The sequence below is a fragment of the Gordonia sp. ABKF26 genome, assembly GCF_041103195.1.
Lineage (GTDB): Bacteria > Actinomycetota > Actinomycetes > Mycobacteriales > Mycobacteriaceae > Gordonia > Gordonia terrae.
Genome location: NZ_JBGCVZ010000003.1, coordinates 4,823,866 through 4,881,536, shown reverse-complemented (window position 1 = coordinate 4,881,536; position 57,671 = coordinate 4,823,866). Strand labels below are relative to the sequence as shown.

43 protein-coding genes, 4 tRNA genes and 1 riboswitch (2 of these 48 only partly in view) are annotated in these 57,671 nt (G+C 69.1%); of the genes, 28 read left to right on the top strand and 19 right to left on the bottom strand.

Going from position 1 to position 57,671, the window contains the following annotated elements; all coding sequences use genetic code 11:
* The 3 genes in view from AB4Z55_RS22500 to AB4Z55_RS22490 are tightly spaced (each overlapping or abutting the next) and all read left to right on the top strand, a layout consistent with a single transcriptional unit that may run on beyond the window.
* A protein-coding gene (locus AB4Z55_RS22500) for an amino acid adenylation domain-containing protein (RefSeq protein WP_369520580.1) crosses the window boundary here: on the top strand, positions 1-13,226 show its 3' portion. The gene continues 1,765 nt to the left of window position 1, outside the view; the window shows 13,226 of its 14,991 coding nt (coding positions 1,766-14,991); its start codon lies off the left edge, out of view; its stop codon occupies positions 13,224-13,226.
* Positions 13,220-13,810 carry a low molecular weight protein-tyrosine-phosphatase gene (locus AB4Z55_RS22495; RefSeq protein WP_033205307.1) on the top strand — a complete coding sequence of 197 codons (591 nt, stop codon included), beginning with the start codon at positions 13,220-13,222 and terminating at the stop codon, positions 13,808-13,810. The genes AB4Z55_RS22500 and AB4Z55_RS22495 overlap by 7 nt, the downstream gene beginning before the upstream one ends.
* Entirely contained in the window at positions 13,807-15,567 is a 1,761-nt protein-coding gene (locus tag AB4Z55_RS22490) for a DUF4012 domain-containing protein (protein WP_369520579.1), read from the top strand. The genes AB4Z55_RS22495 and AB4Z55_RS22490 overlap by 4 nt, the downstream gene beginning before the upstream one ends.
* 179 nt (positions 15,568-15,746) lie before the next feature.
* On the opposite strand, the gene AB4Z55_RS22485 is transcribed toward AB4Z55_RS22490, so the two are convergent.
* Entirely contained in the window at positions 15,747-17,009 is a 1,263-nt protein-coding gene (locus AB4Z55_RS22485; RefSeq protein WP_369520578.1) for a DUF222 domain-containing protein, read from the bottom strand.
* 1,089 nt (positions 17,010-18,098) lie between these two features.
* Entirely contained in the window at positions 18,099-19,091 is a 993-nt protein-coding gene (locus AB4Z55_RS22480) for a 1,4-dihydroxy-2-naphthoyl-CoA synthase (RefSeq protein ID WP_248644767.1), read from the bottom strand.
* Positions 19,092-19,270: 179 nt separating this feature from the next.
* On the opposite strand from AB4Z55_RS22480, the gene AB4Z55_RS22475 reads away from it, so the two are divergent.
* Both AB4Z55_RS22475 and AB4Z55_RS22470 read left to right on the top strand, forming a co-directional pair.
* Entirely contained in the window at positions 19,271-19,498 is a 228-nt protein-coding gene (locus AB4Z55_RS22475; RefSeq protein WP_180819350.1) for a hypothetical protein, read from the top strand.
* 34 nt (positions 19,499-19,532) lie between these two features.
* Complete coding sequence (locus AB4Z55_RS22470; RefSeq protein WP_064569585.1) at positions 19,533-20,183, top strand: PaaI family thioesterase; 651 nt, start codon at positions 19,533-19,535, stop codon at positions 20,181-20,183.
* A gap of 1 nt (position 20,184) precedes the next feature.
* On the opposite strand, the gene AB4Z55_RS22465 is transcribed toward AB4Z55_RS22470, so the two are convergent.
* Positions 20,185-22,314: an Rv1355c family protein gene (locus AB4Z55_RS22465; RefSeq protein WP_354560539.1), complete on the bottom strand. Its 2,130-nt coding sequence runs from the start codon at positions 22,312-22,314 to the stop codon at positions 20,185-20,187.
* Positions 22,315-22,526: 212 nt separating this feature from the next.
* Between AB4Z55_RS22465 and AB4Z55_RS22460 the strand changes: the two genes are divergently transcribed.
* Positions 22,527-23,243 (top strand): hypothetical protein, encoded by a 717-nt coding sequence (locus AB4Z55_RS22460; RefSeq protein ID WP_248645536.1) that lies wholly within the window; start codon positions 22,527-22,529, stop codon positions 23,241-23,243.
* Here the strand turns inward: AB4Z55_RS22460 and AB4Z55_RS22455 are convergent.
* Positions 23,189-24,394 (bottom strand): diguanylate cyclase, encoded by a 1,206-nt coding sequence (locus AB4Z55_RS22455; protein WP_239450666.1) that lies wholly within the window; start codon positions 24,392-24,394, stop codon positions 23,189-23,191. The two genes, AB4Z55_RS22460 and AB4Z55_RS22455, sit on opposite strands and share 55 nt — an antisense overlap.
* Before the next feature lie 478 nt (positions 24,395-24,872).
* Here AB4Z55_RS22455 and AB4Z55_RS22450 point away from each other — a divergent pair, with 478 nt between their 5' ends.
* Positions 24,873-26,078, top strand: coding sequence for an EAL domain-containing protein (locus tag AB4Z55_RS22450; protein ID WP_354560538.1), 1,206 nt, complete (start codon positions 24,873-24,875; stop codon positions 26,076-26,078).
* Between the two features lie 342 nt (positions 26,079-26,420).
* Here the strand turns inward: AB4Z55_RS22450 and AB4Z55_RS22445 are convergent, their stop codons facing one another.
* The 4 genes from AB4Z55_RS22445 to AB4Z55_RS22430 form a co-directional block, all read right to left on the bottom strand.
* Positions 26,421-26,867, bottom strand: a complete 447-nt coding sequence (locus AB4Z55_RS22445) for an Hsp20/alpha crystallin family protein (protein WP_014925585.1) — start codon at positions 26,865-26,867, stop codon at positions 26,421-26,423.
* A gap of 264 nt (positions 26,868-27,131) precedes the next feature.
* Positions 27,132-28,466 (bottom strand): saccharopine dehydrogenase NADP-binding domain-containing protein, encoded by a 1,335-nt coding sequence (locus tag AB4Z55_RS22440; protein ID WP_354560537.1) that lies wholly within the window; start codon positions 28,464-28,466, stop codon positions 27,132-27,134.
* Between the two features lie 57 nt (positions 28,467-28,523).
* Entirely contained in the window at positions 28,524-29,627 is a 1,104-nt protein-coding gene (locus AB4Z55_RS22435) for an AbrB family transcriptional regulator (protein ID WP_369520577.1), read from the bottom strand.
* A gap of 83 nt (positions 29,628-29,710) precedes the next feature.
* On the bottom strand, positions 29,711-30,328 hold the full coding sequence (locus tag AB4Z55_RS22430; RefSeq protein WP_369520576.1) for a class I SAM-dependent methyltransferase: 618 nt from the start codon (positions 30,326-30,328) through the stop codon (positions 29,711-29,713).
* A gap of 88 nt (positions 30,329-30,416) precedes the next feature.
* On the opposite strand from AB4Z55_RS22430, the gene menD reads away from it, so the two are divergent.
* Together menD and AB4Z55_RS22420 are read left to right on the top strand one after the other, a co-directional pair.
* Complete coding sequence (gene menD, locus AB4Z55_RS22425) at positions 30,417-32,120, top strand: 2-succinyl-5-enolpyruvyl-6-hydroxy-3-cyclohexene-1-carboxylic-acid synthase (protein ID WP_248644775.1); 1,704 nt, start codon at positions 30,417-30,419, stop codon at positions 32,118-32,120.
* 54 nt (positions 32,121-32,174) lie between these two features.
* On the top strand, positions 32,175-32,687 hold the full coding sequence (locus tag AB4Z55_RS22420) for a hypothetical protein (RefSeq protein ID WP_004021749.1): 513 nt from the start codon (positions 32,175-32,177) through the stop codon (positions 32,685-32,687).
* Here AB4Z55_RS22420 and AB4Z55_RS22415 read toward each other — a convergent pair.
* Positions 32,668-33,288, bottom strand: a complete 621-nt coding sequence (locus AB4Z55_RS22415) for a Type 1 glutamine amidotransferase-like domain-containing protein (RefSeq protein ID WP_354560531.1) — start codon at positions 33,286-33,288, stop codon at positions 32,668-32,670. The two genes, AB4Z55_RS22420 and AB4Z55_RS22415, sit on opposite strands and share 20 nt — an antisense overlap.
* Positions 33,289-33,396: 108 nt before the next feature.
* On the opposite strand from AB4Z55_RS22415, the gene AB4Z55_RS22410 reads away from it, so the two are divergent.
* Together AB4Z55_RS22410 and AB4Z55_RS22405 are read left to right on the top strand one after the other, a co-directional pair.
* Positions 33,397-34,551 carry a glycosyltransferase family 4 protein gene (locus tag AB4Z55_RS22410; protein WP_369520575.1) on the top strand — a complete coding sequence of 385 codons (1,155 nt, stop codon included), beginning with the start codon at positions 33,397-33,399 and terminating at the stop codon, positions 34,549-34,551.
* A gap of 72 nt (positions 34,552-34,623) precedes the next feature.
* Positions 34,624-35,361 (top strand): demethylmenaquinone methyltransferase, encoded by a 738-nt coding sequence (locus AB4Z55_RS22405; protein WP_101820238.1) that lies wholly within the window; start codon positions 34,624-34,626, stop codon positions 35,359-35,361.
* Here the strand turns inward: AB4Z55_RS22405 and AB4Z55_RS22400 are convergent.
* Both AB4Z55_RS22400 and AB4Z55_RS22395 read right to left on the bottom strand, forming a co-directional pair.
* Positions 35,358-36,317, bottom strand: a complete 960-nt coding sequence (locus AB4Z55_RS22400) for an oxygenase MpaB family protein (RefSeq protein ID WP_004021745.1) — start codon at positions 36,315-36,317, stop codon at positions 35,358-35,360. The genes AB4Z55_RS22405 and AB4Z55_RS22400 overlap by 4 nt on opposite strands.
* 116 nt (positions 36,318-36,433) lie before the next feature.
* The gene (locus AB4Z55_RS22395; RefSeq protein WP_369520574.1) at positions 36,434-37,693 is read right to left on the bottom strand and encodes a geranylgeranyl reductase family protein; all 1,260 of its coding nucleotides are present in this window, start codon (positions 37,691-37,693) and stop codon (positions 36,434-36,436) included.
* Between the two features lie 117 nt (positions 37,694-37,810).
* Between AB4Z55_RS22395 and AB4Z55_RS22390 the strand changes: the two genes are divergently transcribed.
* Complete coding sequence (locus AB4Z55_RS22390) at positions 37,811-38,827, top strand: polyprenyl synthetase family protein (RefSeq protein ID WP_369520573.1); 1,017 nt, start codon at positions 37,811-37,813, stop codon at positions 38,825-38,827.
* Positions 38,828-38,854: 27 nt separating this feature from the next.
* Here the strand turns inward: AB4Z55_RS22390 and htpX are convergent, their stop codons facing one another.
* Complete coding sequence (htpX, locus tag AB4Z55_RS22385; protein ID WP_248644778.1) at positions 38,855-39,712, bottom strand: zinc metalloprotease HtpX; 858 nt, start codon at positions 39,710-39,712, stop codon at positions 38,855-38,857.
* Between the two features lie 159 nt (positions 39,713-39,871).
* Complete coding sequence (locus AB4Z55_RS22380) at positions 39,872-40,363, bottom strand: YajQ family cyclic di-GMP-binding protein (protein ID WP_004021740.1); 492 nt, start codon at positions 40,361-40,363, stop codon at positions 39,872-39,874.
* A 127-nt stretch (positions 40,364-40,490) separates the two neighbouring features.
* On the opposite strand from AB4Z55_RS22380, the gene AB4Z55_RS22375 reads away from it, so the two are divergent.
* The 11 genes from AB4Z55_RS22375 (at position 40,491) to rplA (ending at position 47,297) form a co-directional block, all read left to right on the top strand.
* Positions 40,491-40,571 (top strand) — tRNA-Tyr (locus AB4Z55_RS22375).
* A gap of 117 nt (positions 40,572-40,688) precedes the next feature.
* A tRNA-Thr gene (locus AB4Z55_RS22370) sits at positions 40,689-40,761 on the top strand.
* A 21-nt stretch (positions 40,762-40,782) separates the two neighbouring features.
* Positions 40,783-40,856 (top strand) — tRNA-Met (locus AB4Z55_RS22365).
* 93 nt (positions 40,857-40,949) lie between these two features.
* Positions 40,950-41,117: a 50S ribosomal protein L33 gene (gene rpmG / locus AB4Z55_RS22360; protein ID WP_003929651.1), complete on the top strand. Its 168-nt coding sequence runs from the start codon at positions 40,950-40,952 to the stop codon at positions 41,115-41,117.
* A 97-nt stretch (positions 41,118-41,214) separates the two neighbouring features.
* The gene (locus AB4Z55_RS22355) at positions 41,215-42,312 is read left to right on the top strand and encodes a fused (3R)-hydroxyacyl-ACP dehydratase subunits HadA/HadB (RefSeq protein ID WP_369520572.1); all 1,098 of its coding nucleotides are present in this window, start codon (positions 41,215-41,217) and stop codon (positions 42,310-42,312) included.
* A gap of 226 nt (positions 42,313-42,538) precedes the next feature.
* Positions 42,539-44,191 carry an ABC-F family ATP-binding cassette domain-containing protein gene (locus tag AB4Z55_RS22350; protein WP_369520571.1) on the top strand — a complete coding sequence of 551 codons (1,653 nt, stop codon included), beginning with the start codon at positions 42,539-42,541 and terminating at the stop codon, positions 44,189-44,191.
* 222 nt (positions 44,192-44,413) lie between these two features.
* A tRNA-Trp gene (locus tag AB4Z55_RS22345) sits at positions 44,414-44,486 on the top strand.
* 39 nt (positions 44,487-44,525) lie between these two features.
* Complete coding sequence (secE, locus tag AB4Z55_RS22340; RefSeq protein WP_004021738.1) at positions 44,526-44,999, top strand: preprotein translocase subunit SecE; 474 nt, start codon at positions 44,526-44,528, stop codon at positions 44,997-44,999.
* 70 nt (positions 45,000-45,069) lie between these two features.
* Positions 45,070-45,948 carry a transcription termination/antitermination protein NusG gene (gene nusG, locus AB4Z55_RS22335; RefSeq protein ID WP_239399910.1) on the top strand — a complete coding sequence of 293 codons (879 nt, stop codon included), beginning with the start codon at positions 45,070-45,072 and terminating at the stop codon, positions 45,946-45,948.
* A 112-nt stretch (positions 45,949-46,060) separates the two neighbouring features.
* Positions 46,061-46,495, top strand: coding sequence for a 50S ribosomal protein L11 (rplK, locus tag AB4Z55_RS22330; protein ID WP_004021736.1), 435 nt, complete (start codon positions 46,061-46,063; stop codon positions 46,493-46,495).
* An 85-nt stretch (positions 46,496-46,580) separates the two neighbouring features.
* The gene (gene rplA, locus AB4Z55_RS22325; RefSeq protein WP_004021735.1) at positions 46,581-47,297 is read left to right on the top strand and encodes a 50S ribosomal protein L1; all 717 of its coding nucleotides are present in this window, start codon (positions 46,581-46,583) and stop codon (positions 47,295-47,297) included.
* A 100-nt stretch (positions 47,298-47,397) separates the two neighbouring features.
* Here rplA and AB4Z55_RS22320 read toward each other — a convergent pair whose 3' ends face one another.
* The 4 genes from AB4Z55_RS22320 to AB4Z55_RS22305 form a co-directional block, all read right to left on the bottom strand.
* Positions 47,398-49,104, bottom strand: a complete 1,707-nt coding sequence (locus AB4Z55_RS22320) for a DUF222 domain-containing protein (RefSeq protein ID WP_369520570.1) — start codon at positions 49,102-49,104, stop codon at positions 47,398-47,400.
* Positions 49,105-49,345: 241 nt separating this feature from the next.
* Complete coding sequence (locus AB4Z55_RS22315; RefSeq protein ID WP_369520569.1) at positions 49,346-50,425, bottom strand: ABC transporter substrate-binding protein; 1,080 nt, start codon at positions 50,423-50,425, stop codon at positions 49,346-49,348.
* 11 nt (positions 50,426-50,436) lie between these two features.
* Entirely contained in the window at positions 50,437-51,267 is an 831-nt protein-coding gene (locus AB4Z55_RS22310) for an ABC transporter ATP-binding protein (RefSeq protein ID WP_369520568.1), read from the bottom strand.
* Positions 51,264-52,343 (bottom strand): iron ABC transporter permease, encoded by a 1,080-nt coding sequence (locus AB4Z55_RS22305; protein WP_354560520.1) that lies wholly within the window; start codon positions 52,341-52,343, stop codon positions 51,264-51,266. Before AB4Z55_RS22305 ends, AB4Z55_RS22310 begins: the two co-directional genes overlap by 4 nt.
* A 46-nt stretch (positions 52,344-52,389) precedes the next feature.
* A riboswitch (cobalamin riboswitch) is annotated at positions 52,390-52,572 on the bottom strand.
* Positions 52,573-52,688: 116 nt separating this feature from the next.
* Here AB4Z55_RS22305 and AB4Z55_RS22300 point away from each other — a divergent pair.
* On the top strand, positions 52,689-53,642 hold the full coding sequence (locus AB4Z55_RS22300; RefSeq protein WP_101820155.1) for an L-lactate dehydrogenase: 954 nt from the start codon (positions 52,689-52,691) through the stop codon (positions 53,640-53,642).
* A 6-nt stretch (positions 53,643-53,648) separates the two neighbouring features.
* Here AB4Z55_RS22300 and AB4Z55_RS22295 read toward each other — a convergent pair whose 3' ends face one another.
* Positions 53,649-54,533 carry an alpha/beta fold hydrolase gene (locus AB4Z55_RS22295; protein ID WP_354560518.1) on the bottom strand — a complete coding sequence of 295 codons (885 nt, stop codon included), beginning with the start codon at positions 54,531-54,533 and terminating at the stop codon, positions 53,649-53,651.
* Between the two features lie 219 nt (positions 54,534-54,752).
* Between AB4Z55_RS22295 and AB4Z55_RS22290 the strand changes: the two genes are divergently transcribed.
* The 3 genes from AB4Z55_RS22290 (at position 54,753) to AB4Z55_RS22280 (ending at position 56,642) form a co-directional block, all read left to right on the top strand.
* Complete coding sequence (locus AB4Z55_RS22290) at positions 54,753-55,025, top strand: excalibur calcium-binding domain-containing protein (RefSeq protein ID WP_369520567.1); 273 nt, start codon at positions 54,753-54,755, stop codon at positions 55,023-55,025.
* Between the two features lie 74 nt (positions 55,026-55,099).
* Positions 55,100-55,801 (top strand): DUF1275 family protein, encoded by a 702-nt coding sequence (locus tag AB4Z55_RS22285; protein WP_354560515.1) that lies wholly within the window; start codon positions 55,100-55,102, stop codon positions 55,799-55,801.
* A gap of 10 nt (positions 55,802-55,811) precedes the next feature.
* Positions 55,812-56,642 carry a DUF2786 domain-containing protein gene (locus tag AB4Z55_RS22280; protein WP_369520566.1) on the top strand — a complete coding sequence of 277 codons (831 nt, stop codon included), beginning with the start codon at positions 55,812-55,814 and terminating at the stop codon, positions 56,640-56,642.
* Here the strand turns inward: AB4Z55_RS22280 and AB4Z55_RS22275 are convergent.
* Entirely contained in the window at positions 56,639-57,580 is a 942-nt protein-coding gene (locus AB4Z55_RS22275) for a hypothetical protein (protein WP_354560513.1), read from the bottom strand. The genes AB4Z55_RS22280 and AB4Z55_RS22275 overlap by 4 nt on opposite strands.
* A 47-nt stretch (positions 57,581-57,627) precedes the next feature.
* On the opposite strand from AB4Z55_RS22275, the gene AB4Z55_RS22270 reads away from it, so the two are divergent.
* Positions 57,628-57,671, top strand: partial view of a TIGR04338 family metallohydrolase gene (locus AB4Z55_RS22270; protein ID WP_369520565.1) — the beginning only. It continues 475 nt past the right edge of the window; only the first 44 of its 519 coding nucleotides appear in the window; its start codon is at positions 57,628-57,630; its stop codon lies off the right edge, out of view.

The following is a 57,671-nucleotide window of genomic DNA, read 5'->3' as shown; positions in this document are numbered from 1 at the left end:
ACGCCACCGATCCGCCCGCCGGCGTCTCCGCCGGTGAGGTGTGGACACTTGCCGGACTGGCCGACGTCGCGCCGGCGCCGGGATCGGCGGCGTCCCGCCCGGACGACACCGCGTGTGTCGTCCACGGAGTCGTCGGAGCTCTCGGGGCCGCGGACGTCGTCGCGATCCCGCAGCATGCCGTCGCGACACTCATCGTCGACGGGGTGTTCGCCCCGGCGGCGTCCGGCCCGGGCTACGGGCGACTCGCATGTATGGCGCCGAAGGCCTCCTGGGCGTCGCATCTCGAGATGGCCGCGTGCGCCGCTCACGGGCTGCGCCTCGTCGACCCGGACACCGACCTCGCGACGCACGCCGTCGTCCCTGCCGGACCGCTCGACGAGACCTCGGCCGGCGCGGCGACGACCGTGCTGGTCGTCGACTCGGGCACCATGCCGGCGCCGACCGTGCGGTTCGCGTTCGGGCGGGACGTACGGACCGCCTACAGCCCGGGTGGCGTGCTGGGGCCCTACACCATCACGGACCGCATCCGCCCGGATCGGCCGATCGACCGACCGTTGCCGAGTGGACGGCCGCGACGCGGCGTCGATGTCGCGATCCTCGACCACCGGCTGCGTCCGCTGCCCCCGGGGATCACCGGTGACATCTACATCGCGGGAATCGGTGCGCCACAGTACGTTGTCGGAGACGGCGCCCGGACCGCGACGATGATGGTTGCGTGCCCGTGGCAGCCCGGCCGACGGATGGTGGCCACCGGGGACCGTGGCCATCGCGAGCCGGGAACGGGCGACGTGGTCATCGACCACCGTGCCGGGGACATCGTCGAGATCGACGGGGTCCGGGTCGATCTCGCACTCCTCGAGCGTGCCGCCACCGAGGTGTCCGGTGTCGCCGTGGCGCGCGCGGCAGTGCTCGGCGACGGTGTCGGGATCGCTCTGTGCCTGTCCCCGGCCGGACGCCGAACGGCCGGGGAATCCGAAGACAGTGATCCACACCATGTTCGGGCCTCGGTGCGACGCCGGGTCAATGCGGAACTGCCGACGGTGCTCTGGTTGCGCCGGGTGGCCATCCTGGAGTCGGTGCCGCTCGACGCGGTCGGTGTCGCCGACCGTGCCGACGTCGCCGAGCTGATCGCGGCGGCACCGGAATCCCGGGCCGCGCAACGACGCCCGTCGACGCCGCTCGAACACGCCGTCGCCGACGCGGTGACGCACGTTCTCGGTGTTCCCGATCCCTCGATGGACGACGAACTCGTCCAACTCGGTGCCACGTCACTGGGATTCATGCAGCTCGCGACGCACCTCGGTGACTCCCTCCGGGTCGTCGTGAGCATGCGTGATCTCGGCGAGGTCACCACTCTCGCCGAACTCGCGGCGGTACTGGAGGCGGCGGAGCAAGGTCGTTCCGGGCCGGGGGAGTCGCCGGGAAACCCGGGGGTCACCCGCTATCGCCCGACCCGTGCGCAGCAGGAGATCTGGCTGCTCAACCGCGCCGACAGGCATGCGACCGTCTACCACCTCCCGGTGCGACTGGTTCTCGCCGAGGGGGTCGCGGCCGACGTCGTCCGTGCCGCGCTCGTCGATGTCGCGGCCCGGCACGAGGCGCTGCGGACGGTCTATCCCGACACCGGCGGGGAACCGGTGGCGGTCGTCCGCGGAGTCGGCGACGCGCGGATACCGGTTCCCATCACCACCGGCACACTCGATGCCACCGGCGTCGAACTCGCGGTCTCGGCGCCCTTCGACCTGACCGTGGACATGCCCTGGCGTGCAGTTGTCGACGAGACCGGCGCACAGACCGAACTCGTGCTCGTCGCGCACCACATCGCGGTCGACGAGTGGTCCCTGCACATCGTGGTCGACGACTTCGCGCATGCACTGCGCGCCCGTCTCGACGGCGGGGAGCCGGTGTGGACCGAGGATGCGGTGGGCTTCGGGGCAGCGCTGAACGCGCGGTCGCACGCGATCGATCCGACCGCAGAGGTCCACTGGGCGAAGGTCATGCGCGAGGCTCCCATGCGCCTCGCGTTGCCCGAGCCGGCGCGAGCACTGCCGGCGGGACTCACCTCCGGTCCGGCGACGACCCTTCGTCGGACGATCGGTCGCGACGCCCGCGAACGGGCCTCCGTCCGAGCGCGGAACGCCGGGACGACTCTGAACACCCTTCTGTGCGTGTCACTCTCGGCCACCATGGCCGAGTACTCGGACACCGACGACATCGTGATGTCGGTGCCCGTGTCGGGGCGGTTCACCACCGAGGAACTCCGGCCGGTCGGCATGTTCGTCGAGACGGTGCCGGTGCGTACCATCGGCGTTCGGCACAGCGGCGTCGCCGAGGCCCTCGCCCGCGTCGGAGCAGATCTCACGGCTGCGATCACCCACGCCGATGCGGCGCCGACCGGACTCGCCGACGTCATCTTCGCCTACCACGCCTCCCGGCCGGATCTCCCCGGCGCCGCCGTCTTCGCCGATGTCGAGACGCTGCCGACCGGCCAGGCACGAACCGCGCTGGAACTCACCGTCTTCGACGACCCGGAGGGGCTGTCGGTCGCGCTGACCGTCGCCGGGCGACGCGTCGACACCGTCGCGGCCGAGCACCTGCTCGATCGTTTCGTGGAGACGGTCGTCGCGCTCGGTGTCGCGTCCCCGGAGTCGGTCATCGCCCGATGCCTCCCGGTACCGACCGCTCGGACGAGAAGCGGCGGGGTCCGCCGGACCACGCCCGTCGACCCCATCGCCGCGCTGCGGCGTCAGGCAGACACCCGGCCGGACGCGCCCGCGGTGGTCGCCGGCGACGCGACCCTGACCTACCGGGAACTACGCGACCGGGCCGAAGCCGTCGCGATCAGGCTGCGCGAGAACGGGGTCCGGCCGGGTGATCGGGTCGCACTGATCCTGCCGCGCAGCGCGGACACCGTGGTCGCCATCGTCGCGGTGCTGATGGCCGACGCGGTGTACGTGCCGATCGAACCCGGTGACCCGCCGTCCCGCACGGAGCTGATCCTGGCCGCGACCGCACCCGCCGCGTTCATCGAGGACGGAACCGAGGTCCGTCCGATTGTGGACGGGGTTCGGGCACAGCCGGTTCCGGGCGGGGCGTATGTGATCCACACGTCTGGTTCCACCGGCGTCCCGAAGGCCGTGATGGCGACCCGGGCGAACCTGGCGGCGATGCTCGGAGCGGCGCTGGACACCATCGAGGCGACCGAACGCGACGTGTGGAGTTGGGTCCATTCCTACGCCTTCGACTTCTCGGTCTGGGAGATCCTGGGCCCGTTGGCCTCCGGCGGCCAAGTCGTCGTGCTGCAGCGCGAGACGGTCCTCGACCCGGGGTTGCTGTCCGCGGCGTTGGACCGGTACGGGGTCACCGTCTGCTCGCAGACCCCGACGGCCTTCGGCAACCTCATCGACCCGGCGGTGTCCGCCACCGGTGTGCAACCGGGACCGCGGACGCTGCGGACCGTCGTCTTCGGCGGAGAACCGTTGTCGCCGAGTTCGTTACGGAACTGGGCGGTCGCACATCCCGAGGTCGGGCTGGTGAACATGTACGGCATCACCGAGACGACCGTGCACCTGACGGCCACCGAGGTCGACGTCGACGACGAGCGAAGCGACATCGGAATCCCGCTCGACGGGGTCGCGACGGCCATCCTGGGCCGGGATCTGCGTCCGGTCCCGGTCGGCGCCGTCGGCGAACTGTATGCGAGCGGCGATCAGGTCACCCTCGGTTACCACAACGCGCCGGGAGTCACCGCGACGCGATTCGTCGCGGACCCGAACGGTTCCGGACGCCGGATGTACCGCACCGGTGATCGCGTGCGCGAACTCGCCGGTGGTCGGATGGTCTATCTCGACCGCACCGACGACCAGGTCCAGATCCGCGGCCACCGTATCGAACTCGGCGAGATCGTGGCCGCGCTCCGCGACGTGCCCGGGGTCGGTGACGCGCGTGTGCTGGTCGATCCGGGGAGCCGTCCCGGCGACGAACGGCTTCTCGCCTTCGTCACCGAGGACGGTCTCGCCGACTTCGACGTCCTGGACGCCCTCGACGAGGACCACCTCCGCACCGCCTGCGCGAACCGGCTTCCGGGCCACATGGTTCCGGTTCGGGTCGCGATCGTCGACGGCTGGCCGATGACGTCGACCGGCAAGCTCGACCGCCGTCGGCTGACCGGTCTACTACCGCAGGTTCCGGGGACGTCGCCGCGGGCGCTCACGGCGACCGAGCAGTCCATCGTGGGCGCCATGCGGACGGTGATCGGAACCGAGGCCGTGCTCGACGCGGACACCAACTTCTTCGCAGCCGGGGGAACCTCACTGTCGGCGGCGCGGCTCGCGGCCGCGCTCGCCGGAACGGGCGATCACGTCGCCGTCGCCGATGTCTTCGAGTACCCGACGGTGGCCGCCCTCGCCGCGCACATCGAGGCCACGGCGCACACCGTACGTCCGGTCGACGGCGTCCACCCCGGTCTCGCGCCGCTCGCGGCCGGGGCAGACCTGACCCTCACACCCGAGCAGATGGACCTGTGGCTCCGGTGGCGGACCGAACCGGACTTCACCGGCTACCTCATGCCCCTCGCGCTTCCCGTCGACGCCCGCCCCGACGCGCTCCGCCGTGCCCTCGTCGAAGTCGTGACGCGGCACGACGCGCTGTGCACCGTGTTCCCGGTCGGAGCCGACGGGCCGGTGCAACGCCGCCTCCGCGACGAGTACGTCGTGGAAGTCCTGGAAGAAGCACTGGCGGCGACGATCCCGGTCGCCGACGCCGAGTCGGTGGCGGCGACGCTGGGAACACTGCACGCACCCATCGACCTGGCTGCCGAGCTGCCGTGGCGGGTCCGCATCGGCGAGATGGGCGGTCAGAGCTGGCTTCTCGTCGTCGCGCACCACATCGCCGTCGACGGCGAGTCGTTCCCCATCCTGTTCGCGGAACTGGGTTCGGCGTTGGCCGGCACACTCTCCGCACGCGGCGAGATCGACTACCGGGAGTACTCGGCGTGGCGATCGCGGACGCTGGCCGCGCGGCACGCCGAGCTGGTCGCCCACTGGGTCTCGGCGTTCGACCGCGCCGTGGAGCCACTGCGGCTCCCGGAACTCACTCCGGGGAACCAACACCCCTCCGTCCCCGAGGAGCACTCCCCAGACCCGCACTCCCCGGACCGGACAGTGGTGCACCGTACGCACCGAAGCCTCGACCGATCCGAGACCGCGAGCCTCGACGAACTCGCCGTGACGAGACGGAGCACGCCGTTCATCGTCGTGCACACCGCACTCGCGGCGGTGCTGGCGAGACAGGCCGGGACCGACGTCGTCACGGTCGGCACGGCACTGTCCGGACGGCTCGATCCGCGACTGCTCGCCGTACCGGGACTATTCGCCCGCGCCGTGCCGCTGCACACCCCGATCGACCTCGATCTCCGCTTCGTCGACCTCCTGGCGACGGTCACCGCGGTCGATCTCGGCGCGTTCGCGCACGCGGATCTCCCGCTCACCGAGATCACCGAGATCGCCGATCCCGAACGGGTGAAGGCCGGGACCCCGCTCTTCGAGGTCTCGTTCGGCGCCGTCCCGGACGAGCTCGTGGCGGCCGGCGGTGACGGCGGAGGCGCGGGCATGGCGCCCGGCGGCCCTGCGCTGTGGGGTGTTCCGCTCTTCGGTGTGGATGTGTCGATGTTCCGCCGGGACGGTGCACTTCACCTGACCATGGCGTGCACGGGTGCGGTGGCGAGCGCGGCGCGGCTGGATGCGTTGTGCGACCTCGTCATCGAGACGATCCGAGGCGGCGTGCGGGAACCGCTCCGCCCGGTCGCGGCCCTGCTCGCCCCCGCGGTCTCGCCCCCGGACCTCCACGCGCAGAGCCGAACCCGGGGCCCCGAGACGCTCGACGAGCTGCTGACCGGACGTCTCGCCGCCGAACCGGACGCGATCGCGGTCGTCGACCGCCGCCATCTCGGCCCGGGACCCGGTTCCGCACTGACCAACGCCGACCTCGACCGGTCGGCGACGCGTGTCGCCCGCGAGCTCATCGCCTCGGGGATCGGTCCGGGTGACGTCGTGGTCGCCCTGCTGCCGCGTTCGGTCTTCGGCGTCATCGCGACCGTCGCGGCGGCGCGCGCGGGAGCGGCCTTCGTCAACGTCGATCCCGCGGATCCGGCAGGTCGGAAGCAGATGATCGTCGAGCGGTGCCGGCCGCGTGCGGTCCTCACCCTCGCCGCGGAGTCCGTGCCCGCGGGGGTCCGGGCGATCGCGCTCGACGAGATTCTCGCCCGCGACCCCGATCCCAGCGCGCGCACGCCGGGCCCGGCGCCGTTCGACACCACCGAGCGGGTGCGGCCGTTGTCGGTGGACGACGTCGCCTACATCACCTTCACGTCGGGAACCACCGGACGGCCCAAGGGGGTCCAGGTGACCCATCGCGGCCTGTCCGGCTGGGCGCGAGACACCGTGACCCGCCTTCGGCTCGATCCGCCGGACAGGGTGTTGCACACGTACGCAACCGGATTCGACGCCCACCTGATGGGTGTCGTGCCGCCTATGGTCGCCGGCGCGACCATCGTCATGTGCCCGCCCGACGTCATCGCGGCCGACGAACTGACCGGGTTCGTCGACGCCGAGCGGGTGAGCGTCCTGCTGACCACACCGTCGGTGCTCGCGACCATGCGTTCGCCCGAACTCCCCGGTGTCCGACACGTGGCGGTCGGCGGTGAGCCGCTCGGCGCGGGGCTGGTCCGCGACTGGACCGTCGGGCACACGCTGAGCAACGAGTACGGTCCGACCGAGGCCACCGTCGCGGTGAGCAGTGCGCGGTTCACCACGGACCCCAGCGGGCCGATCTCCATCGGCTCTCCGCTGCGGGGAGTCGGCATGTACGTGTTGGATTCCGCGCTGCGGCCGGTCCCGGACCACACCGTCGGTGAGCTCTACCTCGCCGGAAACTGTCTGGCGCGGGGCTATCTCGGCGACCCGTCGGCCACGGCGCGCGGGTTCGTCGCCGATCCCCACGGCGACGGCGGCCGGATGTACCGGACCGGCGACCTCGTCCACCGCCGCCCGGACGGCACCTTCGTGATCCACGGTCGCACCGATGATCAGGTGAAGATCCGCGGCGTGCGTCTCGAACCGGGCGAGGTCGACGCGGCGCTGTCGGGGCTGCCCGGCGTCGCGACATCGGTGACCGCGACGCGGACCACCCCGGCGGGGGAGAAGATCCTGGTGTCGTGGGTGGTGGCCGAGGACGGCGCACAGGCCGCGGACCTCTCCCGACAACTGGCACACCTGTTGCCCCGCAGCATGATCCCGAGCGCGTTCGTGTCGGTGTCGGCGCTGCCGATCGGGCGGAACGGGAAGATCGACGTGGCCGCGTTGCCCGATCCCGACTTCGCCGGCGCCGCGACCGCTCCCGCTGCCCGCGCCGGCCGCCCGCCCGCCGGCGCCACCGAAGAACTGGTGTCGGCGGTATGGGCCGAGGTCCTCGGACGTCCGGTGGCGTCCATGGATGCCGGGTCCGACTTCTTCACCGAGGGTGGCACCTCGCTGTCGGCCACTCAGGTGACGTCGAGGCTCGCCGCGGCGACCGGCGCGGACATCGGGGTCCGCGTGATCTTCGAGGCGCGCACGGTGGCGGGTGTCGCCCGGCGCGTCGATGAGCTGCTCGCCGGCGCCGGCGGCGTTGCCGTGAGCGCAGCGCCCGCACGACTCCCGGTGCCGGAGGTGCTGCCACTGGCATATCCGCAGCGCCGCATGTGGATTCATCACCACGTCGAGCCGCTCTCGACGGCATACCATGTTCCGGTCGTGCTCCGGATCCGCGGACGCGTCGATCTCGCACGCCTGCGAAAGGCCGTCGACGAGGTCGTGGCGGCCCACGCCGTTCTCCGGACGGTCTATCCCGATTCGCCGTCCGGGCCGCGACAGCGGCGTATCGAGCATCGGAGTCCGGTGCTGCGGCATCGCCTCGTCGACGCGGCGGCCGGTCCCGAGGGCCTTCGTCGGGAGATCGAGGGCTTCCTTCGCCTGCCCTTCGACCTCGAGTCCGAGTCGGGGTTCCGGGCCACGGTTTTCGAGCTCGACGCGGCCGACGATCCGCACACCCATCTGGCGGCGGTGTTGCACCACATCGCGATCGACGGATGGTCGACCCGGGTGTTGCTCGCGGACCTGCTCCGCGCATACGACGGCCAGCGGCTCTCGGTGGCGGCCGACGAGGCGTTCACCTACGCCGACTTCACCCAGTGGCAGATCACGCGGCTCGGTGATCCAGCCGATCCACACAGCAGATACGCGCGAGAACTGCGGTACTGGGCCTCGACGCTCGCGGATGCGCCGGGTCCCCTCCGGTTGCCGGGCAGCGTCGATCCCGGCGGCCCGGACACCGGCCGGAATGCGGCGGCCGGCCGCGTCGTCGGGCGGTTGTCGACCTCCATCGTCGGCACCGAAACCCTGCACCAGACCGCGAAGACGCTGTCGGCGAGCGTCTTCCAGGTCGCGCATGCCGCGCTCGCCGCGCTGCTCGGACAGTGGACCGGCGAACGGGACCTGCTCATCGGTGTGCCGGTGCACGGCCGGCATGCGCCGGAATGGGAGTCGGTGGTCGGCATGTTCGTCAACACCGTCGCGCTGCGGACCGATCTGCACCCGGGGTCGACGATCCGCGAAACCGTCGAGCGGGCACGGGATGCCGCCCTGGCCGCACAACTGCACAGCGAGGTCCCGTACGAGGACGTCGCTCGCATGGTTCGCCCTGATGACCGGGCGGCGGGGGACCCGCTGATCTCGGTGTTGCTGGTCAACCAGGACGTCGTGCCCCAGTCGTCGGGCGAGGTTGTGCTCGCCGGGCCGTCGTCGAATGACCGAGGACCCGGCGCGGACTCGGTGGTGGCGACCCTGGTGCCGGAGTTCACGGCCACGGTGGACGCGAAGTACGACCTCGAAGTCGTTCTCGCCGAACAGGACGACGAGTTGCACATCACCGTCGTGCACTCCGCATCCGTGCCGACCGAGGTCGCGCGTGCTCTGCTCGACGACTTCCGTAGATTCCTGCTGGCCGCGGCCGGCGATCCGGGGCAACCGTTCCCCGTCGCCGGTGCGCCGGTCGCCGACGATGTGGCGGCCCACCAGGTGCCGGGAGCACGGTCGGTCGGTGAGCCGGTACCCGTGGCGTCCGTTCGCCCGGCGTCATCGGCTCCACTCGTCCGGGCGATCACCGAGGTGATGTCCGAGGTGCTCGAGGTGCCGCCGGGATCGGTGGGGGAGGCCGACGACTTCTTCACGCTGGGCGGTACCTCGCTGTCGGCCACCCGGGTGACCTCCGCGCTCGGCCGTCGTCTCGGTGTGCGGGTACCGACCCGCGTGCTCTTCGAGAACCCCACCCCGATCGCACTGGCGCAGGCGCTGACCGAACTCCCCGACGAGCCGGCCGACGCCGACCCCGCCCGGGATGCCGTCGCCGTGCCGACGGTGGGCCCGGCCGAAGGCGAGGCCGACCACGGCGATCTGCCGCTCGCCCCGACGCAGCGTCGGATGTGGGTGGGCGCGCAGATGCTCGGTGCCGTGCCGATCTACGCGGTGCCCGTGGTGGTACCCGTTCCCACCGGGGTCGGCGAGCCCGCGGTCGTCACCGCGGTGGAGACGCTGATCGACCGTCATCCGGCCCTGCGCACCCGGTACCTCGCCTCACCGGACGGACCTCGGCAGCGGGTTCTGGGTGCGTGGCGGCCGCCCATCCGGCGGGTGGGCACGGCCCGGCTCGCGACCGGCGACGGGATCGGGATGCTCGGGGAGGCCTTCGATCTCAGCGGCGAACCGCCGGTCCGGGTGTGGCTGATCACCGGCGACGACGAGGTGACGCCGGTGGCGACGGTGCTGATCGCGCACCACATCGCGATGGACGGCGAGTCGGCCGCGATCGTGGAGCGCGAACTCACCGCGCTTCTCGCCGGCACCGACCTCGGCCCGGCGCCGACCGGTTTCCCGGTGGTCGCCCGGCAGATGGTGGCCGACGAAGAGCGATCCCGGGGAGATCTGCTGGACTTCTGGCGTCGTGCCCTCGAGGGGTACAGCGGTGAACTCGACCTCGCGCAGCGACGCCCCGCCGTTCGTGACCTCCGGACCGCCACGATCGAGTACCCACTCGAAGCGGTTGTGGGGCAGGCGGTGTCATCAGCCGCTCGGCGGTCGCAGGCAAGCGAGTTCCACATCCTGCACGCGGCGGTGGTACTCGCCCTCGCGGTGCAATCAGGGTCCGACGACATCGCGCTGGCCACCCCCGCGTCCATGCGTCGCGACACCGGCACCGCCGGCACGGTGGGCATGCTCATCTCCACCGTCGTGTTGCGTACCCGGGTCGCCCCCGGCATGACGGTCGGCGACCTGATCACGCGTGTCCGCGACGAAGACCTCGCGGCGCTCGATCATGCCGCCATCGCCTTCGATGATGTCGTCGCGCTGATCGATCCGCCGCGCGTACCCGGACGTCATCCGCTGGTGCAGGTCGCGTTCTCGCTCGCGGACCCGGCCGGCGGGCCGAATCCGGTTGCGAACGAGCCTGATTCCGCGGGCGCCGATGCCGACACCGATTCCGCCGACGCCTGGACCGTGCCACGCAGCGAGTTCGATCTCCACATCGTGGCGGTGCCCGACGCCGGAGGCTGGCGGTTGCGCGTCCACCATGGCCGGGAACTGTTCGACGAAGCCATGATCCGCGCGCTCGGTGAGCGGCTGGTGGCCGCGGTGACGGCGGTGGTCGGGGAGCCGTCGCACCGCCTCGCGGCGGTCGAACCGCTCACCGGCGCGGAGCGGGGATTCGTCGCAGGCCGGGCGCGGTCGTCGTCGCCGACGGGGGCCGAACCGCTGCTGGCCGAACTCCTCACCGAGGCCGTCGCGGCGTTCGGCGACCGGCCCGGCATCGCCGACGAGAACCGGTCGCTCTCCTACCGCGAGCTCGACGCCTGGGTGTCGGTGACCGCGCGCGCGCTGCGGCGGCGCGGTCTCGGTGCAGGCGACGCCGTGGCCGTGGTGGTGCCGCGATCGATCGAGTCGGTGGTCGCGATCTGGGCGGTGAGCCGGATCGGTGGCGTGTGCGTACCGGTCGACGTCACGTACCCCGCGGCGCGGATCGACCACGTGGTCGCCGGCGCCCGGGCGAGTGTGATCACGTCCGCCGACATCCCCGCACAACCCACGGAACCGGTGATGTCCGAACCGGTCACACCGGTGTCGCGCGATGCGCTGGCCTACATCATCACGACGTCGGGCACCACCGGGACCCCGAATGTCGTCGGGGTGACCCATCGGGGGGTCCACCGGGTGGCCGCGCTCGCCGACGTCGAATCGACGGACCGGGTCGGGATGGCCATCAGTCCCGGATTCGACGCGACGTTCCACGACATGTTGCTGCCGCTCGCCGCGGGTGCAACGCTCGTGGTGGTCCCCGCCGGGATCGCGGGCGGGGACGACCTGACGAGGTTCCTCGACGACACACGCGTCAGCGTGTTCACGGCCACCCCGTCGGTCGTCCGCACGCTACGGCCGGCGGCGATCGGTGCGCTGCGTCTGGTGTACATCGGAGGTGAGGCGCTGTCGGCCGACCTCGCCGCGACGTGGTCCGAGCACGCACAGGTCCGCAACATCTACGGCCCCACCGAGACGACGGTGACGGTGTCCACCTCCGCCTACCGTCGCGGCGACCCGATCCGGCTGGGACATCCGCGCCCCGGCATCGGCGCCGAGGTGCTCGACGCGCAATTGCGCCACGTCCCGCCGGGCGTCGTGGGAGAGCTGTACATCGGCGGAACCGGGGTTGCCCGAGGCTATCTCGGCGATCCGGCGCTCACCGCGGCGAGTTTCGTCGCCGCCCCCGACGGCAGTCGCCGCTATCGGACCGGCGACCTGGTGCGGTGGGATCGCGACACCGGCGAATTGGTCTACGTCGGGCGGGCGGACCGCCAGGTCAAGATCCGCGGGCAGCGGGTGGAACCCGCCGAGATCGACGCGGTGATCGTGCGGGCGGGTGCCGACCGGTCGGCGACGGTACTACGGTGGGGACCGGTGGGGCCCGCCCTCGTGTCGTACGTGGTGTCGCCGTCGGTGCCGGTCGCCGAACTCCAGGCCGAGTGCCGGTCGTCGCTGCCGCGGCACATGGTGCCGAGCCGGATCGTCGCGCTCGATGACCTGCCCCTCAGCGGTGCGGGCAAGATCGACACACGGCGACTGCCCGAACCCGTCTGGTCGGAGTCGGTGCGCGAACCCGGGACCGACACCGAGGCAGCGGTTCTGGATGCCTTTCGCACCGTCCTCGGCGAGCCGACACCCGAGCATGGCGCGGGCCGCGATGCCGACGGGAGCGCCACCGGGATACACGTCGGCATGGATGACGACTTCTTCGCCGCCGGCGGGCACTCGCTGGCCCTGCTGCAGTTGCGCGACGAGCTGGCGACCCGGACCGGGAGGGTCCTCGACGCGGCGGACCTGTTCGGCCACCGCACGCCGGCCGAGGTCGCCCGGTTGCTGGACGGGATCGCGGCAGTGGATCTCCCGGCGCGACGCGTGTTGCCCCTGTCCCCGGGCCCCGCCGAGCGGCGCCCGGAGATCTGGTGTGTGCACACAGCAGCCGGCATCGTCGAACCGTTCCGGGTGCTGGGCGACTCCCTGCGATCGGCCTCCGTGTTCGGGCTGCAGCTGCCCGAACTCGTGCTCGCCGGCCGGGAACTCCCGTCGACGGTCGAGGGCATCGCGGCACTGCACGTCGAGGCCATCCGGTCGACCCAGCCGCAGGGACCGTACCGGCTCGTCGGCTGGTCTGTCGGTGGTGTCATCGCCCACGAGATCGCCCGCCGGCTCGTCGAACTCGGTGCGGAGGTGGCGCTGCTGGTGCTGCTCGACCCCCGGACGCCCGCCGAACTCGCAACGGTCGACGACGAGGAACTGCGCGCCGCCGATCACCCGCTGCGAGAGCTCGCCGAGCGGCACGACCCCGAGGCACTGCGCCGTTTCGACGAACGGACGCGGAGTCTGGCCGGCGCGGCTCGTTCCTACGACCTGGGTCCGGTCGCCGTCGACAAGGTCGTCTACGTTGCGGCGCAGGACAACCCGGACCCGCAGGAGTGGGCACGGGTGGTCGATCCCGGCGGGCGGGGCGTCGTCGACGTGATGTACACCGACGCGACACATGCGCAGTTGGGGAATTCGGACGTGATGGCGCGGGTGGCCCGCAGAATCGAGGAGGAATGGTGACCGTATCCGATCAGGCGGCGACGCCGCAGATGTCGATCCTGTTCGTGTGTACGGGCAACATCTGCCGTTCGCCGATCGGCGAACGCGTGCTGGCCGGTCTCGCCGGCCGGGCCGGTGTCCCCGTGACGTCGACCAGCGCCGGTGTAGGGGCACTCAACGGCCAGCCCATCCACCCGCACGCCTCGGCCGTGCTGGTCGAGAACGGCTACGACGCAGCGGGTTTCGAGTCCCGGTATCTGCGGCCGCCGATGCTCGCGGAGTCCGACCTCGTGCTGTGCATGAGTCGCGAACACCGCGCCGCGGCGCAGCAGATGGCGCCGGCTCGGTGGAAGCGGGTCTTCACGCTGACCGAGTTCGCCGCGCTCTGCGACCTCGGTGCGCTGCCGGAGATCATCGCCGGGCGCGGGCGTCTCGACCCCAACGCGGAGCAGCTCGACATCGTGGACCCGATGGGCCGTCCGCGTGAGGACTTCGATCGCGTGTTCGCCGAGATCGAGCCGAAGGTGGAGGCGGTGGTCGGGTGGTTGGCGGCGAATGCCGGCTTGGCGCCGGCGCCGGCGCCGGGAGCGGGGGAGGTCCGATGATCCGGCGTCTCGCGGGCAACCGCGTCGTTCAGGTCGTCGCGGTCCTGCTGGTCCTCGCCGCGGCGGCCACGGTCTGGCTGGCGTATTCGGCGCTCCAGGTGCGCGACGACCTGGAGTCGGTGCGCACGGACGCGAGCCGAGCCCGGACCCTGATGCTCGACGGCGATCAGGCCGGTGCCCGGCAGGCGGCCGAGGCGGCGTCGGCGAGCGCCCGGGACGCCGAGGACCGGTCCTCCGGCTTCCTGTGGTCGGCGGCCGCGGCCATGCCGGTCGTCGGTTCGCCGCTGAAGTCGGTACAGCAGATGAGCGATGCCGTCGCGGCGCTCTCAGCCGACGTGCTGGTGCCGGCGGCCGACCTCGCCACCGTCCTCGACCCGAACCGACTGCGTACCGGCAACACCGTCAACCTCGCGTTGCTGCGTGACGCCCAACCCGCACTGAAGTCGGTGGCCGAGAAGTCGGCCGAGGTGGCCGAGCAGGTGTCGGCGATCGAGCCGAGCTGGCTGGGCGTGGTTGCCGATGCCCGCGACCAGCTCGCCGAGCAGGTCGATGCCGCCGATTCGACGGTGCAGGCCACGAGCATCGCCGCCGAACTCGTCCCGTCGATGCTGGGCGCCGACGGTCCCCGGAACTACTTCATGGCGTTCCAGACGCCGTCGGAGGCACGCGGAACCGGCGGTCTCGTCGGCGGTTTCGCGGTGCTGAACGCGACCGGCGGGCGGGTGACCATCCCGGAGCTCGGCGCCAACTCGGAGTTCCGTGATCCGGCCACCCCGCAGATCGATCTGGGTCCCGAGTACGACGCGATCTACTCGTATTACCGGCCGTACACCGACTTCCGGAACGGCAATCTGAGCGCCCACTTCCCCGACGCCGCGCAGATCTGGCTCGCGAACTGGCGGGCGCAGACCGGCCGGCAGCTCGACGGGGCGATCGCGCTGGACCCGATCGCGCTGAAGTACGTGCTCGAGGTCGTCGGGCCGGTGACGGTGGGCCGCGAGAAGATCACCGCCGACAACGTCGTCCCGATCACGCTGTCGACGGCCTACCAGCGCTTCGCCGACGACAACCAGGCCCGCAAGGACTACCTGCAGTCGATCTCCCAGGCCGTCGTGAACAAGCTCGTCACGTCCGGTGGGAGCACCCGCAACCTGCTCGAGGCGCTCGGTCGTGGCGTCCACGAGCGACGGATCATGATCTACAGCACCGACGACGAGAACCAGCGGATCCTCGAGTCGACCAAGCTGGGGCACCAGATCTCGGACACCTCCTCGCCCTACCTGCAGGTGGCCGTCGGCAACGCGTCCGGGACCAAGCTGGACTACTACCTGCGCCGCGAGATCAGCTATACCTCCGGCGGATGCGACGGTGACACAAGGGAATCGACGATAACGGTGAAGCTCACCAACACCCTCGACACCGCCGACAGGACCGACTACGTCGCCGGAAACCTCGGTACCGAACTCTCGGTGAAGAAGGGCACCAACCTCGCCAACGTCGAGTTCCTCGCGACCAAGGGTGCGGTCCTGAAGGAGATGACCCTCGGCGAGGGCGGGGCGTTCTATGTGGAGCAGGCCCTGCACGGCCGCCCGTACTACTCGACGCGCGTCGGCATCGCCCCGGGGCAGACCGCCACCATCGTCCTGACGATCGACGAGCCCACCTCCGCGCACGGCGACGCCGAGGTCCCGATCCAACCGCTCGTCGACGACCCCACCGTGAACGTCGACGTTCCCGCGTGCGGCCCGGAGGACTAGCCGAAGAAATGGGTGAGGTCGTCAACGCCTTGGCGTTCGATCGGGGAGCAGGTGATCCGCTGCGGGCGCGACGGACTGGAGCGGTATCACTGTGGAGTTGTCAAGGGACGGAAGCGATCCCGGGCATCGCCCGGGTGCGGAAGGTGCTGCGCGAGAGTGTGGTGGGCGGGCCCGGTTGGTCAGGCCGCGTCGTCCAGGCGCATGGTGCGGCGGTTGTAGGCGGGTAGTGGACGTCGCTGCGGGTCGATGGTGGCAGGCGGAACGAGCCAGGGGTGGCGGTCGAAACCCATCACGACGTCCCAGCCGTGGTGGTGGACCTGGGTGTGGCAGCGTTGACAGAGCAGGCATCCGTTGTCGAGGTCGGTGGGACCGCCGTCGGCCCAGTGCGCGATGTGGTGCACCTGCGTATGTGACGGTGGTGCACCGCATTTGACGCAGCATTGGTCGCGCACGATAACCGCCTTGCGTAAATGCGGCGGGTACAGTCGGTGGGTGTGCCCCATCTGCAGCGGTACGCCTTCGCCGTCAAGGACGATCTCCGTCAGCGACCCGTCGCACGACACCTGTTTGGCGACGGCCTCACTGACCGTTCCGGTCCACGGCAGGGACGCGGGATCAGCGCCGGTGGCAGGGATCGTCACCAACAGTTGCGTCCGTGGTGAACCGACCGAGTCGAGGGTGGCGCCGAGTGCGGCTTGGTCGAGGATCAACTCGAACGCATCGGCGCGCCGTTGCTGAGCGGAGCGTCGATCATCGGCGCCGTCGGGTTCGGGCCTCGGGCAGGACCGTTCGTCGATCATCGAGAGGAACTTCTCGCCGACCACCTGAGTGAGGTCGGCGCGGATGTCGACGCGTCCGTCATCGGTGGTGTGGGCGTTGACCGTGTTCAGCGATGCATCGTCGGCGGCGGGAATGCCGGTCTCGGAGGCGTTGGCGATGGTGTTGCCGATACCGCGGGCGTACTTCGCCACCTCCGCCGGTGTTGCTCCCGACAGCCCCTGACCGACCAGAGCAAGCTCGTAACCGGCGCATTCCTCGTCGGAAAGCGCTGTCGGCGAGCGCTTGTCGATCTGCGCCATGCCGCGGATGATGGCGTCGGTGACTTCGCTCGACAGGCGTCCGTCGGCGGCGTGACGGGCCAGGGTGGGCAGTGTGGGGAGAGCGTCGACGCTTCGCATGGCACGTAGAGCCGCAGCGGGTGCGTAACCGATCTCGATCAACACCTTCTTGGTGGTCCCACCGGCCTTCTGTGCGACGCCCAGTTCATCGAGTTGCACTGCGTGAGTGACGATCTGGTGATCGATGGTGTTGCGGAGCAACCGCAAGGTGTTGAGAGCGTCGAATGTCTTTCTGCCAGTGGGGTCGTCGGCGGGAGGGGTGGTCTCGATGAGCTGGTCGAGGAGGGTGGTGAGCTCTGGCATGACTCCAAGGTACCGGAACATTTCATTCGATGACGAGGTGTTTCCACAGCCTGATCATCGCGAAATATGTTGCTGTTGAGTCGTATTCAGGAACTCTAGACGCGTCTGGCAACATCAGTGAACAGAAGTCACGCCCGTTTCAGATGCGGCCGCTCGCACGCCCCTGGGCTCGTTCGCAGGCAAAGGGTTCGGTTCTGGTGGAGCGGTCTCGGTCCGTGCTGTCGGTGGCGGCTGGTAAGGGGCACGTCGGAGGCGGTGCGGAGCTGGCGGTACCGAGGATGTCGGGAGGTGCGATCCGTGTGTCGCGCAAGGGTTAAAGGACTTCATTGCGAGTGCGTGTCCGCCGGTCGAAACCTATCGATTGCGCCGAGGTATCGTCGCGGTTGTGGAGCCGCCGTCAGTCAGGTTGCGGTGACGCACTGGACCACACGGTTGCGCGCGGCCCAAGTCGGTGACGGTGATGCCACCGTGGCGGCGGCAAACGTTCACGTTCTCCGCTGATCCCGAGTTGGGGAGTAGCCAAGTCCAAGCTGAGCCGGACGCCACCGATCTTGCCGATGCGACTGGGGGGGTAGCGGCAGAGGCGACTCGCGACCGCAAGCGAAACGGCACCACGATGCTGTTCGCGGCACTGGAGGTAGCCAAGGGCGTCGTGGCTGATCGATGCTACAAGCCGTCACGGCTGCGCCGATCTCCTCGACGTCATAAAACGGTTGCAAGGGCACATCCGCGCAAGATGGCATCGTGTGCGACGTCCGAAGGCATCCACGCCCACGCCAAGACCTCACCGACTTGAGGCGCGCGACACGAAGCACAGTCGCGTGGTGAGTCGAGCATCTGGGCGGTCACAACACCCGATGGATGCGCCGGCATCAGCGCACGTGGGTCTCGGTGAACCATTGACAGACAACGTATTTCACCCGGACCCGACCCCGGATGCCTGGCCGACGGGGTCCAATCGAGGGTTTGCCCGCCGATGCCCGATGAATCCGGTCAAGGCGGTCGACGCAACTATCGACGTACCCGCCGGCCGCGTTCCGCGGCGAACTCGCGGCCTGCAGCCGGCGGACGCTCGGGCACCCGCCTCGGTAGTAGTTCAGTAGTGGTGGCTCAGTAGTAGTACGGGTAATCATCCCAGCGCGGGTCGCGCTTCTCGAGGAAGGCGTCGCGGCCCTCGACCGCCTCGTCGGTCATGTAGGCCAGGCGGGTTGCCTCGCCCGCGAACACCTGCTGGCCCATGAGGCCGTCGTCGGTGAGGTTGAACGCGAACTTCAGCATGCGTTGCGCCGTCGGCGATTTGCTGTTGATCCGACGCGCCCACTCGATGGCGGTGGTCTCCAGGTCGGCGTGCGGTGCGACGCGGTTGACCGCACCCATCCGGTGCATGGTCTCGGCGTCGTAGGCCTCCCCGAGGAAGAAGATCTCGCGCGCGAACTTCTGCCCGACCTGCTTGGCGAGGTAGGCGCTGCCGTACCCGGCGTCGAAGGAGCCCACATCGGCGTCGGTCTGCTTGAACCGGGCGTGTTCGGCGGACGCGAGGGTCAGGTCGCACACGACGTGCAGGGAGTGCCCACCGCCGGCGGCCCAGCCGTTGACGACGGCGATGACGATCTTGGGCATGGTGCGGATGAGTCGCTGGACCTCGAGGATGTGCAGCCGCCCACCCTCGGCCTTCACCCGCGCCGCGTCGACGGTGTCGGCGCCGGCCGCTGCGACGTCGTCGTCGTGCGAGGTGGCGTACTGGTAGCCCGAACGTCCGCGGATGCGCTGGTCGCCGCCGCTGCAGAACGCCCACCCGCCGTCCTTGGGGCTCGGGCCGTTTCCGGTCAGCAGGATGGTGCCGACATCGGGAGTCCGGCGCGCATGGTCGAGGACGCGATAAAGCTCGTCGACGGTGTGCGGTCGGAAGGCGTTGCGGACCTCGGGGCGGTCGAACGCGACGCGCACGATGCCGTGCTCGCGCCCCTCGCCGACATGGCGGTGATACGTGATGTCGGTCAGGTCGTCGAAGCCGGGCACCGCGGCCCACGACGCCGGGTCGAAGGGCTGGTCGGCGGAGTCCTGGGTGCCTGGCGTCCCCGTGGTTTCTGGCGTGGCAGTCATGGAATCAGCCTATCGACGCCACGTCCGGGGAGTTCCCCGCGGCCGACGCCGCGTGGATTGGTGAGCAGAGGTCACGAAGTCGACACAACTCCGACGCGGATTGCATTCAAGTACTGGACTGTGGTCGGCCGTCGCCCCAACATCACCGAAATCTCAGTTTTGGGTGCTTAGCTGTTCGTATGGCTGTATGGGGGTGGATTCTGATCGTCGGGGGCGCGTGGTGTGTGCTGTCCGCGGCGGTCGCGGTGATCGTCGGGAGGGCGGTCCGAATCCGAGACGAGAAAGAGCGCGGACCGCGCGGGGTTCCGGACTACATCCCGGAGTCCACGCGACGGCTGGCCCGCGGAGGGGTCTGCGTGGATCTGGCCGACCGCCGACGAACCGGGCGGAAGACCGACACCGGCTAGGCTCCGACGTCGCTGCCTCTTATACGGTTGATCGGTGAGTGAAGCGAACGATCGCGCCGTCGAGGCCGTCGAAGAGGACCCGCACGAAGGTGGTTTCCGGGCGCACACGGCCGTCACCACCGAGCGCGGCGGCCCACGCTACGGAGAGTTCAGCGAGCAGGTTCGGCTGCTCATGGACAACGCTCGGTACGCCTGCCCCGACGACGCGCTCGTGGACGAACTCATCGACCACCTCACAGCCGTCAACGAGAAGCTGGCGAAGGTCCGGATCGACGAATGGCATTCACCGGCCGGGACCCGGATCGACCTGCCGTCGCGGGGCAACATCACCCTGCCGCCGTACGAGGTCAAGGAGTTGACCGAGACCGGGGTCATCGCCGAGCTGACGTTCCGTGATTTCCACCTCGGCGGGAACAACGCCGCACACGGCGGGCACGTGGCGGTCGCATTCGACGACGTCGGCGGCTTCGCGTCGGCGGTCGCGATCCAGGCCGTCAGCCGGACCGCCTACCTGAACGTGCAGTACCGGTCCATCACGCCGCTGAACACGCCGCTGCGTATCCACGCGTGGGCCGACCGCATCGAGGGCCGCAAGGTGTTCATCAAGGGCACCCTCCACGACGGTGACCGCCTCTGCGCCGAGATGGACGCGCTGTTCATCAAGCTCAACCCCGGGCAGGCCTAGCTCACCCGCGCACGGGCAACCGCCGGCTGACCTCCACGGGCGAGTCCGCGCGCGAGAGCCGCATCACGATGGTCGGCGCCTCGTCGGCGTCGAGCGGCCACGTCTCGAGCATCTCGCGACGCAGGGCGGCCAGTTCGTCGCCGTGATTGCTCGACAGCGCGCGGGCGGTCTCGTCGTCGTCGGCATAGAGGAATGTCGGCGTCATGGGATGGACCGCGTAGCCGAGTCGCTCGGCGGCCACCCACAACTGTTCCGCGACGATCCCCCCGCGCAGATAGTCCACCGCTGCCGTGCCCCGCTGCACCAACACGAGGACCGCGGACGACGACGCGACCCGTGAGCCGGCGTCGGCGCCGAGCGCGGTGCCGCCGCCCCATTCGTCGAGCAGGGCCATCACGTCGGCACGGCGCAGCACGTCGAGCATGCCCGCCATCGCCGGTGGCAGGTCCAGCGAGGCGACGTCGATGCCTTCGGCGGCAGCCGGGTCGGTGGTGAGCTCCAGGAACATCTCGCGGTGCAGTTCGGGCGTCAGGAACCGGGCGCGGTCCGACCGGGAGATGATCGAGGCGTAGCGGTCGATGTCCCTGCGGTCGGTGAGGGCGAGCAGGCGCGTGCGGTCACTCGAGGCGGCGGCGTGCAGCCGACTGCGGTCCGCCTCCGACAGCGGTGACCCGTCCCCGACGCCGCGTCGGGTCCCGCGGGCGAGCAGCGCGCTCAGTTCCGCCTCCGCGTCCGGCGACCGTGAGCCGGTGTCGAGGCCCTTCAACCGTGCCCGACCGGCCAGCGTGCCTGCGTCGTCGATGATCTCGATGTCGTCGAGCACCCCGCGTGCCGTCGCCGCCACGCGGGCGTTGTACAGCGCCGCACCGACCGCCACCGCCGATGCCCGGTGCTCGACATCGAGGGTCGAGGTGCGCGTGCGGTCGAGGGTGATGGTGACGGTGTCGTCGTCGGAGGTGATCTCCCACGGTTGCTGGTTGCCCGCGGACGGCGCACGCCTCGCGGCGTGCACGACGAGTTCGCGGTCGCCCATCGCCTCGACGCGCGAGTCCTCACACGGCGACGCGAGCGGTTCGGTGCTGCGCGCCGCCTGCGGACCGTCGTCGGCGACGGCTGTGCCGATCGGGTCCTCGAGACCGTCGAGCCAGGAGTCACGATCGAAGCGGACGCGTCCCGAACGCAGCGACTTGCCCTGGACGAGGCGGCGAACCGCCGCCGCCACCGTCGCACCGCCCAGCAGGACATCGCCGCCGAGTTGCGGCCAGGCGGTCACCGTGTGGCCCAGTTCGATGGCCGACGCCGCCATCGGTGCGGTCACCTTCGTCGGCTCGAGCACCCGGACGGCCAGCGGGGTGAGGGCCGCGCGGTCGAGTCCGACGAGATCCTCGATCTGCAGATCGCCCGCCAGACCGTGGAAAAGCGGCCGCTCCGGTTCGAGGTCGAACCTCTCGACATCGAGTGTTCCGCCGTCGCTGGTTTCCATCAGGACCGGAATTCCGCGCGACCGACACTTCTCGCGGACGAGCACCTTCACATCGAAGGAATCGCATTCTTCGACGACAATATCCAGCCCGTCGAGGAATTGATCGATGTTCTCGGTTGTTATTCCCCCCGAGTACACGACGGTGGTGAGATATGGATCGATCTCGGAAATGCGCCGCGCGGCGACCACGGCCTTGTTGTCGTGAATATCCATGAGGGTCGCCGGAATTCGATTCATATTGGTCAGTTCGAGTTCGTCGAAATCGGCCAGACGCATTTCGCCCGCGAGCCCTTCGAGTGCCAGTGTGAGCGATATCGCATGTCCCACACTCAATCCGACGACACCGATGCGGAGGTCGCCGGCGGCGGCCTGCTGAGCCGCGGTCAGCTTGTGCCGGTTGCGGTCGAGTCGGAGGCGCCGGAACGTGCGCGGACCGGGGATCTTGACGAGAGCGTTGCGCCAGGGGAAGTGCGCGAAACGCGGGCTCTCGTCCCGCAGCGCCGGCTCCGCGGGCGGGAGGAGTTCGTCGAGCGCGCGGCTCGTGCGCCCGGTGATGTCGGACACGATCAGGGCGGGTTCCGCGGTCAACTCGACGGGTAGTTCGTCCGGTGAGTAGAGGGTGGCGGCAGTGTCCGGCGGCGTGTTCATACACCCATCGTGTCGCACGGGATTGCACGACGCCAACCGTCAATGCGGCGGTTCGGGGAAAAGAAGTGTGCTTGTCGGAGTGCATAAATGCGCCCCTGTGGCAGCATTACACGCGGGGTCGGGGGAGATCTCGTCTCTAAATTTCCTAATTACCGGAAGGCAATACTGCGATGAAAAAGATGTCAGCCACCAATGATCAGGTTCGTACCGGCATGCTGCGAGCGGTCGCGCCCGAAACCGGGACGGAGTACTCGGTGGTCGTGGCGAGCCCGCGGTCCGAACCCGAACTCTGGCACGAGTACCTGTCCGGCGCGGACCTGTCCTACCACCGCCACGGGTGCGCGGCCGCGCTCGAGTACGACGAGGTCGCCGGTGGCGACGGCACGGCGATGTTCTTCGCGGTGCTCGACGTCGAGGGCAAGGTCGTCGGCGGCCTGCGGGTCCAGCCCCGTTTCGACGCGGCCGCGCAGTCCCATGCGCTGGTCGAATGGGCCGGCCAGCCTGGTCAGGTGCAGCTCGTCAACGCCATCGAAGAGCGTCTGCACGGCGGCATCGTCGAGGTCAAGACGGCCTGGGTCGACGAGCGTTCGCCGATCGCCGGCTCGGTTGCGGGGCAGCTGTCGCGGCTGGGACTGGTCATCATGGAGCTGTCCGGGGTCGACGCCATGATGGCGACCGCGGCCGACCACGTACTGCGACGCTGGCAGTCCGGCGGTGGACGCGTCGACGAGTCGGTGCCGGCGACGCCGTTTCCGGACGACCGCTACCGCACCCGGCTCATGTGGTGGGATCGTGCCCGGCTGAGCGGCCTCACCAGTCCGGAGACCTGGCGCCGCATGCGGCGGGAGGCCGACGAGCTCCAGGCGGTGACGACTCAACGCCCGCTGGTGCGGCTGTCGATGTCGACGAAGTCGGCCGGCCGGCGGTAGAACACCTCGTAGAGGCTCGCCGACGGCGGTGACACCGTTCGTTCCGCGTCGGCGGCATGCGCGCTCGGTGCCCCGTCGTTCCAGATCACCTCGTCGATGGACTTGATCACGGTGGTGTCGCGGCCGTTCTCCTTCGCCTGATACACGCAGTCGTCGGCCTGTCCGAGGAGATTGCCGATCACGTCGTCGGTGGAGAAGGCGGTCTCGAAGTGACCGGAGACCAGGTGGTCGCCCGCGACGCGCAGCGGCGCGCAGACACCGCCGACGCTGATGGTCACCGGTGCGGCGGCGGCCACGGCGGCACGTAGGCGTTCGGCGCTGAGCCACAGCTCGTCCGCATCGTGGACGACGTGGAACATGAGGAACTCCTCGCCGCCGTAGCGACACACCTCCGAACCGACGGGGGCGTGTTCCCGGATCGCGGCCGATGCTGCCAGCAACACCCCGTCACCGGCGAGATGGCCGTACTGGTCGTTGATCCGCTTGAAGTGGTCGACATCGAGCAGCAGGATGCCGATCCAGCCCGTGGACGAGCGTGCGGCAGAAAGCAGTTGCGACGCACGGATCAGGAATCCTCGGCGATTGAGCAGGCCCGTCAGCGGATCGATCCCGACGAGGCGGGTCTGCTGGTCGAGCACGGCTTCCATCGATTTCCGTAAGGCGACCACGAGGAAGACCGGCACCACGATCAGGCCGAGCATCGCGCCGAAGCTGATCAGGTATTCCGGAACGGACGACGTGGTCACGCCCAGGACCACCGACGCGCACACCACCGCGAGCGCCAGGTGGGACAAGATGAGCCGGGTCGTGGCGGAGATCGCGCCGATCGCGGGGATGACCGCGACGATCGCCAGGACAAGGGTCGAAGAACGTGGCGAGGCGAGGATCATCGAGGTGCCGCAGATCCCGACGATGCCCAGACCGCCGAGGAACGCGAACTCGAGATCGGTCAGCCGGGCGCGAATCGCCGTCACCGCGAAGACGACCGCGATGAACGACCAGATGGTGAGCAGGATCGGCATCCCGCCCGGGTAGAGGGTCTCGGGCGCGAGCACGCTGATGACCGGGAGTGGGATGACACCGCCGGTGCTGATCAGCGTCGCCATCGACCGGGCGTCGTAGCGACGGAGCACCCTCCTGATCAACGCCATCAACCACGACCGCTTTCCGTCGGCGGCTGTGGAGTCAACCGCTTGTTCGCCGAACTTCGCTTAAATGCAACTGAGAATCCCTTGGCGAAAATCGCACCGCGGTGTCCTATGCATAGGCAATGAAAGTACCTTACCAGCAGTTTTGGGGCTTCTCCCGGAATCGTTAGCAGAGTTGTCGAAATGAGTCGCGAATCGGCGCTGGGGCCGGTCCCGGCTTTCTTGAACTCCTGATTAGAAAGCAATGTGTCAACCCTTGTCGGACCCGACGGGTCACTTTTGTCACCGGATTGGCGACCGGCGCCGGCGAGGAATGTGAGAACGGTCATATCGGTCGCACGGGCCGCACACCGGTACCGGGTCGTCTTCTTCCCGGGAGCGGGCCGGCTGAGTAGTATCTCCGCGGTAGAGAACTGCGGCGCCCCGGCGCCGCCCGGGGGATCGGACGGTGGCACGTGGAGCGTGCTCAGCGAATGACGTCGTGTTGACGCTCGGTAGCTCGGTGATCGCGGTGTCGGTCGACCCGTACCACCGAGCCGTGGTGGCCTACGGTTACGAGGCCGCGGCCTCGGCGTCCGAGCGATTCATCGAGCAGGTGCTGATGCCCATCAGTCCGCAGGCCCGATTCCATCGACGGTCGTATTTCTACTGGCTCATCTACCTTCCGTGGACCGGCGCCGGTGCCGACGAACTCGGGCGCAACGCGCTGATCGAGGCCGCTCGCACCAAACTCGGCGCCCACACCGTGAGCGACGGCGATCGGAGTTGGTTCCTCGACGTGTGCATGGGTGTCGCCGTCGGTGACGAGCAGCTCGCGGCGAGTTCCGAGGACGATCTGGTCCGCCATGCCGACGCCGCGCTGTGTATCGCGCTCAGCAGCCGACGGGCTGTCGCATTCGCGACACCCACCATGCAGCGCCACATCCGGGCCGAGGTCGATCTGGCCGGCTGGTTGACCAGGTCGGTCGAGCGCGACTTCTCGGTCTTCTACCAGCCGATCGTCGCGGTGCCCGACCGGCGCGTCGTCGGCTACGAGTCACTGCTCCGCTGGCACACCGAGTCCGGCGTTCTGGCTCCGGACGCGTTTCTCTCGGTGGCCGAGGGGATCTCGCTGCTCGCTCCCATCGGGCGGCATGCCATCGGGGAAGCCATCCGGGACCTGTCGGGGACGATCTCCGACAAGGTCGGCCCGGGTACGTTCGTCTCGTTGAACCTGTCCGGGCAGCAGCTGTGGGACGACGGGCTCGTCTCCTACGTGCACGGTCTGATCGACGGGCACGGTGTGGAGCCGTCGAGGGTGTGGGTCGAGGTGCGGGAGGACCAGGCGATCCGGGTCGACACGTCGGCCTCCCGGGCGATCGACGCGCTCCACGATCTCGGCTGCACCATCTGCATCGACGACCTCGGTGCCGGCTTCTCGGCACTCCGCTACGTCCGCGATCTCCCGGTCGACGTCCTCAAGGTCGACCGGACCCTGATCGCACAACTCGCCGACAGCTCCCCGGACCGCGCGGTGGTCCGTGCGATCGGCGAGATGGCCGCCGCCACCGGGGTGAAGATGGTGGCCGAGGGCATCGAATCGGAAGAGGTGCTCCCGATCCTGGAGGAGTTCGGGTTCGACTACGCCCAGGGCTACCTGTTCGGACGGCCCGCGCCGCTGGTGGACCTGTTCGGATCAGATCGATAGGCAGCCCGAACATGCTGCGGCCGAGCGAATCTGATCGCAGATCAGCCCGAACATGCTGTGGCCGAGCGAATCTGATCGCAGAGTGGCCCGAAAATGCTGTGGCCGAGCGAATCTGATCGCAGAGTGGCCCGAAAATGCTGTGGCCGAGCGAATCTGATCCTGCTCCCTGAGGAGCGAGCGAAGCGAGCCTCGAAGGGCGTGGTGACTTTTCTCGCCAGGCCCTTCGAGGCTCGTCGCTATCGCTCCTCGTACCTCAGGGAGCGGAATGAATCGTCGTCGATGGCACCTCCCGGTCAGCTCGCGGTTGCCGTGCGAAAAGTGTTGTCGGCAAACAAGATCGACTTATGTGACCGTTCCGGTCTCGATCGCCTGTGGTCGGCCGGAACTCTCGACCTCGATCCGTCGCGGCTTGGCCTTCTCGGCGACCGGGATCGTCACGGTGAGCACGCCGTTGTCGTAGCGCGCCGAGATGGCCGAGCTGTCGATGGCGTCGCCGAGGGTCAGTTGGCGGCGATACGTCCCGGAGAAGCGCTCGCTGGTCAACCACTGCACGCCCTCGTCGGATGGCGTACTGCGCTGGGCGGACAACGTGAGGACGCCGTTGTCGACGCTCACGTCGATGGAGCCGGGATCGGCGCCGGGTAGATCGGCGACGAGCAGATAGTGGTCCTCGACCTTGTACAGGTCCAGGGGCATGAATCGCGGAGTGCGGGCGGTTCCGGCCGCTGAACCGGTCATCATGCCTCGTGTCCAGGCATCCATGTCGGAAAAGGGATCGAAACGAAGCACAGCAGTTCACCTCCTGTTCTCAAGGCTGCTCGCCACCCGTCAGACGAGCAGTTCATCGCTGTACTGCCAACGAAGATAGCACCGGATCCGTGGCTCGTCTAGCACTCTGGAGGGGAGAGTGCCAGAAATTTTCCGGACCCGGAAACGACGGCACCCGACCGCGAGTCCTGCTGTGCCGGAGAAGATCCGGACGGCTGCGGAGAACACGATCGGGTGGCGTCTGGGTGGATCGGGGTCAGCGGTGCGTGGGATGCGGCCCGCTCGCTACGCTCCCGGCGCCGAGTCGGTGAGCTCGGTCGCGTCGATGCTGAACCCGGCGTTGCGCAGGCGGTCGATGAGGGCGTCGCCCATCGCCACGGCCGTCGTCAGGACCCCGGAGCGCTTGGGTAGGCGGTCGCGATCGAGGGCCAGTGCCAGCGCGCTCTCGGCGAGCATCACCGCGGTGGCCTTGTATCCGGGGTCGCCCTGGGCGCGCATCCGGGCCCGGTAGCGCCGGCCGGTGGTGGTCCGGGTGAACGTTCCGACCACGAAATAGCCGTTCTCGCGGGCCTTTTCGCTCGGCCCGTCGCCGGGCTTCGGGAGCACGCGGTCGAGGACTCGACGCGTGGGACCGAAACTCATCGCTCCCATGAACGCGCCGGTGCCGACCGCGACCGCACCGGCGAGCAGTGTCGAGACCGCGGGGACGCTGCCGACGCTCATCGTCTCCGCGTAATGGAAGTTCTTGCCATAGGCGTTGTCCAGCAGAGCATTCGAGCGTCGGACGATTCGCGTGTTGTGCGCCGCCATGAAGAAGGGGGCGAGTGTGCCGCGCAGCGACGGGTCGACCTTCTTGGCGTTGATGATGGACAGGTCGCTGGGTTCGTCGGACAGGCTGACCCGGGGCACGTCGCCCGGCCCGCTGGACAGCGCCTGTGGGTTCAGCATGAGTCGTCGGGACTGCGCGTTGCGGGCCTCCTCGGCGATCACTCGCATGGAATCGATTGTCCCGCCGGAGATTCCGCCGCGGAACGACTCGACGACGAGGGTGGTGTCGGTCATCTCGCCCGCGGCGTCGTCGGCGATCTTCTTGAACAGTGCGTAGGTGGTGATGTCGGACGGTACGGAATCGAAGCCGCAGGAGTGGACGATGCGGGCCCCCGAGGCGGCGGCGACATCGTGGACCTTGTCGATGGAGTAGCGCACGAAGGGCACCTCGCCGGTCAGGTCGACGTAGTCGGTGCCTGCGGTCGCCGCCGCCACCACGAGGGCCTCGCCGTACTTCAGGTAGGGACCCACCGTGGTGCAGACGACCTGCGTGCGCGCGACCATGGCGTCGAGTGCGGCGGGTGACTCCGCGTCGGCGATGATCAGGGGCCAGTCGTGCGCGCGTAAGGGCAGACGCTCGCGCGCGGCGGTCAACTTCGACTCGTTGCGTCCCGCCAGCGCGATCTTGGTGCCGATGGGTGCGTGGTCGGCCAGATACCGGGCCGTGAGTTCGCCGACGAAGCCGCTGGCGCCGTAGACCACGACGTCGAATTCGCGACCGTGCCCGCCGGGCCGGCCGTTCGGAGTCGGTTCTGGAGTGGATGTGGTGTCGGTGTTCGATTCCCCGCTCATCTTCCCGACTTTACGTGGGACGCGGGTCACACGTAACCGCCGAGTCGGATGGAACGGTCATGGTGAGCGCCGCGCCGCGAGACTGGCGGCGAAGGGCGCGACGAACAGCATGAGCAGCACGCGCAGGATCTGGGCGGCGACCACGAAGGCGACGTTGCCGCCGGCGCCGGTCGCGGCCGCGAGCACCGCATAGATGCCGCCCGGTGTGGTCGCGAGATAACAGTCGAACATCGACTCGCCGGTCCAGGCGGACAGCGCCACCCCGAGCAGGGCGCAGCCGGCGCCGATGACGAGGATCAGCACCAGCGCGAGGGGCAGGACGCGGCCGATCGCCCGCAGCCGCGGCATCGTGAAACCGAGTCCCGCCTGCCAGCCGATCACGGCGTAGGCGACGGCGAGCAGGGCGGGGGAGACCTCGGCCGAGCCGGCGATCCCGGTCAGCTCGGCCACGGTGGCCAGCGCCAGCGGACCGAGCAGTCCGGCGGCGGGCATGCGCAGCAACCGGCCGAGCGGAATCCCGACGCCGAGGCACACCGCGAGGAGCAGCAGGCCCCAGGCTTGCCCCTGCAGGGTCTCCGCCGACCACGCGTCGGCACCCGGTGCGACGGCATCCCCGTCGGCGCCGAACACGAGCGAGGCGACCAGCGGGATGGTGACGGTGACCAGGGCGACGCGCAGGTATTGGATGACCGCGACCATCCGTTCGTCGCCACCGAACTCGCGGGCCAGCGCGACCAGCCCGGACGCCCCGCCTGCGACGAGTGCGAGGGAGCCGGTCAGCGGGTCGACGTCGCGGTGCAGGCCGAGCAGGGCGCCGCAGGCGATCGAGATGACCAGGGTGCCCACGCCGATGACGAGAACCGGGAACCACGACGAGCCGAGGCCGCTGACGGTCTCGGGCTCGGCCATCGTGCCGATGAAGACACCGAGGACACCCTGCGACGCCACGAACGCCCACCGCGGGACGATCGGTTCGTCGGCATCGGCCGGTGTTCGGGCGGTTCCGGATTCGGTGCCCGTCCGGCCTGGGGCGCGGCCGGCGATGGCGAGGGCCCCCGCGACCACGAGGCCCGCGAACAGGGCGGCGGCGTCGACGTCGACGACCTCGAGCACCAGCGTCGCGACCGCGGTGAGGAGTACCAGCACAATCCAGCGACGCACTGGCTCCACAGTAAGGCCCGCCGCCGGGAGCGGAGCGAGCGGGGCGAATGGTGCCCGCCGCCGGGAGCGGAGCGAGTGGGGCGTCAGGCCGGGCGCGCGGTCCCGAGGCTCAGTGCGCCGAAGGGTTTCGGGACGCCGGGCTGATAGAACGCGTCGACGGGCCCGAGCGCGAAGCCGGCGGCGGTCAGCTCGGCGCGGACGTCGCGGGTGAGGTGGCAGCCGCCCGCGACCCGCTTCTGGATCGGCTCGAGGCGCCGCTGCCATCGACGGACCCGCGGGTCCGGGGCGGATCCGTGCTCGAGGAACGCCAGCTGTCCGTCCGGGCGCAACACGCGACGCAGTTCGCCTAGGGCTGCCCGCACATCGGGGATGGTGCACAGGGTGAAGGTGGTGAGCGCGGCGTCGAAGGAATCGTCGTCGAACTCCAGCCGCTGGCCGTCGAGTCCGGCGCGTTCGATGGGCACCGCGGATGTGGCGACGCGATCGGTGGCCATCGACCATCCGACCGCGGAGGGTTCGACCGCGGCGACCTCGGTGAGAGTGGGCGGGTAGACGCCGACGTTGAGTCCCGAGCCGAATCCGATCTCGATCATCCGACCGGACAGGGGTGCGCAGGCCCGTGCTCGCAGCGGGGTCAATGCGGCCATGCCGCAGGTGCGTTCGATGAGGTGCGGCAGGACCCGGTCGTCGTAAAAGCCCACGTGACGAGGGTAACGCCGCTCCCCGCCGTGATGTCGGGACTCGGGAGTACCCGGTAGTGGTCCCCGGCCCCACCACTAGGCTTGTGGGATGAACCGACCGGCCCAGAACGCCCCGGGGCCCAATCCGTCCACGCTGCAGGCCCGGGTCATCGTCGACGAGATGATCCGCGGCGGTGTCCGTGAGGCCGTTCTGTGTCCGGGGTCGCGCAACGCGCCGCTCGCCTTCGCCCTCCACGCCGCCGACGCCACCGGCCGGTTGCGGTTGCACGTGCGGATCGACGAGCGTTCGGCGGGTTACCTCGCGCTCGGTCTCGCGGTGTCGTCGGGACAGCCCGTGCCCATCGTGATGACCAGTGGCACCGCGGTGGCGAACATGGGGCCTGCGGTCTTCGAGGCGAACTATGCCCGGGTGCCGCTGGTCGTCGTCAGCGCCAACCGTCCGTACGAGCTCCTCGGTTCCGGTGCCAATCAGACCGTCGAGCAGTTCGGCATCTTCGGGACCCAGGTGCGCGCGGCGATCAGCCTCGGCCTCGCCGAGCAGGATCTCGACACCAACAGCCAGTGGCGATCGGCGGTCGGCCGCGTGCTGGCCGCCGCCCGGGGCGCGCGCACCGGCAACGCCGGACCGGTGCAGTTCGACATCCCGCTGCGCGAACCGCTCGTGCCCGACCCGGACGAGCTCGCGGGCCCCGACCCGACGGCCGAACTCGGAGCCTTCTCCGGCCGGCCCGGCGGGCTGCCCTGGACCCAGGCACCGGTCGGCAAGCTCGACGTCCCGCTGCCCATCGACCTGTCCCTGGACACCGTGGTCGTGTCGGGACACGGGTCGGGTGTCCATCCGGGCCTCGCCGGCGTACCCACGGTCGCCGAACCGACAGCACCGCGGCCGGCGACGCCGCTTCATCCGCTGGGCCTGAACTCGGTCCGACCCCAGCAGGCGATCATCTGTGGCCGGCCGACGTTGCATCGCGGGGTGTCCCGCCTGCTCGCCGACCCCGAGGTCCGTGTCTACGCACTCACCACGGGGCCGCGGTGGCCCGATGTGTCGGGCAACGTCTACGCGACCGGCACCCGCATCGAGGTCGTCGGCGAGCCGCGGGAGGACTGGCTCAAGGAATGCGCGGCGGTACAGGAGCGGGTGGCGTTCGCCGTGACCGCCGAACTGGACGAACCGGGCCCGGCCACCGGACTCCACGTCGCCCGCGCGGTCGGCGACGCCATGGCCGCGGGCGACCAGCTCGTCGTCGGGGCCAGCAACCCCATCCGCGACATCGCGCTGGCCGGCCGGATCACCGACGGTGTGCGGGTGCTCTCCAACCGCGGGGTCGCGGGCATCGACGGGACCAACTCGACGGCGATCGGGGCCGCGATGGCCCTCGACCGGGATCGGGCCGGCGCGCGGACCATCGCGTTGATGGGCGACCTGACGTTCGTGCACGACGCGACCGGCCTGGTCGTCGGCCCGGGGGAGCCGCGCCCGTCGTCGCTGCGGATCGTCGTGGCCAACGACGACGGCGGCGGCATCTTCGGCCTGCTGGAACAGGGTGACCCGCGGTACAACACCGGCCTGTACGCCGGGGCGTACGAACGGGTCTTCGGCACACCTCATCGCACCGACATCGCATCGATGTGCGCGGGTTTCCACATCCCGCATCGGCGGGCGACCGTCGCCGAACTGGGCGGGGTGCTCGCGGAGGAGCCTGCTCCCGGTGGGATCGAGGTCGTCGAGGTCGCCACCGACCGCGAGCGGCTACGGGCAGTGCACGCGGCGATCGCCGCACGTCTCCGGTAGCGCGGCACCGGCCGGGCCGCGAACTCCTCGGGGCGCACCACTAGGCTGAACGGCATGAATCCGGTGATCCAGCGACGCGTGCAGCTCGGTTTGCTCGTCGTCGGCGTCACGATCACCTTCATGGCGCTGACCCTCATCGCCGGGTGCTTCAAGAACGATTCGACGATCGAGGCCAGCAAGGCGACCGTGATGGCCGAGGTCGTCTCGGTGGACAGCCTGCACGCCGCGGTGAACTTCCAGACACCGGACGGCTCGTTCCACAGTCCCCGCTTCGGGCTGCTGTACCCGACGGAACTGAGCGAGGGGCAGCGGATCAGCGTCGACTACGCGGTCTACAACCCCGATCTGGCCCGGCCGACCGGCCGCACCGCGGTGCTGTCGATCATCCCGGCACTGTCGGTGATGGTCGGGGCATGGCTGGTCGTCGGCCTGCTGATGGTCGCGGTCGCGGAGTTCAGCCGCCGTCGGCGACGACGCGACGATGCCGGTGAGAACACGGACGGCCGGGACGCGGACGAGCAAAACGCGGCCGAGCGGGACGAGACGGTCAGCCCGGGATCACCCTGAGCGTGTCGCCGTCGACGACGATCGCCTCGTCGTCACGCAAGAGATGCAGCCGATGGGTCGCGCCGAAGCGTTCCCGCGTCGCCTCGACCGGGCCGCGCCCGCCGACCGTGCCCTCCGCGTGCGGGATCACCGTGGCGTCGATGAGTCCGAGACCGTCGGTCGAGGTCAGGGGCGCGGCCTCCGCGGGATCGTCGAGCAGTGCCAGAGGTGCGATGTCGGGACCGACCACCGCGGCGCCGGCACTGACCCCGATGTAGGGGAGGCCGGCTCGCACCGCATCGACGAGCACACGGTCGGCGCCCGCCAGTCGCAGCGCGCCGAGCAGGTGGAAGGTGTTGCCGCCGGCGACGACGACGGCGTCGACGTCACCGAGTCCCCCGGCGAAGGCGGCGGCCCCGATCAGTTCCGGGTCGAGGTCGGTGACCTCGAAGCCCTGGTGTCGCAGCGTGTCCCGCTCCAGGTCGAGCCAGGCGTGGTCGGGATAGATCGACGACGCGGTGGGGACGTAGGCGATGCGACGGCCCGGTCCGGTGAGCGGCGCGAGGAAAGCCGGGACGGGGGTGAGCCAGCGACTCAGCAGCAGGAGATGGATGTCGGCCACCCCTCCACTCTCCCCGGTGCGCGGGCCACGGACCGTTCATCCCGAATTGGGCGGTCCGACATGTTCCGGGGTGGAGCCCGGTCAAGTCCCCGGGGGACGATCTCGATCATGCGCGTCGCGATCGTCGCCGAGAGCTTCCTGCCCCAGATGAACGGGGTGGTCAACTCCGTCCTCCGGGTTGTCGACCACCTCGAGTCCACCGGGCACACCGCCGTCGTCATCGCACCCGACACCCCGCGCGGGGTGCCGGGTGGGCCGCGGCTGATCGTCCGCCGGACCCCGGTGCATCTGCTGCCCGCCGTGCAGGTGCCGCGGGTGACCTCGCTGCCGGTGGGCGTGCCGTCGCCGCTGCTGTACCGCACCCTGCGCGACTTCGAGCCGGATGTGGTGCACCTCGCGTCGCCCTTCGTGGTGGGTGCCGCGGGCGCCGTCGCCGCCCGAGCGCTCGGGGTGCCGGTGGTGGCCGTGTTCCAGACCGACGTCGCCGGGTTCGCCGCCGCGTATCGGCTGGGTGCGGTCGAGAAGCTCGCCTGGCGCTACACGCGTCGCCTGCACGAGATGTGCGATCTCACGCTTGCGCCGTCGACGGCGACTCTCGAGGTCCTCGCCGCGCACGGTGTACCCCGGCTCGCACGATGGGGCCGCGGGGTCGACGTCGGGCTCTTCTCCCCGGACAAGCGCGACCTGTCGTTGCGGGCGGACTGGCTGGGTACCGCCGACGACAAACTGGTGGTCGGATTCGTCGGCAGGCTCGCGCCGGAGAAGCACGTCGAGCGGCTCGCCGGACTGTCGGGCAACCCGAGGGTGCAGCTGGTGATCGTCGGCAACGGACCCGAACGGGACCGGCTCGGGCGGTTGATGCCGGATGCGGTGTTCACCGGCGAGCTGCGCGGCGAGGCCCTCGCCCGTGCGTACGCGAGCTTCGACGTGTTCGTGCACGCCGGCGAACACGAGACGTTCTGTCAGGCCATCCAGGAGGCGATGGCCAGCGGACTGCCGGTGATCGGCCCCGACGCGGGCGGCCCCCGCGACCTGGTGTCGGCGTTCCGCACCGGATATCTGCTGGAGGTCGAGGCCTTCGCCGCGAAGCTGCCCGCGATCGTCGAGTCCCTGCACGACGAGTCGGTGCGGTCGGCGTTCGGCCGCGCGGCGGTGCAGGCCGTTCGGGCGAGGACCTGGCCATCGGTCTGCGCGGAACTGGTGAACCACTACGCCGCGGTGACCGGCGGCGGGGTCGTGACCGAGGTGGGGCGACCGGCCTGAGGTGCGGGACCGGCGTCTGGGGCGACCCACCTCACGGCAGTCGGACGCGCATCGCCCGGTAGCGTGATCGGCATGGCATCGACGGGCGCGACACCACCGGAACAAGCGGATCTGGGCGGGACGAGTGTGGGCCGGGCGAGCCTGGAGAAGGACCCGGCCGAGGTCGCCGCGATGTTCGACGGCGTCGCCCGCCGCTACGACCTCACCAACACGGTCCTGTCGTTCGGCCGGGATCGCGGTTGGCGCAAGAAGACCCGTCGGGCCCTCGATCTACACCCGGGCGACATCGTCCTGGACCTCGCGGCGGGCACCGCGGTGTCGACGGTCGAGCTGGCCTCGTCGGGTGCGCACTGTATCGCCGCGGACTTCTCGCTCGGCATGCTCAAGGCCGGAGCCCACCGGGACGTGCCGAAGGTCGCCGCCGACGCCCTGTCGCTCCCGTTCGCCGACGATTCGTTCGACGCCGCGACCATCTCGTTCGGACTCCGCAACGTCAATGATGTGCCCACCGCGCTGGCCGAACTCCGGCGCGTGCTGAAACCCGGTGGGCGGCTAGTGATCTGCGAGTTCTCGACGCCGACGCTGAAACCGTTCCGCACGGTGTACATGGAGTACCTGATGAAGGCGCTGCCCGCGGTCGCCACCAAGGTGTCGAGCAGCCCGGCGGCGTATGTCTATCTCGCCGAGTCGATTCGGGCCTGGCCGGACCAGTTCGCGCTCGGCGACCTGATCCGCGAGGCCGGGTTCTCCGGGGTGCGGTGGGAGAACATGACCGGTGGCATCGCCGCAATCCACTCGGCGCGGGCCTAGGAGTTCGCGGCCCGCGGTGTCCCGGCGTCGTGCGACACCGGGCATCCCGGTGCGAACGTGCCCAGGTCGTCGACGCGGAAACCGTCGGGGTAGCTGCGGACCTGCTTCGTCTGGCGCCCGAAGAGCGGTTCGGTCCGCGGTGAGGCGAACAGGCGGATGGCGAGCCCGCGTGCCTTGAGTCCGCCCCGCACCAGCACCCGTTCGACCGCCGTCGGCTTCGGGTATCCGAACGCCCCCAGGAGCCGATCGTCCATGAGCGCGAACGACATCCGGCGCACCACCGCACGTGGAAGCAGCTTGTACGGCATGAACGTGCCCAATAGATCCAAGGTGGCGTCGGCGACCGCGAGGGAGTCGGGACTGAACGCGAAATGGGCGGTCTCGTACTCGTCGTAGAACTTCTTGAAGTCGTCGTAGGTCTCGGGGATGTCCTTGATGCCCATCAACTGGCCGAGCCGACGGTAGTAGTTGGTGAGGCCGAGGATCTCGTGGTTGGTCAGTGAACGCCATTCGTAGGAGTTCACCCACTCGACCGGGCAGACGACGAAAGTGGCGAGCACGTAGACGAAGTCGTCGTTCGGGATGTCGTACATGCCGTGCATCTGGTTGATGCGCCGGATGCCCGCGCGGCCGGCCGGGCTGTCGACCCCGTGCTCGATCGGGGCGTCGAGCAGCAGCACGGTGTCGTCGTAGCGCTTCTGGGTCGACTCGGTGAACTGGCTGGTCTTGTAGAGGAGGTCGCCGATCGAGGGCACCGCGTAGGTGCGGAAGAGGGCGAAACTCAACGCCTGCGTGATGCCCCAGGGGAACTCCTGGGTGCCGAGTGCGCGGGCGATGGCGGTCGGATCGCCGACGGCATCCATGCGGTCGATCTCGCCGCGCAGGTGATAGCGCTGGGCCAGTCGGTTCTGGAGGGCGTGCTTGGTTCGGGTGGCGAGAGTGGATGCGGCGGACATCTTCCATCTCCTGGGTCGACTGGTGGCCTGATTCTGTCACAGGTGTGGCAGCGACCACACGGTTGGAACATTATAGCGCGAACGTTCCAACGTGCACATCGGCGGATCCGCGGCGCTCAGGAGAACGGCGGACGCGGGTCGATCTGCCGGGAGATGCGTCCGGCGGTGCGCCACGCGCGGGCCACCAGGTCGGCGTCCTCGGCGGTGATCAGGTTGCCCATGACCCGCACCACCATCGACATCAGTTGGGGGGATCGAATGCCGGGCCGTCCGAGCGTGGGCACGGTCTTGGGCATGGTGAGCAGGCCGGCGAGGCGTCGGGCGGCGGAGAACGCGAGTCCGTAGTGCCCCACCAGGACATCACGCCACCGTTCGGTGTAGTCGTCGGTGCCCAGGAGTTCGACGGCGAGTCGTGCGGTCTCCAGGGCGTAGTCGATGCCCTCGCCGTTGAGTGGATTGACGCATGCGGCGGCGTCGCCGATCAGCATCCAGTTGCGGCCGGCGACGCCGGAGACGGCACCGCCCATCGGCAGCAGGGCCGAGGTGATGCGGACGGGCGGCCCGTTGAGGGCCCACTCGTCGGTCACCATCGCGGCGTAATGTTCGAGGATCGGTCGAAGTGCCATGTGCGCCGGGCGTTTCGACGTCGCGAGGGCGCCGACGCCGACGTTGACCTGCCCGCCGCCGGCCGTGCCGAGGGGGAACACCCAGCCGTACCCGGGCAGCAGTCCGCCGTCGGGTCCGCGGAGTTCGAGGTGGGAGCCCATCCAATGTGAATCGGCCCGCGCGGACGGCGCATATGCGCGGGCGGCCACCCCGTAGGCGGTGTCCCGATGCCATTGCCGTCCCAGTGATTTCCCGATCCCGGACCGGACGCCGTCGGCGACGACGAGGTCGGTCACCCGCATGGTATGGGTGCCCGAGGGGGTCGCGAAGGTGACCGAACCCACCCGGTCACCGTCCATCTCGACGCCAACGGCCTTGACGCCCTGCACCATTCGCGCGCCCGTCGACACCGCGTGTTCGCGGATGGCGTCGTCGAACTCCGTTCGCGCCACCGCGCTCCCGTAGGCCGGGAACCGGCCCGAGGGCCACCGGACCTGTTGGCGTGCACCCCATCCGTTGAGCAGCAGCCCGTCGATGCGCGGACGATCGGCGAGAAGTGTGCCGAGCCCGAGTGCGTCGAGTTCGGCGACGGCGCGCGGGGTGAGTCCGTCGCCACACGTCTTGTCGCGCGGGAACACCGCGGCGTCGGCGAGGACCACGTCCCGGCCGGCGGCGACGGCGTGGGCGGCCGCCGCCGATCCGCCCGGTCCGGCGCCGACGACGAGGACGTCGGCGGAATCGGGGAAAGTGGGGGTCGTGTCCGTGCTCACCCGACCAGTATGTCCGGACCCCCGACGGGATAGGCTCGCAGCAGGTGGGGTCTACGCGGCAGTCGCGTGTCCGCCGTCGAGTATTTGCCGGATCAGACGAGATGGGGCCGCGTTTCCGTGAAGTCCACATTCGCCGGGGTTGACCTGGTGTCGGATGAGTTCGCCGACACGGTGCGCTCCTCGCTGCAGCGGGTCGAGGATCTGCTGCTCGCCGAACTCTCGTCGGGTGACGAGGTCATGACCGAGGCGGCGACCCACCTCGCGAAAGCCGGGGGAAAACGTTTCCGGCCGATGTTCGCGATCCTGGCCGCCCAGTTCGGTCCGCGCCCGGAGTCCGACGACGTCATCACCTCGGCGACGGTGGTGGAGATGATCCACCTCGCCACGCTCTACCACGACGACGTGATGGACGAGGCCGCCATGCGGCGCGGTGCGGCGAGTGCCAACGCACGTTGGACCAACAGCGTGGCCATCCTCTCCGGCGACTTCCTGTTCGCACGCGCCTCACGCCTCGTCTCGACGCTGGGTCCCGAAGCGGTGCGCATCATCGCCGAGACCTTCGCCGAACTCGTCACCGGGCAGATGCGCGAGACGGTCGGAGTCAAGCCCGGCGCCGACCCCATCGACCACTACCTGCAGGTCGTCTGGGAGAAGACCGGCTCGCTGATCGCCGCCGCCGCCCGTTTCGGCGCGATGGCCTCGGGGGCCACGCCTGACGACATCGAACGGCTCTCGCGCATCGGCGACATCGTCGGCGTCGCCTTCCAGGTGTCCGACGACATCATCGACATCAGCTCGGTGTCGGTGGAGTCGGGCAAGACTCCCGGCACCGATCTGCGCGAAGGCGTGCACACGCTTCCGGTTCTCTACGCCGTCGCCGGAGACGACGCGACGTCGGCCCGGTTGCGCGAACTGCTGGTCGCCGCCGATGGCACCGCCCGGCCGCTGACCGACGACGCCGAGGTCGCCGAGGCGATCGAACTGCTCGGCTCGTCGGCGGGTATGACCGCGGCCCGGGCCAAGCTCCAGGAGTTCGCCGACGAGGCGCACGCGATGCTCGCGGAGCTGCCGGAGTCGCCGGCCCACCGCGCGCTGGCGTCGCTGGTGGACTACACGATCGAACGCGTGGGCTGAGGGCTTCGCCCAACCGCAGCGACGCGGTCACCGACCGTCGCGGGCCATCTCCTGCAGCCTGCGGATGCGTTCCGCGGTCGGCGGGTGGGTGGCGAACATCTTGGCCATCCGGTCGGTGGCACGGAACGGGCTCTCGATCATCATGTGCGACTGCGCGGCGATGTCGGGCTGCGGCGGCAACGGGGCGGCCTGCACGCCCCCCGAGATCTTCGCGAGCGCCGACGCCAGGGCGAGAGGGTCCCCGGTGAGTTCGGCGCCGGACTGATCGGCCTGGAACTCGCGTGATCGGGAGACGGCCAGCTTCACCAGGGTGGCCGCGATCGGTCCCAGGAGTGCGATCAGCAGCATGGCCAGCGGGTTGGGTGCGTTGTCTCGACCGCCGAACGCGCCCATGAACATCGCGAAATTGGCGAGGCCGCTGATGACCGCCGCCATCGCGCCGGCGATGGAGCTGATGAGGATGTCGCGGTTGTACACGTGCGACAGCTCGTGACCCAGCACGGCGCGCAACTCGCGCTCGTCGAGCAGGTGCAGGATGCCGGTGGTGCAGCACACCGCGGCGTTCTTGGGGTTGCGACCCGTCGCGAACGCATTCGGTGACTCGGTGGGGGAGATGTAGAGCGCGGGCATCGGCTGATGTGCCGTCGTCGCCAGCTCACGCACGATGCGGTACATGACCGGCGCCTGCAGTTCGGTGACCGGCTGCGCGTGCATCGCCTTCAGCGACATCTTAGCGCTGTTGAAGTAGACGTAGGCATTCATGCCGACGGCGACGACCACCGAGCCCCAGAGGATCAGAGGGCTCTGGAACAGCGCGCCGATGCCGACGATGATCGCCGACATCAGGCCCAGCAGAGCCGCCGTCTTCAAGCCGTTGAAATGCATCGGGTCCTCGTCTGTCCGGCGCCGCGGGTCTCGGGCTCCTCGGGCCGGTGCGAGACAACCCGCTGCCGGCCGAGGAGTGCTGGCGCCCTCATCCAGTCAAACGACGCAGCACCCGTCTGGGTTTCCGCGGACGGATTCCGTTTCGGGCGCAGGCGCGGATCAGCGGTAGTTGACGAACTGCAGGGCGATGCCGAAGTCCTCGCCCTTGAGCAGCGCGATGACCGCCTGCAGGTCGTCGCGCTTCTTGCTCGACACACGAAGTTCGTCGCCCTGGATCTGCGCCTTGACGCCCTTGGGGCCCTCGTCGCGGATCTTCTTGGAGATCTTCTTGGCGTGGTCGGAGTCGATGCCCTGCACGAGCGAGCCCGTGATCTTGAAGGTCTTGCCCGAGCCGACGACCTCGCCGGCGTCGAACGCCTTGAGGGAGATGTCGCGGCGGATCAGTTTCTCCTTGAACACCTCGAGGCCCGCCTGCGCGCGCTCCTCGGCGTCGGAGGTGATCACGATGTTCTCCTCGCCGGACCACTCGATGCCGGTGTTGGTGCCGCGGAAGTCATACCGCTGGGACAACTCCTTGGCAGCCTGGTTGAGGGCGTTGTCGACCTCCTGGCGGTCGATCTTGCTCACCACGTCGAACGATGAATCAGCCATGTCCGACAGGGTATGTCATGGCCATGGGAGTCCGGTTGACCAGCCGGTTTGCGCGTGGACGTGGTGTTCGTTGTATTCTTCACGGCGTTGTTCGAACGGCTGTCGCGACGGCCTGGGAGAGCGGCACGGCAGGTTGCCCGAGCGGCCAAAGGGAGCGGATTGTAAATCCGTCGCGCAAGCTACATAGGTTCGAATCCTATACCTGCCACAGCGTGGTCCATCTTCGCGAAACTGCACTTCAGACGGTCTCCGACCAGCGATTTGTCTAGCGCAGACGCGAGTGTGTAACCTCGTTAAGGCTCTCGGGCTCAACCGCCCGGGGCACGCCCCCTTAGCTCAGTCGGCAGAGCGTTTCCATGGTAAGGAAAAGGTCGACGGTTCGATTCCGTCAGGGGGCTCGCTGGACGAGAAGTCCGCGGGGCGGTGTAGCTCAGCTGGTTAGAGCGCACGACTCATAATCGTGAGGTCGAGGGATCGAGTCCCTCCACCGCTACACATCGGGTCCGACCGGAACCGAGCGCAAGGGTCGCAAGCCCTGAGGGAACTTCCGAACCCGACCACGTACCACCCGAAAGAAGGCAATCAAGTGGCCTCCTCAACAGATGTTCGCCCCAAGATCACCTTGGCCTGCGAGGTGTGCAAGCACCGTAACTACATCACGAAGAAGAACCGCCGCAACGATCCCGATCGCCTCGAGATCAAGAAGTTCTGCCCGAACTGCGGCAAGCATCAGGCGCACAAGGAATCGCGCTGACGCTGTCGTCGGCCTTTCCGAATTACATCCAGCAGCGGGCTGCCTCTCCACGAGGCGGCCCGTCTTGCTGTGGTGGGCCCGAAGGGAGTAGTGCTCAATGTCACAGGTAAGCGGAGCCGAGATCCGGGATCGTGCGGACGAGGCGTCGAACGGTGGTGCGAAGCCGACTCCCGAGGAGATCGCCGCCCACACCCAGAGCCTCGTCGGGTTCCACTACACCGTCGACGACTACTACGAGATCGGCCGCGAGGAGATCCGTAAGCACGCCATGGCCGTGCAGGATGCGCATCCCACGCACTGGAGCGAGGAAGGCGCCCGGGCCTTTGGCCACGATCGCCTGATCGCCGCACCCACTTACGTGTCCGTGCTCGGCATCATCGCCCAGCGCAAGCTGTTCGAGGACGTGATCACCGGCTACGACATGTGGCAGATCATGCAGACCGATCAGCGCCTGGTCTACCACCAGCCGATGAAGGTCGGGGATCGTCTGATCTGCGACGTCTCTCTCGAATCGTTCCGGCACGTCAGCAGCCCCGAGATGATCGACCTGATGGTCACCAAGAACGTCATCTGGAACCAGTACGACGAGCCGGTCATGACCACCTGGACGTCGTTGGCCGCGCGCCCCGGCATGGATGTCGATCCAGAACTCGAGGCCTCCCTCGACCACGTGATGATCAAGGTCGACGCCATCGGCGAATCCGGCCACACCGTCGAGCCGAAGGCCGGTCGTTATGACCTCGACGACCCGACGCAGTCGCCCGGTGCCTTCGGTGCCGTCGACTTCGACACCCTCACCGTGGGGCAGGAACTGACGCCCAAGCGCTATCTGCTGACGCGCGGCAACCTCGCGAACTATGCGGGCGTCGCCGGCGATCCCAACCCGATCCACTTCTCCGACCACGTCGTGAGCGCGGCCGGGATGGACGACGTGGTCGCCCACGGCATGCAGACGATGGGTCTCGGCGCGAGCTTCGTCTCCGAGTTCATCGGTGACCCGGCTGCCTTCTGCGAATACAACGTCCGCTTCACCAGCCCGGTGTACGTCCCCGCGGACGACAGCGTGGCCGTCGACTTCACCGGCAAGGTGAAGTCCCTCGATCCCGCGACCCGCCGCGGAACCATCGCGATCACCGCCAAGCAAGGCGATCGCCGCATCTTCGGGCGCGCTCAGGCGGTCATTCAATTCAATTGATCGGGCGTGATCGTCGCTGTTAGGGTCGCTACCCATGTACTCCGGCATCGCCTCGTTGAAGCTCTGGACTCGTCGCTGACGGCGACGAGTGCCTTGTGAGTCCCTCCCTGTAGTTCTCGTACGCCGTCCCGGTATCCGACGCCGGGCGGCACTGTCGTGTTGTCCGGCTCCCGACTCGATGAGAGCCCTGTTTCTCATCGGATGCAGACGAGCTGAGAACACATCCATGACTTCTGAACGCAGTTCCCACATGTCCGACCGGCAGCTGCCGACCGGTTCGGCCGCCCATGTCCGAGCCGAGGGCGTCAGCATCGTGCGCGGCGACCGCCGAGTCCTCCACGAGGTCGACGTGACCGTGTCCGTGGGGTCTCGGCTGGCCGTGGTCGGCGACAACGGTCGCGGCAAGACCACGCTGCTCCATGTCCTCGCCGGGACGATCAGTCCGGACGAGGGCACCGTCACCCGCGCCGGCAGCGTCGGGTTGGTCGAACAGGACCTGGCGACCGGCGACCGTCGAACCGTCGGAGACCTGATCTCCGATGCCGTCGGCGAGTCCCGCACGGCTCTGGCCAGATTCGAGGCGGCGACCGACGCGCTGGCCCGCGAGGAACCGGAGGCCGACGAGGCCTACGCTGCTTCGCTCGACCTGGTGACACGCCTCGACGCTTGGGATGCCGAGCGCCGTATCGACATCGCGCTCGCCGGGATGGCGGCCTGTACAGACCGCGAGCGACTCCTGTCGACCCTGTCGGTGGGCCAGCGGTACCGCGTGCGGCTCGCGGTGGTGTTGGGTGCGGCCACCGACCTGCTGCTGCTGGACGAGCCGACCAACCACCTCGACGCGGACTCGTTGACCTTCCTGACCCGCCGCCTGCGCGAACATCCAGGCGGTGTCGCGGTCATCAGTCATGACCGGGCGTTCCTGCGGGACGTCGCGACCGAGTTCCTCGATCTGGACCCCACGCGGGACGGGCGCCCGCGGTTCCATCGTGATGGTTACGACGGGTGGGTCGCGGGTCGAGCCCGGGAACGGGAGCGCTGGGTGCGCGACCATGCCGCGCAGCAGGCTGCCCACCAGGAACTCGTCCGGGCGGCCGGTGTCGCCCGCGGTCGTCTGCAGACCCACTGGACGCCTGGCAAGGGGACCGGCAAGCACCAGCGAGCGTCCCGGGCGGGCGGGGCCGTACAGCTGTTCAACCGCCGCGTCGAAGAACTGGAGCGGCATCGGATCACCGTCCCGGTTCCCCCCACGCCGTTTCGCTGGCCGGCGTCGGGAACGCGTGCCGGGCTTCGGCTCCTGGACGGATGGGATCTCACCGTCGACGGACGTCTCGACACGCCGGTGTCGGTCTCGCTCGTCGGAGGTTCACGCCTGCTTCTCGCCGGGGCGAATGGAACCGGCAAATCGACCCTTCTCGCGGTGCTGGCCGGACTGGTCCCGCCCGGTGGCGGCCGACTCGACGTACCACGAAGTACCCGGGTGGAGATCATGACGCAAGAGATCCCGCAGTGGGCGCCGGGGAGGACAGCCCTCGACATCATCGACGAGCAGCGACGTCGCCTCGACATGCGGGGCGACGATGCTCCGGCGTTGCGGAGCCTCGGGCTGCTCGACGCCGACGCCGTCCGCACGCCGGTGTCGAGGCTGTCACAGGGTCAGCAGCGACGACTTCACCTGGCGTCGTGTCTGATCGCCAGGCCGGACGTCCTGCTCCTCGACGAGCCGACGAATCATCTCTCGGCAGGCCTCGTCGACGAGCTGACCAACGGCCTCGACCAGGCAGACTGCGCGGTCGTGGTGGCCACGCATGACCGGCAGATGCGGCGGGATCTCGACAGCTGGCCGGTCATCGAACTCATCGGTGGGCCTGTGACCTGAACGACGGTCTGACGGCGCGGGTGTACGGTCGTCGGGGGAGCGGAGGCGAGCTCGTTTTGGGTCCGCCGCCCCGGTGATCTACACTGAAGTGTCTGATTGATTCAGACTTGCGCGCTACCCATAGGGTGGCGCGTTGGTTTTGTCGGCGACGAAACGCCGGCGGGTCGCGAGACCGGATCGAGAAAGACGGCAACGCCGACCACCCCGGTGGGGGCGTCGCAAAGGGGCGTAGCTCAATTGGCAGAGCAGCGGTCTCCAAAACCGCAGGTTGCAGGTTCAAGTCCTGTCGCCCCTGCCCTGGTGAAGGGCACACGCTGACGAGAGGACCGCGAAGTTGAGCAAGCGAGACCGGGCCGCCCGCGCCAAAGACGCCGCAGAGGGTTCTGCGGCCGATTCGGCTGCGGCTGAGCTCGACGGTCGCGACGAGGCCACCGACGCGGGAACGGTCGACGAGACGTCGACCGAGACCGCCAAGGAGCTGCGTCCGTCCGGTAAACGCTCTGCTCGCGGGCGTCGCTCGTCGGCGGGTGCAACCGATGGTGACACCGACTCCGGATCGGGGTCCGTCGCCGTCAAGGAACGCAAGACCAAGAAGAAGGCGTCTGCCGGGGAGAGCCGGAATCCGATCGTCAAGATCTGGCTCTTCCTGACGCAGGTCGTCGCCGAGCTGAAGAAGGTCATCTGGCCTACGCGGCGCGAGATGATCACCTACACGATCGTCGTGCTCGTGTTCGTCATCGTGATGACCGCGTTCATCTCCGGCCTCGACCTCGCCTTCGCCAAGGGCGTCCTCTGGTTGTTCGGCTGACCCACGCGGTGGGCTCGGCCGGCGACGAGGAGTACGACCGCCAGATGAACCATAAGGAGCGTGGGCTGCAGTGAGCACCCCGGAGAACGAACTCGCCTCGACCGATTCCGTCGACGTGGCCGATGCCGACGTCGACGCAGCCGATGTCGACGCGGCCGTGACCGACGCGGTGGACACCGAGGGTGACGCGGTTGCCGACGACGCTGTCGTCGAGGGTGACGAGGCCGCGGCCGAGGACACGGTCTCCGAGGATGCCGCCGACGCCACTGATGCGGACGCCGACGCAGCTCCGGCCGAGGAAGCCCCGGGTGAAGAAGCCGAGGTCGATCCGGTCGAGGAACTGCGCAAGCAACTCCGGCGCGCCCCCGGTGACTGGTACGTGATCCACAGCTACGCCGGCTACGAGAACAAGGTGAAGGCCAACCTCGAGACCCGCGTGCAGAACCTCGACGTCGGCGACTACATCTTCCAGGTCGAGGTGCCGACCGAAGAGGTCACCGAGATCAAGAACGGCCAGCCCAAGAAGGTCAACCGCAAGGTGCTGCCGGGTTACATCCTCGTCCGCATGGAACTCAACGACGAGTCGTGGGGCGCCGTGCGCAACACGCCGGGCGTGACCGGTTTCGTCGGGATGACCAGCAAGCCGTCGCCGCTGTCCCTCAACGAGGTGCTGCAGTTCCTGATGCCGCGCACCGAGGCGAAGAAGCCCGCCGCATCGCGCGGGTCCGCGGCCGACGGTGTCGAGGCCGCAGCGGCAGCAGCGTCGAACGTCATCGAGGTCGACTTCGAGGTCGGCGAGTCGGTCACCGTCATGGACGGCCCGTTCGCCACGCTTCCCGCGTCGATCAGCGAGGTCAACGCCGAGCAGCGCAAGGTCAAGGTGCTCGTGTCGATCTTCGGTCGTGAGACGCCGGTCGAGCTCGGGTTCAATCAGGTCGAGAAGATCTGACCCTTCGAGGCTCGCTTCGCTCGCACCTCAGGGAGCGGGAGAAGCAGACAAACACAGACTTTCACGTCTCCAGCGGGCGTGAATTCGCAAGGAAACAAGCAAGGAACAGAAGATGCCTCCCAAGAAGAAGAAGCTCGCCGGGATCATCAAGCTCCAGATCTCGGCAGGCCAGGCCAACCCGGCCCCGCCCGTGGGTCCGGCGCTCGGTCAGCACGGCGTGAACATCATGGAGTTCTGCAAGGCGTACAACGCGGCGACCGAGTCGCAGCGCGGCAACGTCATCCCGGTCGAGATCTTCGTGTACGAAGATCGCTCCTTCGACTTCAAGTTGAAGACCCCGCCGGCTGCGAAGCTCCTCCTGAAGGCCGCCGGCCTGCAGAAGGGCTCGGGCGAGCCCCACACCAACAAGGTCGGCAAGGTGAGCATGGACCAGGTCCGTGAGATCGCCAAGACCAAGGCCGAAGACCTCAATGCCAACGACATCGACCAGGCCGCGAAGATCATCGCCGGCACTGCTCGGTCCATGGGCATCACGGTCGAGGGCTGATCTCCACTTACGAACATCCCGTGGGAGGGCCGGCTCGGCCCGCACCACACACCCCGCCGACTGACGGCGGAGAAGGAACAGAGCAATGAGCAAGAAGAGCAAGGCCTACGCGGCCGCGGCCGAAAAGGTCGACAAGACCAAGCTGTACAGCCCGCTGGAGGCTGTGGAGCTGGCCAAGGACACGTCGTCGAAGAACACCGACGCGACCGTCGAGGTCGCGATTCGGCTGGGCGTCGACCCCCGTAAGGCAGACCAGATGGTTCGAGGCACCGTCAATCTGCCGCACGGTACGGGTAAGACCGCCCGCGTGATCGTGTTCGCCGCAGGCGACAAGGCCGCCGAGGCCACCGCCGCCGGTGCCGACGAGGTCGGCGCCGAGGATCTGATCGAGCGCATCCAGGGCGGTTGGCTGGACTTCGACGCCGCGATCGCCACCCCGGATCAGATGGCCAAGGTCGGCCGCATCGCGCGTGTCCTCGGACCCCGCGGCCTGATGCCGAACCCGAAGACGGGCACCGTGACCACCGACGTCACCAAGGCCGTCAACGACATCAAGGGCGGCAAGATCAACTTCCGCGTCGACAAGGCTGCGAACCTGCACTTCGTCATCGGCAAGGCGTCGTTCGACCCGGCCAAGCTGGCCGAGAACTACGGCGCTGCGTTCGACGAGATCATGCGCGCCAAGCCGTCGGCTGCCAAGGGCCGCTACATCAAGAAGGTCACCGTCTCCACCACGACGGGCCCGGGCATCCCGGTCGACCCGGCGGTCACCCGCAACTTCGCGGAGGCACCGCAGGCCTGATCTCGCATCAGGCGTACTGAACACCCACGAGGGGCCCGGCATTTCGATGCCGGGCCCCTCGTGTTGTTTCTGCGTGGTCCGCTCGCCGTGTCGCGTGCACTCACGCGTGGTCGGCGAGGATGCGTGCGAGGGCTGCTTCGACCGGGGTCAGTGGTGGGGTGGTGGGATGCTTCGGCAGTGTTCGCGGGTGGACGAGTTCGCGGTAGGCGAGTTCGAGACGCCGACCGCTGTCGCCATTGCCGACGGCGTCGGGGCGCGACTGGTCGCCGGGCCCTTTGCCCCCTGAGGAGCGCCCGAAGCTTGCGGAGGGCGCGTCACGAAGGGTCCGGCGACCGAGTCTGCGAAACCCTCGGGTGGTCGGTCCGTGGATCTCGGCGCGTATGTCGCGTAGGTGTTCGGCGAACCGCCGGGGTATGTCGGGTCGGCGGTTGAGGTGTTCGGGGTTGGGTGGTGCGCCGGGTTCGGCGTTGAGTCGCCAGATGCAGCGGCCTTCGTCGGGTCCGGTCCGTGCGATTCGGGTGGTGTATTGCCCGGGTGCGTCGCCGACCATGCGGTTGTGTCGTGGGCAGGCGGGTGCGAGGTCGTCGATGTCGGTGAGACCGCCCTTGGCCCAGTCCTTGTGGGCGTGATGGAGTTCGACCTGGGTGGCGGGCTGATCGCAGCCGGGTGCCGAGCACACTTCACCGTCGGGGCGCGCGAAGGACACGAGGCGTTGTTCGCGGGTCGCCAGACGTCTGCCTCGCCCGAAGTACAGCGGGACGGCGGTGGCGTCCTTGAAGATCGCCAACCACGGCTGAACCTCGCCGGCCATCGCGACTAGGTCAGCGATGGGCAGCAGGGTGCCGGTGGCGGTGGTGGCGAGTCCGGCTTCGCGGATCAGGTCGCCCAGATCGGCTTTGATGATCAGATGGGCGGGCAGGCCGCGGTGCGACGTTCCGAGAATCCCGTCGGCGAAACCGGCGGCCAGTGCGGCGTCGAGGGCGTCGTGATTTGTCTGGGCGGGGGTGCGTTGGTCGCGGTCGGCTGCGGTGGCCAGGGCGTCGGGGTCGGCGGTGCCGGCCGGTCCGCTGGGTGAGGCGGGGTCGTCGGGGTTGTTGAGTCCGGGTTTGCCCCAGACGGCGAACATCATCGTGAGCCGGGCGTGGAGTGCGGGAGTGAGGGTGCCGGAGATGGTGGCGGTGCCGTCGGCGCGTTGGCGTCCGATCCACAGGCCGCGGCGCCGTTTCTGGTCGGTGTCGTCGGACAGGGTGCCGTCGGGGTCGAGGTGAGCGAGGAGCCGCGCGCCGAGTTGGGTGATGTCGGCGGGTGTGTGATCGGCGGCGATCTCGGCCATCTGACGCTCGGCAGCGACTTTCACATCATGCTCGACGGCGTGGGGAATCCGGTCGAGGACATCGAGGGCGGCCTGCACGTGTGCAGAGCCAACCGCTCCCGCAGCGAACGCCTCAGCGAGGCAGGGGTGTTCGGGCGGTAGGACCTCGCCGCCGAGGCTGGTGCGGGTGGCGGTGGCGTCCATCTGCTTACGACGCCGCATCGGGTTCGACACCCGCAGCCGATGGGTCATGAACTGCATGAGCGTGCGGCAGCCGGCCTTGCGGGGCAGGTCGCGAGCCTCGACCTGATCGATCTGCCGGTCACCGGCGACTGTCAACCGTGCGATGGCACGTTCGGTCTCGGCTGCCACGTCAGTCAACTCGGCGTCGGCACATGGCGCCAGGTCCACGGACTGCAGTTCGTCGAGGATCGCATGCAACTCGGTGACGAGTTCGACGGCTCGCGGTTTCGGCGTGGCTGATTCGTCAGACATGGCCACCCCCCGAGAACCGTTGCTGCGAATGTACGTTCGAGTGTACACCGACACGGCTACATCGCAACCTCTAAAGCTCTGTTGTGCAACGGTATTCGTCGGCCAAGAGTTGTCGGTGCCTCATGGTAGGGGCCTGAATGCAGTCAGGTGTTGCGAACATCGACGGTGGGCGCACTGGATCCCCCAGGGGCGGCGGCACGACAATCGCCGCCGCCCGCGTGCTCTACGGGCGTTCGGCGACTCACTGCAGCCAGTTGTTGCCCCCGAGGTCCAGCTGCGCGACGTCGAGGCTCGGGGTGATTCCGGATTCCGGTGCGAGGCCGTGGTTCTCGAGGACATTGCGCATGATCTCGGCGGCGTCGATGTTCAGCGGGCTCGACACCCACATTGCGTACGGCAGGTTCACGAATCGGTTCTCGCGTACCGCCTTGAGATTGCGGCTGGCCGGGTTGGACCGCAGCGCGGCGATCTTCTCCTCGACCGTCTGACCGGGGTAGTCCACGAACACGATGACGTCGGGGTCCGCGGTGGTGAGCCGTTCCCAGCTGACGGCGGTCCACGTGTCGTCGATGTCCTCGGTCGCATTGCGGGCGCCCGCGGCGTCGATGATGCCCTGCGGGCCGCCGTAGGACCCGGAGGAGAAGATGGTGTCGGAGACGCTGTCGAAGACGAAGACCGTGGGCTTGTCGGCGGGTTGCGGTGCGGCGCGGAGCTTCTCGAGGCGGTCGGCGACCTCGTCGGCCGCGGCGGCGCCCTGGTCCGGGTTGCCGGTGATGGTTCCGATGTTGCGCAGGTCGGTGTCGAGCGCGACCCACGGGTCCATGGTGCCGCGCTGCGCCTCACCCTCGACCTGCCGGCACGCCTCGGACAGCTGGTAGACGTCGATGCCGTGGGATGCGAGGATCTCCGGCGTGATCCCGCGGGACTCGCTCATGCCGTAGTTGTATCCGGCATAGAGCACCTGGGGCTTCGCGGCGACGATGTTCTCGAGCGTGGGACGCTCGGCCGCGACCTCGTTCAGGGTGTCCACCTGAGGTCCGTACTCGAGCCGGAGAACATCTTTGTCGCGGGCGAGCGCACTGACCGCCACCATGTTGTCGCGGGCGCCCGCCGCCAGGGCGATCGCGATCATGCCACCGTCGTTGACGAACAGCCGGTCGAGCGGCTGGGGGAAATCGACGTCGGCTCCACAATTGGCCACCGTCACAGTGTTTTCGGTGGCCGCGGTGCTGTCGGTCGAGCATGCGGCAACCGCGCCCAGGGTCAGTGCGGCGACCAGGACGGCGGCGGTCGGGTGGACTCGGGAGGTGCGCGTACTCAAGGGATGTCCTCTCACAGGGTGTCTGTCGTCAGAGCTCGGGGAGCAGAAGTGTTGGGGGAGTTCAGCAGGAGGTGTGGCAGGCCCGTCGCCGGGTGGGTGACAACGGTCCCGGACACCTCGAAGACGGCCGCCAGCAGATCCGGCGTCAGCACGTCGACGGGTCGGCCCTGGGCGACCACGCCGCCGTCGGACACCACTGCGACACAATCGAAGTGCCGCAGGACGAGGTCGAGGTCGTGCATCGCTGCCAGCACGGTGGCGTCGAGTTCGTCGAGGATCTCCATCAGCCGCAGGCGCCAGGCCGCGTCCAGATGATTGGTGGGTTCGTCGAGCACCAGGATCGGCGTCTGCTGTGCGAGTGCACGGGCGAGGACGACGCGATGCCGCTCGCCACCGGACAGGTGGGTGCACGAGCGGGCGCCCCAGCCGTCGAGGCCGACCTGCGCGAGCACCGCGCCGACCACCGTCGAGTCGTCGGCGTCCCCGGTGGACCAGGCCGACCGGTACGGGGTCCGGCCCAGGCCGACCGCCTCCGCGACCGTCAGTTCGGCCGAGGGCTGTTCCTCCTGGCCCACCACCGCTATCGAGCGGGCCCGCTGCCGCGACGGGAGTCGATGCAGGTCCTCGCCACCCACGTCGATGGTGCCGGCGACGGGACGTTCGAGCCCACACAGCGTGCGCAACAGGGTGGTCTTGCCGGAACCGTTGGGGCCGACGATGGCCAGTCGGGTGCCCGCCGGGACGTCGAGATCGACATCGCGCAGGACGACGCGGCCGCCCCGTCGACACGCGAGTGCGTTCGCGCGCAACGCCATCGAGCGGATCGGTGGTGGATTGGTCATGAGCCGCCGCCGAACACATACTGGCGTCGACCCATGAGGAACAGGAAGATCGGCGCGCCGATCAACCCGGTGACGATGCCCAGGGGCATCTCCCGAGGCGCGGCCGCGACCCGCGAGATGACGTCGACCCACACCAGGAACAGCGCGCCGCCGCATACCGCCACCGGCAGCATCGCGCGGTGGGTGGCGCCGACGAGCAGCCGGGCGGCGTGCGGGACGATCAGACCGACGAAGCCGATCCCACCCGCCACCGCGACGAGCACGCCCACCAGGACGCCCTGGATCCCGAAGAGCGCGTTGCGCATCGCGCGTACCGGTACACCCAGCGACGTCGCGGTGTCGGTGCCGGCCGCGTAGGCGTCGAGCCAGGAGTGGATGGCGAGCATCGCCACGATGGTGACCAGCACGACCACCCCGGCGATCTGCACCTTCGCCCAGGTGGCGCCGGCGACGCTGCCGAGCATCCAGAACATCACGTTGTCGGCGGCGTGGGGATCCGCGGCGGTGAACACGAGGAGCGACGACAACGCCATGAACGCCGAGGACAACACGACGCCGGACAGGATGAGTCGCAGCGCGGTCAACCCGCCCTGGGCGCGGGCGACGAGGTACACCGTGACGGTGGCCGCGAGCGCGCCGAGGAGCGCGCCGCCGGAGAGTGCCCACACCCCGAGGCCGCCCAGCACGCCGAGGGTCATGACGGCGGTGGCCCCGACCGCCGCGCCGGCGGACACGCCGAGCAGGTACGGCTCGGCGAGGGGGTTGCGGACCAGGGCCTGCATGAGAGCGCCGGCCAGTGCGAGTCCGGCGCCGACGAGCGCGGCCAGGACGGACCGCGGCAGCCGGAGATCCCAGATGATCACCGCGTGCGCGGAATCGGTCTCGGCGCCGGTCAGGCGTCCGGCGACGGTGTGCCAGACGTCGCCGACGGGGATGGTCTCGGCGCCGAACGCGGTGGCCAGGGCGATGCTGAGGAGCGTGAGGACGAGCAGAACTGCGGCTAGCGGCGTCGACGGGAGTCGCCGTACCGGCGGGGCGGTGGCGATCTCGGTCGTGCCGTCGATACGACGGGACACGGACTGTACTGCCTTACGGTCTGGGTATCTGTGCGCGAGATACACGGTGGACTCGAGCGAGAGCGGCCGGTATTCGGACTCGGGTTCGTCCGGAGCCGGCGCCTTCCCGGGTCGCCCCAGTGGCTGTGTGCCGGTTCCGTCCCCCATACCGCTGCGCGCCAGTCCCGGATTCGCACCGGATTCCCTGACACCCACGTGTGCGGGTGTGACCGTTCTCGCCGCACACGCTATCAACACCGTCCAGCGGATCGGTGGGCGGTCGGCGTGCGTCCCCGGACAGCGGCCGTGCGAGGACCTACGCTGGATGCCGACGATCGATGAACCCGACGCGGAAACGGTGAACCGATGGACGTACGAGACACGAAGCTGGCCATCATCGGGGCGGGTGCGGTGGGCACCGCGATCGCCTACTCCTCGCTCATCCGGGGTGTTGCACGGACCATCGCGCTCCTCGACATCAACGCCGCGAAGGTGACCGCCGAGGTGCTCGACATGTCCCACGGGCTCGAGTTCGTCCCGCGTGCCGACATCATCGGCTCCGACGACGTGTCGGTGTGCGCGGACGCCGACGTCGTCGTCTTCACCGCCGGTGCGAAGCAGAAGCCGGGTCAGTCGCGTCTCGAATTGGCCGAGGCCACAATCGGTCTGACGCGCGCCATCCTCCCGGGGGTGCTCGAGGTGGCCCCGAATGCGATCTACGTGATGGTCACCAATCCGGTCGACGTCGTCACCTACGCCGCCCAGCAGATCAGCGGGTTGTCGCCCAGCCGGATCTTCGGCTCGGGCACCGTGCTCGACTCGTCCCGGCTGCGTTTCCTCATCGCGCAGCATTGCGGTGTCGCGGTGCAGAGCGTGCACTCCTACATCGCCGGCGAGCACGGCGACACCGAGATCCCGCTGTGGAGCTCGGCGACGATCGGTGGGGTGCCGCTGACGTCGTGGACCCCGCTGCCCGGTCGTCCGGCGCTGGATGTGGTTGCACGCGAACGCATCCACCACGAGGTCGTGCATGCCGCCTACACCATCATCGAGGGCAAGGGGGCCACGAACTATGCGATCGGTCTGGCGTCGACGCGCATCGTCGAGGCGATCCTGAACAACGAGCACCGGGTGCTGCCGGTGTCGACGCGGACCGACGGGATCGAAGGACTCGACGGAGTGTGTCTCTCGCTGCCGACCGTCGTCGACCGCGGCGGCGCCCAGACCCGGCTCGACGTCCCGCTCTCGGATGCGGAGCGAGCCGGTCTGCTCGCGTCGGCGGAGACGCTGCGGGGGATGCAGGCCCGGTTCGGGCTGTAGTCGGGGTCAGGCCGGCACGGTGGTGCGCAGGAACTGCAGCTGGTCGGCGACGACCTTCTCGAAGTCCTCGCCGATGTAGATGTCGAAGTGCCCGACCGGGTATCGGATGACCCGGGCTCCGGGTGCGCGCCGCGCGTAGGCGATCGTCGAGCGTGCCGGTGCCACCGTGTCCCCGTCGCACACGCACAGCAGGGTCGGGCAGTCGAGATCTTTCAATGCCCGGCCGGGTGAGTGCAACGGAATGGTCAGTCCGACCCGCGCGGCCACCTCGTTGGGCAGTTCGAGACCGTCGGGAACCAGTGGGAGATATCCCGACACCGCGTCCGGTGCGGTCATCAGCGCCGCCGATCCCGGTTCGCCGGCCAGGCCGACCATGACCGGCGGCCTGCGCAGTGCGGATCCGGCCAGATCCGCGAGTGCCCGAACGGTCACCTTCGCCCCGGACACCACGCCCAGGGCCGCGGTCGACGCAGGTCCGCTGGTGAATGGGCACTGGGAGATCACCGCTGCCACCCGGCCGTCGCGTTTGCCGGCGACGAGCACGTGTCCGCCGCCGAAGGAGGTGCCCCACAGCACTATTCGTGAGGTGTCGACGCCGGCGAGAGTTCGTGCGAAGGCGATCGCCGCGGCCCAGTCATCGAGCTGACGGCGAATGGACAGGAGCTGGCGCGGTTCGCCGTCGCTGTCCCCGAAGTGGCGGTAATCGAAGACCAGACAGGAGTATCCGGCTTCGGTGAACCGTTCGGCGAAGGCATCGAGCCGCATCTGCCGGACCCCGCCGAGGCCGTGTGCCATCACGATGACCGGGGCCGGTGTGGCTCCCTCGGGCCGGTACCACCATGCTCGGCACGTCGTGCCGTCCGAATCGAACTCGACGTCGTTCCTGATCATCGTTCCCCCGCTGGTCGATGTGTGGCCTGGGCGGACTTTATCAACACACGTTGTCATGCAACAGAGGCGGCGGCCCCCGCGACCGTGGACCTTGTTCGCTCGGCGTGTCCGTCGGCCGGACCAATCTTCGCGTCGAGCGCGTCTTTCATCGACCGGACCCCGTAATGTCACCTCGTCACGATGAGGTGTCGGGGGACACACAGAAGAAGGTCAAGCACGATGCGTTGCTCGCGAAAGATGGTTCTCGGATTCCTGGCCGCGGCGTCCATGACGGTCGCTCCGCTGATGGTGGCGGCGCCCGCCTCGGCGGCAACCGATTACGCCAACTGCTCAGAACTCAACGCCGACTATCCGCACGGTGTCGGCCAGACGGGCGCCGTCGACTCCACGTCGGGTACCCCGGTCACCACCTTCACCGTCGACGACGACCTGTACAACGCGAACTCCGAGTCCGATCGCGACAAGGACGGCATCGCCTGCGAGAAGCGCTGAGCGCGACCAGCGGCTGACGACGTCGCGGTCGACGTGCGCCTGCCGCCGGACATGCAGGCGTTAGATTCGTGCTCATGGCGGCCCGACTCGACAGGTTTCTGAGCAGCGCACACCCGGACATCGCGATCGCGGCCGCGCTGCTGTTCGTGGCCGGCTTGATCGACGCCATCGCGTTCTTCGTGCTCAAGGGCAGCTTCGTCGCCTTCATGTCGGGCAACTCCACCATCATGGGTGCCTCGGCCGCGGCGGGCCGGTGGTCGACCATCGCTCTCGTCGCCGGACTCGTGGTCGCGTTCTTCAGTGGTGCTGCCGGGGGTGCGGCGATCAGCCGCTGGGGCGGGAACCACGCTCCGGTGTGGATTCTCGGGGCGGTGACCGGCGCGCTTCTCGCCGGCACCGTCGTCGCGCTCACCGCGTCGCCGACCGCCGGGATGGTCGTCGTCGCGGTGGCCACCGGTGCGATCAACTCGGCGCTGTCGCACACGTCGACAGTGCAGGGCGGACTGACCTACGTCACCGGCACCCTGGTGAGGTCGGCACACGAACTGGTCGCGTCACTGGGCACCGATCGGCCGTGGGCATGGGTGGCGGTGTTCTGGATGTGGCCGGTGTTCGTGCTCGGCGCGGTGTGCGGTGGATTCGCCGAACGACACTGGGGTGTCGCCGGGCTGTGGGCCGGGGTCCTGATCGCCGCCTGCGCCCTGCTCTTGCGCGTCGTCGAGACGTCGTCTCGAGGCAATTCGCGCTCAGAGGGAACCGAACGGGCCGCTGGATAGTCTGAAACACATGCGCGACGACAAGCTGCTCACCCGGATCTCGGCCCTTCTGCGTCAGGCGGAGAACACCGACAACGAGCACGAGGCCGAGACCTTCATGCAGGCCGCCCAGCGGCTCGCGACCGCATCGTCGATCGACCTGGCCGTGGCCCGCGCCCATGATCCCGCGGCGCGCAAGAAGGTCACCCCCATCAGTCGGCAGATCGCCATCGGCGAACCGGGCAAGCGTGGACTGCGCACCTACGTGCAACTCCTCGTGGCCATCACCGCTGCCAACGACGTGACCGTCGACGTGGCGAGCAACTCGACCTTCGTCCTCGCCTACGGCTACGAAGCCGACATCGACGCCTGCGAAGCCCTCTACACGTCTTTGATCGTGCAGATGGTCGCTGCCAGCGACGCGTACCTGCGATCGGGGGCGTACAAGGGCGAGACGTTCGCGCGGGTCGTCACCCGGGGGAGCGGGTGGCGTGCCCGGCGGGTGATCGAGGAGAAACCGCTGTCGCCGATCACGGCGCGCCTGAACTTCCAGTCGGCGTTCGCCGAACGCATCGGCAAGCGTCTCACCGAGGCCCGCGATGCAGCCCGTGCCGAGGCCATCGCCGCCGAACGCGACTCCGGCGAGTCGACTCGTTCGACGGCGGTCGCGTTGCGCAACAAGGAGATCGAGGTGACCGACTTCTATCGGACGGAATCGAGCGCGCGCGGCACCTGGCGTCCGTCGAGCGCGTCCGCGGGATACTCGGAGGCCGCGCGCCGGGCCGGCGACCACGCGGGACGACGGGCGAAGATCGGTGCCGACCGGGAATTCGGCGGCGCCCGCGGCGCGCTCGAGGGTTAGGGCTCGACGCCGGCGGCGGAGTCCTCCGCGGGCCTCGCGCCGGGCCGGTCGTACCACGCCACCGACGGTTGCGGGACGAACGGTGTCGGGGTGCCCGCCCACCGCCGCACCCATCGGCCGACGCGCCCCTCGTCGGTCGCCGCGGCGTGCACGACGATGGCGGTGACCACCAGGATCAGTGCGAACACGAACAGCCAGCTGATCGCGACGAAGACGATGCCGAGGGTGCCGTAACTGCGGATCGTGCCCGCGGCCAATGTCGGCAGCGCGACGCGGCTACCGGCGAGCAGCACGGTGATGAGGAGGCCGGTGCCGAGTCCGTTGAGGACGAGCAGCTTCATCGGCACCTGCGACGACACCAGGAGCCGGGGGATGAACGTGAACGTGGCCGACCAGATCAGCAGGGTCACGGCGGCGACCAGCACGATCCCCAGGACGCCGTGGTCGCCGACATGCACGCCGAAGATCGAGGTGGCCTGCAGTCCGGTGGACAGGCCCTGCACGGTCACCGCCGCGGGAATGAGGAAGACGACGACGACCCACCGCCAGAAACTGCGCCACGGCAGTTTGGCGACGTCCCAGATCGACACATACATTCGGCCGAGGGCACGGGACAGGGAGGTGGCGCCGGCGATGGTCATCAGCGCACCGATGATGCCGAAGGTCGTGGCCGATGTCGGGTCGTCGATCGTGGGCGCGTCGAGACTGCTGGCGGGGATACCGAGTTCGGTGAGCGCGTCGTCGACGACGTCGGTGCCCGGCAGGGTGAGCACGAGGATCACGATCGGGAGGATCGAGGTGAAGGCCTGCGCTGCCAGCGTCATCGATCGGTCGGTGAGGTTCCCCCGGGCGATGTCGATGACGATGCGGAGCACCAAGGAGGCGCCGGGCAGTCGCATCACGCGCTCGCGAACTGCATCGAGATCGGGACGGCGCATGAACTCTCCCATCGGCTCCGGGTTCCGTCCTCATCATGGGCGATGCCGTGACTGAACGAGACGCCGGGCGCGCAAGATTCTACGAGGCCGA

What these genes read in the sequence shown, in the direction of transcription:
- AB4Z55_RS22495 (WP_033205307.1), top strand. Translation starts at nt 13,220, where the DNA reads ATGGTGACCGTATCCGATCAGGCGGCGACGCCGCAGATGTCGATCCTG.
- AB4Z55_RS22490 (WP_369520579.1), top strand. Translation starts at nt 13,807, where the DNA reads ATGATCCGGCGTCTCGCGGGCAACCGCGTCGTTCAGGTCGTCGCGGTC.
- AB4Z55_RS22485 (WP_369520578.1), bottom strand. Translation starts at nt 17,009, where the DNA reads ATGTTCCGGTACCTTGGAGTCATGCCAGAGCTCACCACCCTCCTCGAC.
- AB4Z55_RS22480 (WP_248644767.1), bottom strand. Translation starts at nt 19,091, where the DNA reads ATGACTGCCACGCCAGAAACCACGGGGACGCCAGGCACCCAGGACTCC.
- AB4Z55_RS22475 (WP_180819350.1), top strand. Translation starts at nt 19,271, where the DNA reads ATGGCTGTATGGGGGTGGATTCTGATCGTCGGGGGCGCGTGGTGTGTG.
- AB4Z55_RS22465 (WP_354560539.1), bottom strand. Translation starts at nt 22,314, where the DNA reads ATGAACACGCCGCCGGACACTGCCGCCACCCTCTACTCACCGGACGAA.
- AB4Z55_RS22460 (WP_248645536.1), top strand. Translation starts at nt 22,527, where the DNA reads ATGCTGCGAGCGGTCGCGCCCGAAACCGGGACGGAGTACTCGGTGGTC.
- AB4Z55_RS22455 (WP_239450666.1), bottom strand. Translation starts at nt 24,394, where the DNA reads ATGGCGTTGATCAGGAGGGTGCTCCGTCGCTACGACGCCCGGTCGATG.
- AB4Z55_RS22440 (WP_354560537.1), bottom strand. Translation starts at nt 28,466, where the DNA reads ATGAGCGGGGAATCGAACACCGACACCACATCCACTCCAGAACCGACT.
- menD (WP_248644775.1), top strand. Translation starts at nt 30,417, where the DNA reads ATGAACCGACCGGCCCAGAACGCCCCGGGGCCCAATCCGTCCACGCTG.
- AB4Z55_RS22420 (WP_004021749.1), top strand. Translation starts at nt 32,175, where the DNA reads ATGAATCCGGTGATCCAGCGACGCGTGCAGCTCGGTTTGCTCGTCGTC.
- AB4Z55_RS22410 (WP_369520575.1), top strand. Translation starts at nt 33,397, where the DNA reads ATGCGCGTCGCGATCGTCGCCGAGAGCTTCCTGCCCCAGATGAACGGG.
- AB4Z55_RS22405 (WP_101820238.1), top strand. Translation starts at nt 34,624, where the DNA reads ATGGCATCGACGGGCGCGACACCACCGGAACAAGCGGATCTGGGCGGG.
- AB4Z55_RS22400 (WP_004021745.1), bottom strand. Translation starts at nt 36,317, where the DNA reads ATGTCCGCCGCATCCACTCTCGCCACCCGAACCAAGCACGCCCTCCAG.
- htpX (WP_248644778.1), bottom strand. Translation starts at nt 39,712, where the DNA reads ATGCATTTCAACGGCTTGAAGACGGCGGCTCTGCTGGGCCTGATGTCG.
- AB4Z55_RS22380 (WP_004021740.1), bottom strand. Translation starts at nt 40,363, where the DNA reads ATGGCTGATTCATCGTTCGACGTGGTGAGCAAGATCGACCGCCAGGAG.
- AB4Z55_RS22355 (WP_369520572.1), top strand. Translation starts at nt 41,215, where the DNA reads ATGTCACAGGTAAGCGGAGCCGAGATCCGGGATCGTGCGGACGAGGCG.
- AB4Z55_RS22350 (WP_369520571.1), top strand. Translation starts at nt 42,539, where the DNA reads ATGACTTCTGAACGCAGTTCCCACATGTCCGACCGGCAGCTGCCGACC.
- rplK (WP_004021736.1), top strand. Translation starts at nt 46,061, where the DNA reads ATGCCTCCCAAGAAGAAGAAGCTCGCCGGGATCATCAAGCTCCAGATC.
- rplA (WP_004021735.1), top strand. Translation starts at nt 46,581, where the DNA reads ATGAGCAAGAAGAGCAAGGCCTACGCGGCCGCGGCCGAAAAGGTCGAC.
- AB4Z55_RS22320 (WP_369520570.1), bottom strand. Translation starts at nt 49,104, where the DNA reads ATGTCTGACGAATCAGCCACGCCGAAACCGCGAGCCGTCGAACTCGTC.
- AB4Z55_RS22310 (WP_369520568.1), bottom strand. Translation starts at nt 51,267, where the DNA reads ATGACCAATCCACCACCGATCCGCTCGATGGCGTTGCGCGCGAACGCA.
- AB4Z55_RS22300 (WP_101820155.1), top strand. Translation starts at nt 52,689, where the DNA reads ATGGACGTACGAGACACGAAGCTGGCCATCATCGGGGCGGGTGCGGTG.
- AB4Z55_RS22295 (WP_354560518.1), bottom strand. Translation starts at nt 54,533, where the DNA reads ATGATCAGGAACGACGTCGAGTTCGATTCGGACGGCACGACGTGCCGA.
- AB4Z55_RS22290 (WP_369520567.1), top strand. Translation starts at nt 54,753, where the DNA reads ATGCGTTGCTCGCGAAAGATGGTTCTCGGATTCCTGGCCGCGGCGTCC.
- AB4Z55_RS22285 (WP_354560515.1), top strand. Translation starts at nt 55,100, where the DNA reads ATGGCGGCCCGACTCGACAGGTTTCTGAGCAGCGCACACCCGGACATC.
- AB4Z55_RS22280 (WP_369520566.1), top strand. Translation starts at nt 55,812, where the DNA reads ATGCGCGACGACAAGCTGCTCACCCGGATCTCGGCCCTTCTGCGTCAG.
- AB4Z55_RS22275 (WP_354560513.1), bottom strand. Translation starts at nt 57,580, where the DNA reads ATGCGCCGTCCCGATCTCGATGCAGTTCGCGAGCGCGTGATGCGACTG.